We start from the raw sequence: 51,496 nt of genomic DNA, 5'->3' as shown, positions 1-51,496 counted from the left end.
TGACAGCAGAAGTCCGTGCTTCCGGCGGCAATAGTGCTCACCTCCTGGCGGCTACGGAACCAAGCATTCCCCGGCTCCGTAGCTCCCATTAGGCGGCAGGCGCGGGCGGCGGCCATCTCGTCGGCCTGCGGCGTGGGCGTACGAGACCGTGCGGGACGGGGTAGGCCGGATTTCAAGGACGGTGTCGTTCGAACCGGACGAGATCGAGGTGCACATCAGCCGTGATCGGCAGAGCCTGGAACCGGGCGGAACGTCATCTCGCACGAGTGGCCCTCGACCTCGACCTCGACCTCGACCTCGACGAAGCGTTGCCTGATCGACGGGCCGGACCGCTGCCGCCGTATCCGGAGGAGAGCTACCACGAGAAGGAGGACCCGATGCCGTCGCTGCTTTCGGTGAATGTCGGTATGCCGAAGAATGTGCCCTGGCAGGGCCGGACCGTCTTCACGGGCGTGTGGAAGTACCCGGTGCGCGGACCTGTCATGGTGCGGCGTCTGAACATCGACGGCGACGGACAGGGCGACACGGCCGGCCACGGCGGTGAGCAACGGGCCGTGCTGGTCTACCAGATCGCGTCGTACCGGCACTGGAAGCAGCACTTCGGGCGCGACGACCTCGGGCACGGCCAGTTCGGGGAGAACCTCACCGTCGACGGCCTTTCGGACGACGAGGTGTGCATCGGTGACCGGTACCGCATCGGCGAGGCCGAGTTCGAGGTGACCCAGCCGCGGGTCACCTGCTACCGCGTGGGGATGCGTCTCGGCGAACCCGAACTGCCCGCTCTGCTGGTCAGCCACCACCGTCCCGGCTTCTACATGCGGGTCCTGCGCGAAGGGCTCATCCAGGCCGGCGACGCGATCACGAAAATCGGGTCCGGACCGGGCACGCTCAGCGTGGCCGACACCGACGCACTGCTCTATCTGCCTGACCGGGACCCGGAGAAGCTGCGCCTGGCGGTGAACATCCCTGCCCTGAGCCCCGGTTGGCAGGGCTCGTTCCGTGAACTGATCGAGGCCGCGGAGGATCCGGGCGCCGCCGCCCCGGCCGGCACGACGTCGGCTTGGGACGGCTTCAGGGCTCTGCGCGTAGCCGACGTGATTCCCGAGAGTGCCACCGTCTCCTCGATCCACCTCGCCGCCCCGGACGGCTCCCTGCTCCCTCCCGCCCGCGCGGGCCAGTACCTGACACTGCGGGTGCGGGGAGCCGGGCATCCTGCCCCCGTGCGCAGCTACTCGCTGTCCTCGGCACCCGAGGGCGGCCTCTATCGGATCAGCGTCAAACACGAACCGCGAGGCGCCGCCAGCGCGTATCTGACCACGAAGCTGCGACCGGGCGCGATGCTCGACGCCGCGGCGCCCCGAGGCGACTTCGTGCTCCAGGAGGGCACGGGCCCGGTCCTTCTCATTTCCGCCGGTATCGGTCTGACTCCGGTACTGGCCATGCTGCACGAGCTTGCGGCCTCGTCCAGCGCCCGCGAGGTCTGGTGGATCCACGGTGCCCGCAGCCCCCAGGAACACGCACTGGCCGCCGAGGCACGCGCCCTGCTCACCGCGCTGCCGCACTCCCACGAGCACGTGTTCTACAGCGCCGCCCGGCCGGGCGACCACAGTCACCGTCACGCCCGGCCGGGACGCCTCACCAAGGACAACCTGATCGCTCTGGGAATCCCGGCAGACGCGACCGCCTACGTCTGTGGGCCGGCCTCGTTCATGACCGACATCAAGGACGCGCTCACCACTGCCGGAGTCGACCCTGGCGCCGTCCACTCCGAGCTGTTCGGTGCGCTGCCCTCGATCACCCCCGGCCTGACCGGGCAGAGCGGTCTGCGGCCGCACCAACCGCCCGGCCCACCCGGGACAGGCCCGGTGGTGACCTTCGCCCGCAGCGGTATCTCGACACCGTTCGCGGACGGGCGGGGCAGCCTGCTCGAACTCGCCGAGGCATGCGACGTGCCCGTGCGCTGGAGCTGCCGGACCGGGGTGTGCCACACGTGCGTCACCTCTCTCCTGTCAGGCGAGATCGCCTACACCTCTCCCCCGCTCGAGGCTCCCGCCGCGGGACAGGCACTGATCTGCTGTGCCCGTCCCGACACCGATCTCGTCCTGGACATGTAAGGACGGCCCAGGTCATGACCACACCAGTCCCGCCGCGAGTGCGCCGCTGAGGCGTGCGCGGCATCGGCCCGGTCGACGCCCCACAAGACCCGCACGCCTGCGGCGAGGGCGTCGGCTACTGCCGGTCTGCCGTTACGGAACGTCGAGCCCGAGGTCCGATCCACTGAGCGTGACGACGACCAGCCACGCGCAACACAGCAGCACGAGAACCACTCCGCCCGACGCCGACACAGGCTATTGATCAGGCATACAGCACCATGCGCCGATCCGACCCGTCGTGATAGTCAGAACCAGTGATCGGTCAACTCCCCCTTGATGAGCAGCTGGACGCCTTGCGGACGGTCCTCTCACGCAATGAAGTCTTGACGGAGGTGCTGGCCAGAGCTGCGACGCTGGATCTGCCTGGCTGGTACGTGACTGCGGGCTGCCTGTTCCAGACAGTCTGGAACGTCGTCACTGACAGGCAGCCGACCAGCGGCATCAAGGACTACGACGTCTTCTACTTCGACAGCTCCGATCTGTCCTGGGAGGCGGAAGACGCGGTGATCAATGCTGGGCAGGAGGTGTTCGACGGGGTGCCGGCGGAGGTGGAGATCCGCAACGAAGCACGCGTGCACCTCTGGTACGAGGAGAAGTTCGGCGTGCCGTGCCGGCCGTACGAATCCACCGAGTCCGCGATCGACTCCTTCGCTGCGACGACATGCTGCTTGGGAGTGCGGCTGGAGCCGGACGGACGCTGGCGCGTCTATGCCCCTCACGGACTCTCCGACGTGTTCAACCTCGTTGTCCGCCCCAATCCGGCGCTTGCCCCGCGGACCGTCTACGAGACCAAGGCATCGCGGTGGAGGAGCCAGTGGCCCGAACTCTCCGTGCTGCCCTGGCCGGGCTGATACCCGGTCGTCCTGCCCGTCTCGACGCTTGCGGGTCAGAGCGAGGCAGCCTGTTCAGCGCGGGCTTTCGTCCGGGCGAGGCGGTATGGGTCCGTGCCGGTCTCGATGATGGCCGCGTCGAAGCGCCCTCCAAGGCCGGCTGAGCCCCCGCGAACCGCATGCCGACAGCCAGTCAACCCGCTCCCCGCCCCAGGGGACCGTCGGCCCGGTGTCGGCTGTGGCGGCTGGCATGATCCGCTGCAGGTTCGGACTTCCTCCGGCGTCACCATGCCGGGCCTCAGGGAGAGTTCTCCACGGAGGGTGCCGGTGAGTTCATGGGAGAGCGACCTCGCCTACCGGGCGGTGGCGCGGGCGTTCGTGGATGGGGATCCGCTCCAACAGGCGGGAGGGCCTCTCGACGTCCGCGCGGTGGTGGCGGGCATCCGTACGGAGGCCAGGGACGGGTTCCTGCTTGAGGAGGTGCCCTGGGACCGCTTCCCGGAAGGTGCCGGCGTTCGGAAGCACATGGAGCGGCTGCGCGCGGGCGACGCCGTCCACACTTCCCTCGGCATGCTCATCGGCCTGTGCGCCAACGACATGAGGGCCGCAGTGGCGCCGACGGCGCCCTTCCTGATCCGGATCGGTACCGACCCGGAGGCCGACCACCGCGTCGAGGCTCTGGCGGTGGCAGCCGAAGTGGCGCGCTTGCGGCACCAAAGTGGGAAACGGCCTGCGCCGCTGCATGCGCACCATGCTGCGGCCCGACACACCTGACGCCGAAGACCACTTGGACGACCCGTGGTCCTGACCGTTCCCGGGTCAGCACCCCCGAGGCCTGGAACCGGGTAGCAGCCCCACCCTCGCAGCAGACCCAGCCGCTCCAGGCCTTGACGGGGCAACTTGAGGGAGTCCAGGTCCTCACCGATCCGTTCGCGCGGATGCTCTGCGCCTGTCGCGTCGCCCTGACGGCGATCCGAATCCCCCTGTCCTGCTCCACGGGAGCCCGATCCCTCCCCGGCCCGGGAGCCGGGGCATCCTCGCGGGAACCCGGTCACGCCTAGATGAGCGCCGCGGACAGCAGCACCGCGACGAGACGCCAGATCCTGGTACGACTTGACGTTGCCGGCACCCGGAATGTCCACTTCGTGAACTCGCGGAGTTGTCGGGGGCTGGAGCGATGCCCACCCAGGAGACACCGAATCGGGGGGCACATTTCCAGAACACCGGACCGCGACACCTCTGCCGTCGTGTTGTCGGCGACACACCTCGCGTGAAACAAGTCACGGTTGCTCACTGTGCCGAACAACCTGCTCCACCATGTAAGTTCCTGCGTCCAAGGGGTGCGGACTCCCCCTGATCACATATGTGTGCCGCCAGATCTGCGCCCCCTGAGGGAGACATTGCCATGCCCGCACAAGAACCGGCCCACCACCCGCCCCAGCGCATCGGGGTGGTGGCGGAGTCCACTCCCGGGGAGACCCGTGTCGCGGCGACGCCCGCCACCGTGCGCCAGTTGGTGGGGCTGGGCTACGACGTCGTCGTCGAGTCGGACGCCGGCACGGCGTCGGGCTTCGCGGACGACACCTACGGTGAGGCGGGGGCGCGGATCGGCGACGCCTGGCAGGCGGACGTCGTGCTCAAGGTCAACTCCCCTTCGCCGGGCGAGATCGCGCGCGTGCCCGACGGTGCGACGCTGATCGGGCTGATCAGCCCGGCCCAGCAGGCTGACCTCCTCGCGGAACTCGCGAGCCGACCGATCACCGTACTGGCCCTGGACGCGGTACCGCGGATCTCGCGGGCGCAGTCGATGGACGTGCTCAGTTCCATGGCCAACATCGCCGGCTACCGAGCCGTGATCGAGGCGGCGCACGTGTTCGGGCGTTTCTTCACCGGCCAGGTGACGGCCGCGGGCAAGGTCCCGCCCGCGAAGGTGCTGGTGGCCGGCGTCGGTGTGGCCGGGCTGGCCGCCATCGGCGCCGCTTCCAGTCTCGGTGCGATCGTTCGGGCCACCGATCCGCGACCGGAAGTGGCCGACCAGGTCCGGTCGTTGGGCGGCGAATACCTCGCGGTGAACGTGGCGCAGGAGGAGAGCACCGACGGCTATGCCAAGGCGACCTCCGCGGACTACGACCGTGCCGCAGCCGAGCTGTACCACGGGCAGGCCAAGGACGTGGACATCGTCATCACGACCGCGCTGATCCCGGGCCGCCCCGCCCCACGCCTGCTCACCGCCGAGGATGTGGCGGCGATGAAGCCCGGCAGCGTCATCGTCGACATGGCCGCCGCCCAGGGCGGCAACGTCGCGGGAACCGTCGCGGGCCGCACCGTGGTCACGGACAATGACGTCACCATCATCGGCTACACCGATCTCGCGTCGCGGCTGCCCACCCAGGCCTCACAGCTGTTCGGCACCAACCTGGTGAACCTCCTCAAGCTGCTGACCCCCGGCAAGGACGGCCGGCTGGTCATCGACTTCGACGACGTGGTCCAGCGTGCGGTGACCGTCGTACGCGAGGGCGAGATCACCTGGCCCCCACCGCCCGTGGCCGTCTCGGCCTCGCCCGCCGCGCAGCCCGCCCCCGTGGCAGTGGCCGCGGAGCCGAAGGAGCCGCGGCTCACCCCGGCGGCCCGGTTCGCCCTGATCGGCGCCGGCATGCTGGCCATGTTCGCCCTGGTCGCCTTCGCCCCCGCGCAACTCGCGGCGAACTTCACGGTCTTCACGCTGGCGGTGGTGATCGGCTACTACGTGATCGGCAAGGTGCACCACGCGCTGCACACGCCGCTGATGTCCGTCACCAACGCGATCTCCGGGATCGTGGTGATCGGGGCGCTGCTGCAGATCGGGCACGAGAGCGCGGTCGTCACCACGCTCTCGTTCGTGGCGATCCTGCTGACGAGCGTGAACATCTTCGGCGGCTTCGCCGTCACCCGCCGCATGCTGTCCATGTTCTCGAAGGGCTGAGCCGCAATGACGTCAACCACAGCCTCCCACGCGGCGGATCTGGTCGCCGCCCTGCTGTTCATCCTCAGCCTGGCGGGGCTGTCCCAGCACCGCACCTCCCGTGCCGGTGTCGTGTACGGCATCGCCGGCATGGCCCTCGCCCTGGTCGCCACCGTCGTGCTCGCGGCACAGAGCATCACCGCGGGCGCGGTCGTGCTGATCGTCGTCTCGATGGTGCTCGGCGCCGCGATCGGCATCTGGCGGGCGCGGCAGGTCGAGATGACCCAGATGCCCGAGCTCATCGCCGTGCTGCACAGCTTCGTCGGTCTCGCCGCGGTACTGGTCGGCTGGAACAGCTACCTGGAGGTCGAGGCGCACGGGGCCGCGCAGACGCACGTCACGGCCGACCTGCTGGCGATCCATCACGCGGAGGTGTTCATCGGCATCTTCATCGGCGCGGTCACCTTCACCGGTTCGATCGTCGCGTTCCTCAAGCTGTCGGCGCGCGTCAAGTCCCGTCCGCTGGTACTGCCGGGCAAGAACGCGCTCAACGTCGCGGCGCTGGTGGCGTTCGTAGCGCTGACGGTCTGGTTCACGGTCAGCCCGAGCCTCGGCCTGATGATCGCCGTGACGGTGCTCGCACTCGTCCTGGGCTGGCATCTCGTCGCCTCGATCGGCGGCGGTGACATGCCCGTCGTCGTCTCCATGCTCAACAGCTACTCCGGCTGGGCCGCCGCCGCGGCGGGATTCCTGCTCGACAACAACCTGCTGATCGTCACCGGCGCGCTGGTCGGATCCTCGGGTGCCTACCTGTCCTTCATCATGTGCAAGGCGATGAACCGGTCCTTCCTCTCGGTCATCGCGGGCGGGTTCGGCATCGAGGCTCCCGCGACCGGGGACCAGGAACAGGGCGAGCACCGCGAGATCCACGCCCAGGAGGTGGCGGATCTGCTGACGCAGGCCCGGTCGGTCGTCATCACCCCCGGCTACGGCATGGCCGTCGCGCAGGCGCAGCACCCGGTCGCCGAGCTCACGCGTCGCCTGCGCGAGCGGGGCGTGGAGGTCCGCTTCGGCGTCCACCCCGTGGCGGGCCGTCTGCCCGGGCACATGAACGTGCTGCTGGCCGAGGCCAAGGTGCCGTACGACATCGTGCTGGAGATGGACGAGATCAACGACGACCTCGCCGACACGTCGGTGGTCCTGGTCATCGGCGCCAACGACACCGTCAACCCGGCCGCGACGGACGACCCCACCAGCCCGATCGCGGGCATGCCGGTGCTGCGGGTGTGGGAGGCGGAACAGGTCGTGGTCTTCAAGCGCTCCATGGCCTCCGGCTACGCCGGCGTGCAGAACCCGCTGTTCTTCCGCGAGAACAGCGGCATGCTCTTCGGCGACGCCAAGCAGAGCGTCGAGGAGATCCTTCGCGCCCTCACCTCCGACCCCCGTAGCCAGGCGCCGAGCGAAGCCGCCCTCACCCGCTAGGGCCCGCACCCCGGCGGCCCGCGTCCGCTTCGCGCACGGCCGCATCGCCGTCTCTGTCCCTTTGCCGGCACGGCCCACCGCCTCCCACGCGCCTCCTGCGCGTGGGAGGCGGTGGGCCGTGTGCTTTCCGGGCTCGTTGCCCCGTCGAACGCTGGGGCGACACCGCACTGGGGAGGCTGTCAGTGTGCCGGGCCGGTGACTGCTCGGGGCCACGCCTGACCTTCACCCTCCGGGCCCGGCGCCACGGCGCCGGGCCTCGCCGACGGCCGCCAGAGGTACCGCTACCTCCACGCCCGAGCCGAACAGGCGCCCCTCCGCATGGACATGGGGCGTCAACGGTCCTTGGCCAAGTCGACGAGTTCCGCGAACAGGCCCCCGGCATTCACCAGGTCCTCGTACGTGCCCTGTTCGATGACTCGGCCTTTGTCCATGACAAGGATGCGGTCGGCGAGCCGCGTATTTTCGAGCTGATGAGTGACGACGATCGTCATGCGCTCGACGGCGATCCGCTTGATCTCCAGGAAGATGGCGTGCTCACCACGAGCGTCCATCTGCGAGGTCGGCTCATCCAAGATCAGGAGCGGCGTCTGCCGGTACAACGCGCGGCCGCACACGAGTCGCTGCCACTGCCCTCCGGACAGTTCGGCGCCTCCGAACAGCTCCTTGGCGAGGAGGGTATCGAGCTGCTGAGGCAGCTTCTCGATCGCTTCACGCATGCCGACGGCGTCGACGACGTCCCACACCGGCCCGTCGTCGAATGTCCTCGGCTGGCCGAGGGTGATGTTCTCGCGGGTGCGCAGCGGCCAGCAAGCGAAGCCTTGCGGGACAAGGGCGGTGCGCTTCCACACGGCATCGGGGTCGGCCTCGGCGAGGTCGATGCCGTCCCACAGGACGCGGCCCTTGTCGGCGAGCAGAATGCCGGTGATGAGTTTGGCCAGGGTCGACTTGCCTGAGCCGTTCTCGCCGACGACGGCCAGGATCTCCCCGCGGCGCAGTGTCAGCGACACGCCTGCGACCGCTGCTTCCTCTTTGTCGGGGTACTGGTACACGACCTCGTCGAGGCGGATCTCCTCCACGCGTGCGGGGATGGTCGATTCTCCGCGCTTGGGGGCGCGTTCACTGGCCAATTCGAGGAAGGACCGCATGTCGGCCAGGTAGAGCGAGGTGTGGAACATCGCGGCGCCGTGGATGACGAACTGGGAGAGCGCGGCCAGTGTGGTCTGGACGGCCACGACGGCTGTGGCCGCGATGGGCAGGGCGACTCGGCCAGTGGTCGCCAGCCAGGCGAGGGTGGCCCAGGTGCCCAGCAGGAACATCCCGCCCAGGGCGCTGGTGGCCAGGACGATACGGAGCATCCGCGGGGCTGCGGTCATGGTGCGCTGGTCGATACGGTCGGACAGGGCGCGGTACCAGTAGATGAGATAGCCGGTCATGCCGTTGGCGCGGACCTCGTCGCCGTAGCGGGAGTAGGTGGCCCACCAGCGCATCATGGAGCGCACGTTGCGGTCGCCGACGTTGAGGTAGTGGGTCTCGTAGTCGACCCGCGCGGACAGCACTGCCCCGGTGCCGGCCGGGAGCACGGCGAGCAGGAGCAGGGGCAGCATCAGCGGGTGCAGCGCGGTGATGACCCCGCTCGCGGCGATCATGCGGATCAGGGCGGACGTGAACCGCTGGGAGTCCTGCACCATCATCCGGGTCCGGGTGACGCCGACTTCGGCGGCCTCCTGCCGGTCGGTGAATCCGTCCTCGCCGTACGCGGCCGACTCCACGCGGCACACGGCGGCGACGAGGGCGATGTCCGCTTCGGTCGTCAGAAGAGGGGTGATCCGTCCGTCGGCGTACGAGGACAGTGCGCTACTGATCCGCCCCATGCCCGCAGCCGTCGCCACCGCGATCAGCGCGGGAAACGCGGCGTGCAGACGTTCGGACACGGCACCGGGAGTGAGGAGGTGAGTCATCGCCTGGGCGGTGAACGCGAGGACGACGGCAGCCGCGATGCCGGTGAGCAACTGGCAGACGAGGAGCAGCACGACGCCGGTCCTGTCGACAGCCCACGCCATCCGCGCGGTGTGTCCGAGCACGGAGGGAAGGCGTCGGCACATGGCCCCGAAACCGGCGTCCGCAAGCGGGTTCTTCCCGTGCTTGCCCTCGAAGGTGATCGTGGCCGGGGGTGGAGGGGGAGGCGTCTCCTTGTTTGCAGTCGAGGCGTCAGTCACCGTCACCTGTATCCCTCCTTGGGGGGCGATGCCGCACCTGGATGGTTCGGCGGTGCACGGCATAACGACGCACCACGGGATTCGAACGCGCTCGATTCCGGACGCGCTCGGGCCCTTGAAACACAAGGGGTCGACCGCGTGGCCACCGTGATGGGGCCGCCCTGGGGCACCGAGGATTGGCCGAATCGCCGACGTCTGGAACGCCTGTTACGCAAGGAGGACCCGCCGGCCTGCCGCTGGAGGACAGGTCCTGCGTGCCCACGTCACGCTTGAGTGCCCGGCGGGCGGGACACTGCCGGGTCCGGCGGGCGGGACACTGCCGGGTCCGGTGGGCGGGACACTGCCGGGGCCGACAGTGCCGGTGCATCAGTCGCCGCACCACCCCGGCCGACGAGCAGTCGATCCGGACCTTCCCCGTCCATCAGGCCTCGGATCCGGGCCGGGCTTCACCGCCGGTCTTCCCAGCCGTGCTCAGCAGGGACCAGGGCCAACGCCTTCTCCGATGCGACGAGCTGATCGTTGGACATCGGCAGATTCAGCGGGCCCGTGGAGGCGAAGGCGAGGTGTCCATCCCGCCTACCGGCCAGGCACGGCGCCAGGGACACCGCCTGCTTTCCACCGACCGCTCGCTCACCCGCGAATCCCTCGCGATCACTGCGGTGTCCTCACCCGCGAGAACCGCTCACCGGGCCTCGTGTCGGATCCGCTCCCGAAACCGCCGCCGTTCGACGGACGGTCCGCCACCCTGCGTGCGCAGCAGACCAGCGGTCCAGCGCAGGGATCACCACACGTCACGCCCCCCGACGACACTCCGAAGAGGCCGAAGTGGCCGGGGGGATCGTGGTCTTCAGCGCAGCAGACGGCGCGGCGCCGGCGGAAACCGGCAGCTGCTGCCGTCGGGCCCGGCTAGCCGTTGACGGATCGCATCCCTGCCTCGTCATAGCGCTCACCCGCGGCCTCGGGCAGCTCCGCGTCGATGCGGGCCACGTCCTCCTTGGTCAGCGCGATGTCCACCGCGGCGGCGTTCTGCTCCAGGTAGGTGCGGCGCTTGGTGCCCGGGATCGGCACCAGACCCTCGCCCTGGGCCAGCACCCAGGCGATCGCCAGCTGGGCCGGGAGCACGTCCTTCTCGGCGGCGATCTCTTTCACCTTGGCCGCCAGCCGCTGGTTCGCCTCAAGGTTGGCATCCTGGAAGCGAGGGTTCTGGCGGCGCCAGTCGTTCGCGTCCAGATCGTCAGGCGAGGCGAACCGGCCGGCGAGGAAGCCGCGGCCGAGCGGCGAGTACGGCACGAAGCCGATGCCCAGTTCACGGCAGGCGGGCAGCACCTCGGCCTCCACGTCCCGCGACCACAGCGAGTACTCGCTCTGCACCGCGGTGACCGGGTGCACGGCGTTGGCACGCCGGATGGTCTCCGCGCTCGCCTCGCTCAGGCCGATGCAGCGCACCTTGCCCTCGGCGACCAGCTCGCCCAGCGCGCCGACCGTCTCCTCGATGGGGACGTTCGGGTCGACCCGGTGCTGGTAGTACAGGTCGATGTAGTCGGTCCCCAGACGCTGAAGGGAGCCTTCGACCGAGCTCCGGGCGTGCTCGGCCGAGCCGTCCTGAGGGCCGACCGTGCTGATGTCGCCGGGTACGGCGTCGTCCATCCGGTAGTTGAACTTCGTCGCGATCACGTACTCCTCGCGATGCCCCCTGATCGCCTCGCCGACGAGCGACTCGTTCGTGAGCGGCCCGTACATCTGCGCGGTGTCGAGGAAGTTCACCCCGAGGTCGAGGGCGTGTCGAATGGTCGCGATCGCCTCCTCCTGATCCGTGGATCCGTAGAAGGCGGACATGCCCATGCATCCCAAGCCGATGGCCGATACCTCAAGGTCCCGCAGACTGCGCTTCCGCATGCCCTCTCCCAGCTCTTCTCTGCACACTCGTTCGTCGTTCGTCTGACGGCACGAAGCCCCTCGTCCGTCCAGGGACGGTTTCCACGACCAGGCATCCCGTGAGGGGCGCCGGGTCCACGGGCTTCGTGCGCCGTGGTGTCTGCGACGCTATGACGTGGAGCGCACTCCAACGCAAGTCGACGCTCAGGCCGAGCCGCATCTCGAACAGATCGCTCCGCGTGACCACCGGCTGGTCGCGAGGCTCCCCCGCGGGCACTGCCAGTTCCAGACCGGAGTATGAGGCGGACCCGTGTTCGCACGAGACTCTTCCGGACGGGCTGATCCGGCGACCGCGTCCGCCGGTCCGGGCACTCCGCGGCGACAGCACCCCATTGTCTCGACCGCGGCCGACCGGCTCGACGGAGCCCTTCGAAGTCCACCGGCCCGTCTCATCGTCGACGCACCGGTGGAATACCGGTCAGCCGTTGCCGAGTCGGCTGTCGGCGTGCCGGTCGATCCAGGCCAGGGCCGACGCGCGTTCGGCCTCGGTCGGCGCAGGGGTCACCTGGTCCGGGTACCGGATCAGGTAGTGATCGCGGGCGGTCCGCAGGCCCATCGCGCGGGCTTCTGGGGAGAGGCTGGGGTTCTCCGCGACCTCCTGGGCACGCTGCCACCAACTCCTGCTGCGGGGATTGACGGAGTAGTGCCACAGGGGCTGTTCAGGGTCGGCCACACCGATCAGCACCCGGTGCAGGACCTGCTCGCGGATCCCTGGGGTGCCCAACAACCGGTCTGCCACGAGCAGCGGGTGCTCCCCGTCGAGACGGGCCCGGACCAGCACCCAGGTCATCAACTGGCCCACGTCGTGAGCGGGCGAGGTGACGAAGTCCCACAGCTCGGCGGCCTTGGCCTCGTCGGGGGCACCGAGGTGCGTGAGGAGCCGCTGCGTGTCCTTCCACACGGGCCGGGCTCCGTTCCACCAGGCGACCAGCTTTCCCGCGGCCGGATGCTCCAGGTCGAGGGCGAGGCAGGTCAAGGTGACGACCGGGTGGCGCCATTCGGTGTACGTGGTCCGGTACATCTTGGTGAGGTCTTTCAGCCGGCGCGGCAGCACCGCCTCCACATCGGCACCCGTGGCCAAGCCATGGGCGAGGAGGAGTTCGAGGCAGAAACCGAGCCCCTGCAGACCGGTCTCCGGGTCGGCGACCCGCTCCCGCAGCCAGCGCACGTCGGTGTCGGTGAGGGTCCGGAACCGGTGCCACAAGCGGCCCAGGGCCCCCTCGTAGGCGGTGAGATCGGGTCCCTTGCCGGACAGGAGACCGTCCCGTGCGGCCTCGTAGCGGTCCACGGCGGCCAGTATCTCGGCGGGCTCCATGCCGACGAGCACGGAACGGCCGGACCGGAGCGCCTCCTCGCGTACGAGATCCGCCTGGTCACGGGCCGCGTCCGCCGCAAGGACACGCAGCACGTGCGGCAGCTGTTCTTCGGTGCCGAAGCGGACCGCCGCGAGGGCGGCGAAGGAGCGGCCGGCGCGGTGGTCCGCCCCCGTCTCCCGGCGCCAGTCGGCCGTGACGGCCCCGATCAGCGCGTCGTACAGCCCGCGCAGGCACGTCTCCGGGGTGTCGTGCGCGGTGAGTTCCGCCGCGAGGGTGGCCGCGGCCCGTACCGCGTCGGGCTCGCGGAGCGACCGGTGCAGCGCCAGCCAGGCGTGGACCGAAGCGCGGTCGCCGGCGAGCGCGAACCCCCGCACTGTGTCGAGGCCCCGCTCGGACGGCACCCGGCACAGGACGGCGGACGCGTGGGAGCCGAGGACGCTGACGATCTCCCATGCCTCGTCGTGGCCGTGGCGCAGCAGCGCGTGGAGCAGTTCCCGCCAGGCGCTCCACTCCGCGAGCCGCCCCTCGTACGACAGCCGCCAGGCACTGAGCAGCCGCTCCGTCTCGTCGGGTGAGAGCCCGTCCCGCCGCTCCAGCGAGACCGCGAACCGGGCGACCGCGGAGAGGTCCAGGGGGTCGCTCAGCCGGTCGTGGAGCCACTCGGCCTCGGCAGGGGTCAGCGACCGGTACCGGAGGGAGGAACTGCTGCGGTCCACCGGCTCATCGAGCGCCTGGAGGAACTGGCGCACGCCGTCGGGGTCCACGGGATCGGGCAGACCCGCGTCGTCCCGGTGGGTGACCCGGTCCATGCGGAAGGCGCTCCGCGGGCCGCCGTCGACGACCCGGAACCCGGCCGGCCCCTCGCCCTCGCAGAGCCCGGCGGCGACCGCGGCGTGGTCTCCGCCCCAGTGCAACAGCAGTTCGCCCGTCAGTGCGCCGGAGCGGTCGAAGGCACTCTGATGAGACTGCCAGTGCCAGTACGCGAACGACGTCGGGGCGGTGATCCCGCGCGTCGCGAGAAGTTCGGCGGCGTCCGTATGGCCGTCGGACTGGGTGAAGCGGCTCCGCCTCGGCGGCGGCAGCACGAGGAACCCGTCGCCGCCGAGTTCCCGCCACCAGGTCGTGATCGTGGCGAGGTCCGAACGTCGCCGCGCCGTACGGTGGCCCAGCGGGGCGGTGTCGGGGCTGTTCACGTGATGCTCCTGGAGTCTCCGGGGTCCGTCCTGGACGAATCTCAATCCGGGACTCACCCTGTCACAGGGGTCTGACATCCCCCTGCACGATGCGCCCCTCCCGTCTCATCCCGGGAGGAGCGCCTTCGTGTGTCCAGCCCAGGAGCACTCAGGCCATGGCCAAGTCCTGCTGAGCCGACAGAGATTGTTCGTTCATCCGCTGTTCGCGGGGTGGGTGACCGCGGCGCTGGTGGATCGAGCCGGGCGATGATGGCATCACCGACACGCTGCAGTTCCTCGTCGTGGCCGACGCTCTGGAACCTGCCGCCGCGTCGAGGCAGGGCCAGTTGTTCGCGGAGCAGGGGCAGGGCCGGTACCGCGAGGGGGCCGCCCGGACGCGGCCGTGAGCCACCGTCAACAGTCGTCCAGGACTCCGCTGCCGCACCGGTGTCGGTGTCACGGCGGCGGTCACGCCCCCGTCCGGCGGCGTCTCCGAGGCGGGTCATCGATCGTCTCGGGCACTCGCCCCGAACCCCGTCGATGGGGCGGAAGTGCCCGACGGGCTGCCGCAATTACAGGTTCGCCAGGCCTTCGCGCCAGCGCTTCGCCGCCTCGGGCTGCCTGGTACGTGCGGACGGCGCGGTCTCGATGAGGTGCAGCAGCGTCCAGGCCAGACCAAAGCACAAGTCCTCACCGAAACACTCGGCCAGGACGTGCGCCTCGTCGTCCGTCACCGGCCGCTCGATGAGATCCAGGAGGGTTGCGGCGCACTCGACCGCGTCTCCCAGCGCGTCATCAGGTTCACCTGTCTCGGAGGGGAGCGTACCGAGGGCCACGAAATCACTGACCTGCCGCCGAACCATGAAAGTCCTCCCTGAGCTACGCCCCGCCTGTCAGGGGACTTGGGCGGGGCTGCCCCGAGGCCAGAGGCGTCTGTGACCATGACTCGCGCAGACTACTACCGGCCCGGCGCCCATCCGGCGGTGCGTCGTTCCGCTGTTCGGTCCGGTCGCCGCGCCGTCACCCGGCGGCGGCCAGGCGGCGGCGCAGTTCCTCCTCCGAGACGTCTTCCGTATGGGTCAGGAAGACCCACAGGTGACCCGAAGAATCTTTGAGGATGAGGGTGCGGTCACCGTGGAACATGTTCGTCGGCGGCTGAAGGATCTCGGCGCCGGCGGCCTCCGCACGCTCCGCCAAGCTGTCGACGTCCGGCACAAAGACATGCAGGGTGACGGATGTGCGGCCACCGAGCGAGGTCGGCGCGGCAAAGGAGCCTGCCCCCGTCTCGTCCACGCCGGCGTCGCCCAGCATCAGCGTCGACCGTCCGATGGTGATCTCGGCGTGCAGAACCCCGCCGCCCGGAGCGTCGATCCGGAAGTCCTCACGGGCGCCGAACGCCCGCTGGTAGAAGTCGATCGCCGCGGCGGCGTCGTCGACCATGATGTGCGGGATCACGGCGTAGCGGTAACGGTCGGGGATCTCGATGTCAGCCGTGCGCTCGGTCATGGCGAACCTCCTTGAAAGGCACCGCTGGTCAGTTCCTATGGCTCTGCAACGACCGTAAAAGCTCAAGTTTGGTTCAGGTCAAGGGACCAGTGTGTCCGGCATCGGCACCTGCACAGGAACCCGCTCCAGACCCGGAAGACGGCACCACCATCCGCCCGCGCCTCAGCGAAGGGGCCGGCCGAGGAGGACCGCCTCTTCAAGGCCGTGGTGGCCAGGCTCCCGGACTGAGGCGGCGCGCCCGCCGCAGCCCGTATCGTCGCAAGACCAGTTTCGGACACAGGGCCCGCGCGCCAAAGAAGTCGGACCCGAACCCACCCTCAACCCACCCTCGTGGACAACTCCACGGACATTTCCCATTGAGGCCGCAAACTCCGTCATCGATCCGTACTGGCCTCCTTGGTGGTGCCGGTGCGGACCGGAAGAGTGAGCAGCCCGCGCGATCGCATCGACGGCCGCCATCGCAGTTCGCCCGGCGACACGTCCAAGGCCATGCCGGGGAAACGCTCGAAGAGCGCGGACAGCGCGATCTCGGTTTCCATGCGGGCCAACGGAGCGCCCAGGCAGTAGTGGATGCCGTGGCCAAGAGCGAGGTGGCCTGTGGCGTCGCGGTCGATGTCGAATCGGTCCGGGTCGGTGAAGCGCTGCGGATCCCGGTGGGCGGCGGCAAGAGACAGCAGGACCGTCTCACCCGCGGGGATGGCCACGCCGCTGATGGTGACGTCCTCGGTCGGAAACCGGCGGATGGCCAGAGGCATCGGACCGTCGTAGCGGGCCAGCTCCTCCACCACCGCGCTCAGGCGTGTGGGAACCGCCCGCAGCTCGGCCAGCTGGTCGGGGTGGCGCAGCAGAGTCAGGACCGCGTTTCCGATGAGGTGAACCGTGTTCTCGTATCCGGCGACCAGGATGAGGAAGGCCAAGGACGTCAACTCGTCCTCGCTCAGCCGGTCTTCCTCATCGCGCACGGCGATCAGCGCGGAGAGCAGGTCATCGGCCGGGGCGGTTCGCTTGTCGGTGATGAGTCGGGTGAGGAACAACAGCAAGTTGCCGACCCCTTCCTTGGCTTGGGACGGCCGCGTTGGATCGGGAGCGAAGAGAGCGTCGGTCCATGAACGGAAGTCGAGCCGGTCGGCCGGGGCTACGCCCAGCAGGTCGCAGATCACGGTGATCGGCAGCGGCGCGGCGTACGAGGCGATCAGGTCCGCGCGTTCAGCCGCGGCAATGGCGTCCAACAGCTGGTCAGCGGTGCGCTGGATCGGCTCGCGCAGCTGCTCGATCTGGCGCGGGGTGAAGGCCCGGGACACCAGGCGCCTGATGCGGGTGTGGTCCGGAGGGTCCATGTTGAGCAGGTTCGCGTCCAGCGCCGGTGGTAAGGACATGCCCCGGTACCCGCCGGCCGACGCGTTGCGTTTGTCCAAGGAGAGCCGCGGATCGGCGAGCGTCTCGCGTACGTCGTCATAGCGGGTCACCAGCCAGGCAGGCAGCCCGTCTGTCCCCGTGATCCGGTGAACGGGTCCGGCTTCGCGGAGCTGTGCGTACACGGCGTAGGGATCGCGGGCGAGTTCCGCGGGGTCGATAGGAGCCTGGTGAGCGGGAGTTGTATGGGTCATGTCCCGACCCTACTTATCGATGATCCGTACCGAGCGGCGCCGCCGGATTGGGCGGAATTCCGGAAGCCGGCGTTGACAGCCCGAGGTACGTGCGAACCGAATTTCTGCTCCCCGCGCACGCAGCGGGGGTCCCTCAGGAGCAGGCGTAGTTGAAGGTCGCTTCCGCCTCGGCCGGCTTGCCCTGTTGCGCGATCCGCAGGCGGGCGGTTCCCCGGAAGCTGCCGGGGCCGCGGACCGTCCAGCGGAGGTGCACGGTGACCCTGCGGTCGCCCCGGCGAGCCATGTGGACCAGCTCGCCGGAGTCGTGGCCGTCGCTGCGCAGCCAGTGGTACGTCACCGGGCCGCCGCGGCCGTCTGTGGTCACGACGCCGACGAGATCGGCGGTCTGTCCGCAGTGCAACCGCCCGGCGGGCGCCCGGACTTCGACGGCGGTGACCGTCGGCGCGGGGGACGGGCGGAGCAACAGCCAGAGGAGCACGGCCACGGCGGTCAGGAAGGCGGTGGTGGCGATCCAGGCTCGCTGTCTTCGACGGTGGGGGCGGCTGTCACGTCGTACGGGTGCCGTGGGCCACTGGGCCCGGAGGACTTCCTGGGCCTCGACGGGGATGCCGGGGCCGAAGCGCAAGATTATCTCGCCGTCGTCCTCGCCGGTCGGGCGTGGTGTAGTTGCCTCGGGGGGTGTCGCTGTCCGGGGTCCGTCGGGGGTCCGGTTCCGGTTGCCGAGCACAGTGGCCTGGTCGTCCGAGGCGGGGGCCCGGTCGTCCGAGGCGGTGGGGTGGGGCTGGTGCGGGGCGGAGCGGGTGCGGCCGGGCATGGTGAGCTGCTCGTCCGGAACGGCATCCCTGGGCCTGTCCACTTCCGGGACCACGGCTCGGGGGCTTGTGCCTTCGGAACCCACGTCCCGGGCACCCGCGCCCGCGGAACCCAAGTCCCCGGCACCGGCGCCCTCCGAACCCAAGACCCCGGTACCCGCGACCTCTGAATCTGCGGCTGCGGGCGCTGCGGCTTCAAATCCGGCGGCTTCACCACCGGGAGCTCCGGAAGCGGCGGCTGCGCCTCCCTCCGCCAGGGTGCTTACGCGCTGCGCGTTCGCCCCTATATCATCCACCGCTGACACCATTGGCCCCGTTGGTGCCGTTGGTGCCGTTGGTGGCAATGACGTCGTGGTGATCTCCGGGGTCGCCGCGGCCACCGCCGCGCGGAGCTCCGTACGTCGCAGGAAACCCGCCGGGAGCGCCGCGCGCCCCGCGACCAGTGCCGCTCGGGCCGCCGCGAGCCCCTCGGAACCGGCGGTGGCGGAGCAGTGCGCGAACAGAGCGGCCGCCGGGGTACCGGTGCCCGCCCATTCCTCGCCGAGGGTGCTGGCCAGGCCGGCCCAGGCCGCCACGTCGGCCTCGCGGCGCGCGCAGTCCGGCGCGCCACCCAGCACCGTGCCCAACGCGGCCTCGGCGAGCAGGGCGACGCCGTCCGGTGCGAGGACGACGTTGTCCGCGTCCAGCGCCCCGTGGGCGAGTCCGGCCGTGTGCAGGGCGAGCAGGCTCTGCGCGGTCTCGTTCAGGACACTGGCCGCGCTGCCTGCGTCGAGGCCCGTACCCCCGCGGGCCAGCAGGTCCGTGAGGGTGGGAGCCGGTGGACGGGCGGTGATGAGCCACACCTCCCCCGCCTCTGCGACGAGGTCGACCGTGCCGAGTACCCCGGGCAGCCGGAGCTTCGCGACGGCGAGCACGGTCGCCGCGAGCCGCTCGCGCGTGCCCTCCGGTGTGAGCAGGGCACGGTCGATGCGCAGCGCGCCGAGCTCGGGCTCACCGGTCCGGCCCGGGAGCAGCGCGCGCCAGGTGCCGTGGCGCGCGTCCCGCGTCCAGCCCGTCAGGGGGCGCCCGGCGACCGTGGTGGTTGTCGTCATGTCGATCCGTTCTCGCCGTCGGTCGTCGTCGCTCAGCACGGCGGAGCGTCCAGGGAGGCTGTCTGCGGTCCGTTCGCGGCGGCCGGAGTGGTGGTGAGCGTGACCATCCAGGTGCCCCGGCACGGGTGGTTGGAGAAGTCCGCCTCGAAGGTCACGGGGTAGTGCGTGCCGCCGGACAGCACCTCGGTCCGGTTTCCGTAGGGATCGGCGGGCGTGTCGACGTAGTAGTCCGCCGTGACGGTCAGGGACCCGGTCCCGGTGGTGTCGACGGTGACGTCGGCGATCAGCGTGCCCTGGGTCTGCCCCCGCCGCCAGGAACCGACGGTGATCGTGACCGTGCCGGGCGTCGGCGAGGCCGGGGGTACGGTCGTCGGCGCGGGCGGTTCCGCCGGCGGGGCCGTGCTGGCCGAGGTCGTGGGTGAGGCCGACGGGCTCTCCGGGGTGGCCGAGGGGGTGACCGAGGACGTGACGTCGGCCGTGGTCGGGACGGCAGTGGGCGTACCGGAGGATGAAGAGGCGGGTGGTGTGGGCGAGTTGACCCCCGACGGCACCGAACTGGCCACCGTCGTCGCCGTGTCGTGCGGACGGGCTGCCACGGACGTCGCGCCGCCGGCCACGACCGCCAGCGCGGCCGCCCCGGCGGCGGCCTTCCATCCGCTGCGCCTCACCCGCCCCAGCAGGGTCAGGGCGCGGGCCGGTGCGTCGAGCGTCGCTGTCGCGGTGAACGGGAACAACAGGGCCAGCAGCGCGGTGAGTTCGGCGAGTCTGCGACGGCCGCGTTCCTCCCAGTCGGCGCCGTACCCCTCGGTGGCCGACCGTTCCAGGTCGGCGAGGAACGCCTCGATGCCCGGCCGGTCCGCCGGGTCCTTGGCCAGTCCCCTGCGCAGCAGCCCGCGTACCGGATCGGGTACGTCGTCCAAGGGGACGGGGGCCCGCAGGTGCTGCAGGCGCAGCGCGGTCACGTCGTCGCCGGTGAACGGGCGGCGCCCGGTCAGGCACTCGTGGAACACGGCCGCCGCGGCGTACACGTCCCCCGCCGGTCCCGCCGGTTCGCCCTGCCACTGCTCGGGCGCCATGTAGGCGGGCGTGCCGGCGGCCTCGGTCTCGCGTCCGGTGCGTACGGCGATGCCGAAGTCGGCGAGCGCGCTCGTGCCGTCGGCGCGGACCAGCACGTTCTCCGGCTTGTAGTCGCGGTGGACCACCCCGGCCGCGTGGGCCGCGCCGAGGCCCAGCAGCGAGCCCTTGAGCAGGACCAGGGCGGCCTCGGGGCCGGTCGCCCCTTGCCGGCGCAGGAGTTGGCGGAGGCTGACGCCGTCCACCGCCTCCATCACGATGGCGGCACCGCCGCGCGCCTCGACGTACTCGTACAGCCGCACCACGCACGGGTGCCGCAGCCCGCCCAGCAGCCGGGCCTCCGCGCGGAAACGGGTGAGGAACTCCCGGTCGCCGTGCAGGCGCCCGCTCAGGTACTTGATCGCGACGGGCACGCCGGTCGTGGTGTGCCGGGCCAGTACGACCCGTCCGCCGGCGCCCTCGCCGAGCATGCGTACGGGTTCGTAGCCGGGGACGGCCCAGTCGCCGCCCTCGACCCTTTCCGGATCCTGCGTCATGCCGCCCCCTCCACGGCCGCGCCCACCGTCGGCCTCGGCTCCGTATCCTTCGCGTGATGGCGGCGGCGCACACGGCGCGTCAGCCACCGCACCGGCGCGGACCACACGGGGAAGGCGACCAGGGCGACCACGACGGCCTCGATCACCGTGGTCCACGGCGGGGACAGCCACCCGTCCAGCAGGTCGCCGATCCGGGAGCGCCAGGCCAGCAGGGCGAGGGCGAGGAAGCCGTACGTGCCGACGACGACCGCGAGTCCGTACGCGGCCATGCCCGCCTGCCGAGGCCCGGGCCGGCTGCCCGCGCGCAGGTCCTGCCAGAGGCCCTTGCGGAAGTAGGCGCCGGCCTCCTCACGCAGCCGCGGCACGCGCAGCGCGTCGGTCAACGCCTGGTAACCGTCCAGCGGCATCAGGGGGTTGAAGTTGTAGAGCGTGTTCAGGTAGAGCCCGAAGGCCAGTTGGAAGAGGACGGCCGAGGCCGGTCCGGCGGGCAGGGAGGCGGCGCCGGCCGCGCACCAGCCGGCCAGCGCCCCCGTCGACAGCGGCCCGGACAGCGCCACGACGACCCGCGACCAGCGGGTGCCGAACCACATGTCGCTGGTGTCCACGAACGCGAACGGCATGCCCATCATGAGCAGGAACCCGCCGCGCCTGACCTTGCGGCCGTACGATTTCACGGCCAGCGCGTGCGTCAGCTCGTGGACGACCAGGGCGGACACGTATCCGGCGGCCAGGAGCACCGGGCCCCAGACGCCCGCCCCGCCGAAGTCCAGCAGGTGCTGCCGGCGCTGCGCGACGAAGAACGCGGCGAGGCCGCCGATCACCGACAGCCAGACCAGGGCCACGCCGGTCCGGCTGAAGAACCGCCAGCCGAAGGCCTGGTAGAGGCGCGTGACGGTCCGGTCGAGGCCGGGGACCGAGATCTCCAGTTTCAGCAGCGCCCGGTACACGGCCCGTCCCGCGCGGCGCCAGCCCTTGCGTTCCGTCTCCTCGGTGCGGCCGGGCAGGCCGCGCAGCAGTCCCGCGTTCGCGAACGCGGCGAGCGCCGTCTCGATGCGCGGGAGGGCGAGCTCGCCGAAGCGGTCGGCATACGCGAACAGCAGGTCCCGTACGGTGTTCTCGCCGTCGACGGCGTGCCACAGGAAGACCTCGCGCTCGTCCAGCTCCAGATACACGCCGGTGCGGGTGTTGTTCAACACCCAGTGGGGTTCGCCGCGGTCGGCGGGCACCTGCTTGAGCGCCCAGCCGGAGCGGCGGCGGGGACGTGCGGTGAGTGGGCCGTTCGCCTCCGGTGCCGCCTCCTGCTCTGTGCTGGGGAGTTGGGTGAGCTGGGTGCCGACGACCTGGGTGCGCTGGCCGATGTGGGCGTCGCGGGGCTGTTCGAACATCATGCGTACGTCGCCGACGGACAGTTCGGTGCCGTCGGCGAGGTGGGCGGCGCCGCCGTGCAGGTCGACGCCCGCGACGGCCGTGCCGTTGAACGAGTCGAGGTCCTCTATTCGGAAGCCCGACTCCGTGCGGACGATCCGGGCGTGGCGGCGCGACACACTGGCGTCGGGCAGGACGACGTCGCTGTCCGAGCCCCGGCCCAGTGTGGTGACCGGGCCGGTGAGCGGGACGAGCAGGGCGGGGTCGTCGAGGCCGCGCAGGTGCGGCGCGGCGTACGACGTCGGTGCCGCGCCGCGGCGGAGCGTGCCGCAGTACAGGCAGTACGGGAAGTCGCGCCGCACGTGGACGCGGCAGGCGTGGCAGAGCATGCGTCGGCTCAGCCCGCGCCGGAGCCGCTGAGAGACGTTCCGCCGGAGAAGCCGCCGTCGGTGTCGGTTCCGGGCGCGGAGGGCGAGAGGTGGGTGGCGATGCCGCCGAGGCCGGGGGTGCTCACACCGCCGCGCACGCTCTCGGCGCCGCCGAGGATGCCCGCGCGGCCACCGCCGCCGCCGTCGCCACCGCCGGGTTCTCCACCGCCGCCGGGCCGGCGTCCGGTGTTCTCCTGGCTGCCGCCGCCGCTGCCGTCGTCGCCGCCACCGGGTTCACCTCCGCCTCCGGGGCGTCGGCCGGTGTTCTCCTGGTCTCCACCGCCGCTGCCGCCTTCGCCCCCGCCGCCACCGGAGCCGCCGTCGTGACCGTGGCCGCCGCCCTCTTCGCCGCCCCCGCCGTCGCCGCCACCATCACCGCCGCCGGAGCCGCCGTGGCCACCGCCCTCGCCGCCGGAGCCGCCGTCACCGGTTCCGCCGCCACCTTCACCGCCTCCGCCACCGCCTTCACCAGCGCCACCGCCGCCCTCACCGCCGCCGGGCCGACGTCCGGTGTTCTCCTGGTCGCCGCCACCGCCACTGCCACCGCTGTCCCCGCCACCACTGTCCCCGCCACCGCTGTCTCCGCCACCACCCTCGCCGCCACCGCTGTCTCCGCCGCCACCGTCCTCGCCGCGGTCGTAGATGCCGCCGTGCCCGAAGTGACCGGCGTCGCCGCCGCCTTCCCCACCGGAGCCACCGCCGTGCCCCCCGAACTCGCCGAGGCCGCCACCGGATCCGGCACCGCCGTCACCGAAACCGGAACCGGCGCCGCCGTGGCCCAACCCGCCCAGACCGCCATCGGTACCGCCGGAACCGAACCCGCCGGAACCGAACCCGCCGGAACCGAACCCGCCGTCGCCGAACCCGCCGTCGCCGAAGCCGCCGTCACCGAACCCGCCGTCGCCGAAGCCGCCGTCGGCACCCCGGCCACCGAATCCGCCGCCGGTACCACCGTCACCGAACCCGCCGAAGTCACCCGAGCCGCCGTCGGAGCCGCCCTCGGCGCCCCCACCGACATGCCCTCCGAGCCCGCCGAGGTCCGTCCCCTCCTCGTTCCCGAACCCCCCGAAGTCACCGAACTCACCGAGTCCGCCGCTCACGTCGACCGGCGACTCCTGGACCAGCCCTCCGCCGAGCAGGCTCTGGGCACCGGTGGCGGAGACGTCGAAACCGCCGACGCCCTCGTGGCCGTCAGCGGGAGATGACAGGTCGGGCGCGTGGTCGACGGAGGCGTGCTCACCGGACAGGTGGTCGGCCGGGACGGCCGGGACGTCATGGTGCGCCAGGGCGTGTGCAGCGCTCCCGAAGAACAGGGACGACTTGGACAGCCGCGGATCGAGTGCGGCCGGTCCCCCGGCCGTGCCGGACTCGACGCGGAGGGCGCGGAGCTCGCCGACCTGCGCGGCTGTCAGGCCGAGTCTTCGGGCCACCTCCTCGGTGTCACCGTCGAGTTCGGCTCTGAAGGCCGGGTCGACGGCGAGGCGGGTCATGGCATCGCGAAAGGCGTTGTCGGTCATGTCCTCGGGTCTCCGTGGGTCTGCGTACGCTGCTGTCTGATCCCGGCGGAGCAGAGGATCCCCCGTGACCGGTGGCAACTGCCATTTCCGGCCATCCCCACCGATGCCTGCACGGACGGTTATATGGGGCATGGCATGACCCGCGCAAGGCCGGGAGCAGGGCACCCCGGCGAATATGCCTCCGGAAGGGGCGGCCGTCCCTGCCGCGCACCGATCGGATACGGCCACTGGTGAGGCAGTCCGGGCAGCCCGCCTCACCGGTTGAGGGGACGCCGTCGCCGTCCATCGTTGAATGTCCGGCCGGCTCTTCGGGATCAGCCCGGGCGGGGAACAGGCTCCAGCATGCGGATTCGCGGGTAGTCCGCCCTGTCATGGGCCCGGTCGGCTGGCCCCGCGTCCGATGGCGCCCGGCCGCCGGGTCGTACGCTCCGGCTCGGCTGGGCGGACGAACCGGAGCCGGTCCGGGGCGACTGGTTCCCGGTCACCCCGGGCTACGGCCGGCGCGCGCCGCCGTCCAGTTCACGGGTGAACGTGGACAGCACCGGACTCACGGCGTCAGGTCGAGATCCGGGATGCGTACGGTCTCCACCCAGCCGGGAGGCTGCGGTGCGCTGGAGCCGATCAGAGCCGCGATGACGCGGCAGGGCGGGTTCTCGTCGGGCCAGGGGGTGATCCCGTCGGTGAGCACCACGACGATGTTCGGGCGGTCCGGCGTCGCGAGCGCGGCGTCTATACCGACGCGCATGTCCGTGCCGCCTCCGCCGCCCAGGGTGATCTGCTCGGTGGCCGTCACCCGGGACACGGCCTGGACGTCGGCGTCGCACGCGAGCACGGTCACGCGATTGCCCCGTACGCCCACCTCGCGCAGGACACCCGTCACCTCCGCGAGGGCGGCGGCCAGTTCGCCGTCGCCCATCGAACCGGAGGTGTCGATGACCACGGCGACCCGCGGCAGCGGCCGGCGCAGGCTCGGCAGAACGACACCGCGCAGGGCCGGGGTGCGGCGCGAGGGGCGGCGGTAGGTGTAGTCGACGGCTCCGCCCGCCCATGCGGCGGCTTCCCGGACCGCGCCGGACAGCGCCTGCCGCCAGTCCACGGTGGGTTCCAGGATCTCCTGGGCCCAGCGTCGCCAGCCACCGGGCAGAAAGCCACGACTGCGTTCATGGGCGCGCATCGCGTCGGCCGTCTGCCGCCGCAGTGCCTGCGCCTCCACCTCGCCGATCCGGGCCGGCCCGGCGGAACCCGGCAGGTCCCACGGCGTGGGCCGGCCGTGGGCGCCCGATCCGCAGTCCGGCGTGCGCACCCGCGGCGGCAGCAGGTCGACGTACACCTCGAACAACTTGCCCTCGGGAAGGCCGAACCGGCGGGGTTCCATGCGGCCCTCCGGCAGCCGCAGGCCGTCGGCGAGGAGATCGTCGTTGATCTCACAGTCCTGCGCGACGTTGACGCGATGCCAGTCGTGCTGGTCGGCGGCGGGCAGCCGGTCGGCCCGGCCGTGGTGGTCGCGCAGCAGATGCGCCACCTCGTGCACCCACACGCCCGCGAGCTCGGGCACCGCCGTCGCCTCGACGAAGGCAGGGGACACATAGCAGCGCCAGTGCCGGTCCACCCCCATCGTCGGCACCTCGGTGCTCGGTACGACGGTCAGGCTGTACAACGCCGCCGCCAGATACGGCCGGTCGGCGGCCGCCCGGTAGCGGGCCGCCAGCAGTTTGGTCATGTCCAGGGCACTGCGGGCGTCTCCCGTGGTCCCCGTACGGCTCACCGGCCGCCGCCGGGCAGCGCCCCCGACATCTGGAGCAGGTCCAGGAACCCGTCGATGCCGGGCGGTACGGGCCAGTCGAGGTGCCGCATCGCGGCGAGGTCGGTGGCGGCCCGGGCGGCCACGTCGGGTACGCCCGCGTCCACCGCCTTGGCCAGCACCGTCCAGCCGGCCTCCCAGCGGGGCCGGGTGAGGTCGCTCTGGATGGCGGCGACCACCGCGATGAGGAAAGCCAGTTGCCGGTCGCCGCGGTCGGGCAGGGCGAAGGCGTCCGGGTCGGCGAGGACCCGGTCGGGGTCGGGCAGATCGAGGTGTTCGAGGTAGGACAGCAGCTCCAGACCCGCGCCGTCGCCGACGGCGCCGGTGAGCGCGGCGGCCAGTGCCTCGCGGCCGGCCCCGGCCGCGTACCCGGTGGCGAGCAGCTTGAGGGCCATCTCCCAGGTCCGCGGGGACGGCCAGGACCGGCCTCGGCTCTCGGCGTCGCCGGGAAGGTGGTGGACCAGACCGGGCCGGGCCGTGAGGAAGCCGGAGACGGCCCCGCGGGCGCGTGCGACCGCACCGGACACCCTGGCGGCACCGACGACGGGCACGGTCACCTCCGGCCAGGTACCGGCCATGCCGCGGGCGACCGTCCGGGAGTCGTGGGTCCATTGCAGATGGACGAACCGGTTGGCGAGCGGCGGGCTGAGATGCCAGCCGTCCGCGGCGCTGGACGGCGGGTTGGCGGCCGCGACGATACGCACCGCCTCCGGCAGGACCAGGCTGCCGACCCGTCGTTCGAGCACCACCCTCAGCAGCGCCGCCTGCACGGCCGGCGGCGCGGAGGACAGTTCGTCGAAGAAGAGCAGGCCCTGTCCGGCCCGAGCGAGGCGCACCGCCCAGTCCGGCGGAGCCATCGGGACTCCGGTCACGGCCGGGTCGTCCCCGACGATCGGCAGCCCGGCGAAGTCGGAGGGTTCGTGCACGCTGGCGATGACCGTCTCCAGCGGCAGGCCGAGCCCGGCGGCGAGCTGCTCCAGGGCGGCCGACTTGCCGATACCGGGCTCTCCCCACAGCAGTACGGGCTGATTGGCCGTCACGGCGAGGGCCAGCGCCTCCAGTTGCGGGTTCGCGGCGGGCTCGGTCCGGACCGCGCGCAGCCTGCGGTTGAGGTCGTCCGCGGCCGCCAGCGGGCCGGACGGCGCGGTGGGGACGGTGCGGTCGGTGCTCAAAGGGGCCGCTCTTCCTCGTGGTCGGGCTCGTGCGCGTCGTCCGCGTGGTCCTGCTGTTCCTCGTCATCGGGTGCGGCGAGGTCGGCCGGGTCCTCCGCGAAGTACCGCTCATCCGTGTCGAATTCGGCTAGGTGGGCCAGGCTTTCCGCCGCGTCCCGGTCTTCCTCGCCTTCGGGTTCGACGGGGGCGGCGGGGTCGTCCGCGTTCCACTCCTCCCGCGAGTCCATCCATTCGTCCCACCACTCGCCGCCGACGCCCGGATGTTCCTCGCGTACGCGTTCATGGAGGAAGGCCAGGTCGGGCCGCTTGTACCGGCGGACGAGCTGGGCGAGCGACAACTCCGCGTCGTCGATGACGTCGAGCCGCGCCCCGGCGGCGACGAGCGCCTCCACCAGGGACGTCGCGCCGAGGTCGTTGACGGCGACGAACAGCGGTGTGCGCTCCCGCCGGTCGCGGGCTTCGAGGTCCAGGCCCTCCGCGAGCAGCCGCGGCAGCAGCGTCTCGTGGTCGAGCAGGTTCAGTACGTGGAGCAGGGTGCGGCCGCTCTCGTCCCGCACCCGGGGATCCACACCCGCGTCGAGGAGTTCCAGCACGCCGGGGGTGTCACCGTGCTGGGCGCGCAGGAACAGTTCGTTGCGCTGCGCGCGCAGCGCCTTCGGCAGACGGCCGTCTCCGGACGTCCACGTCTGCTCCACCGCGAAGCATCCGGCGACGGCACCGCCGAAGGCGCGCAGGGCGCGTTCGCGCTGCTGCTCCTCGTCGGTGTGCGGCATACGCAGCAGGGATCCGGGCCGGAAGCCCACCTCGTGCCATTGCCCGCGGCATCTGACCTGTACGGGTGTGGGCGCCGTCGGCCCCGGCGGGCCGAACCGGCCGTGCGGGACCTGGAGAGCGGGGAACAGGGCCTCACGGACGAGCGGGTGCAGATGCTCGGGTGCGACGCCTCCGGCGCGCATCAGATCGAGGTCGGGGAGCCTGCGCCACAGTGCCTCGGCGAGGACGGGTTCGCCCTTGGCCTTGTCCCAGTCGACGATGCGCGCCCGCAGCCCGCGGGCGTCCGCGGGCTCAAGCAGGACGAAGCTCCGCCAGTGCGTGGTGGGGACGAGGAAGCGATCGGAGACGCCCTCGGCCGCCTGGCGGCGGATCTCCGGCTCCAGGCGGGTGTGGTTGAGGGCGATCCCGTCCAGGAGCCGCTCCGGTTCCTCGCGGTACCAGGACTTCTGCGGGAGGGTCAGGTCCAGTTCGATGCCGAGGGCTGCACACGCGGTCCGGGTCTCGCCGCTCTGGTGCAGCAGCGTGGCCCACTCGGCCCGCGCCGCCGGGTCTCCGTCGCCGGGATCGGCCGTCGGCAGTTCGTCCGTGTCGCGTGGAGTGCCGTCGGCGTGGAAGAACGGCGGCCGGTCCGTGCCGCCACCGCAGCGTTCGCGCAGCTCCGCGGTGTGCCGGACATCCCACAGGTGTCGCGCTTCGCGCCAGTCCTGCGTGGGCTGCCCGAAGCCGCCTGCGGCCCGGTCGTCGTTGACGGCCGCGAACCGCAGCGCGACCCGCTGCGGTCCGTCCATCATCGCGGGGGTGGTGACGTGCAGGAACGGGGTGTCCGGGCGGCCCGTGTCAGGGGTTCCCGGGCGGTAGCACGCGAGGACGACGGTCGTGTCCTTGGCGAGTGTGGTGCGCCCGCCGAGTGTGCGGGGCAGGTGCCAGCGCAGCAGGTCCGGGGCGAGGTGACGAAGGTCGTCCTCCAGCGCGGCGGCGATGTCCTCGCCCCAGCGGCCCGCGACATCGGACAGGTCGAAAGCGACGTCGACGTGGGCCGCCGCGCAGGCGCCTCGCCAGTCGTCGGCCAGCCGGCGTTCGCTCGCGCGCTCGATCATCCAGCGGGGCACCGCGTACTGGCGGATCCGGCGCCGGCTCGACACCTCGTCCGGGAGGAAGCACCGCAGGTCGCCACGAGAAGTCAACGGTAGACGCTCCCTATCGCGCGCAGGTCGGGATGCGCCCCGGCGGCGGGCCGCAGACGCCGGGTGAAGGACCGCTTCACATTACGGGGCAGGCCGGGTCCCAGACCGACGTACTCCAGGGACGAGTTGTCGGGTACGGCCGCCAGCAGGGTTTTCGCGCCCCGCCCGGTCAGGCCGGTGTGGCACAGCTCCAGCCGGCGCAGCGGGCTGCCCGGCAGCGCGGCGGCGAGCGCGTGGGCGCCTTCATCGCCCGGGGTGTTCGCGGGGGCGCCGAGGCTGCGTTCGGACAACGGCCTTCCCAGGTCGAGTGCTTCGATCCCGTCGAGGCGGTCGGCGAGGGCCCGGACACCGGCGGGGCCGATCCCGTTGCCGCCCAGGCCGAGGCGCACCGGCCGTACGGGGTCGGCCGCGGCGGCGAGGATCGCGGCGCCCTCGTCTCCGAGGTGGTTGGCGGGGAGATACAGCTCGCGCACACCCGCCTCGCGGATGAGCGCCGCCAGCAGGGGGGCGGCGTCGGCGGTCAGGCCGTTGCCGCCGAGGAAGAGGCGTTCCACCGGGCTGGTCCGGCCGGCGAGGGCGTCGAACAGGGCGCGCAGACCGTCGGTGGTCAGACCGGTGTTGACCAGGTCGAGCGTGCGCAGCGTGGTGTTGCGGCGCAGCATCGCGGCGAGCGAGCGGGCTCCGTCGTCACCGACCGGGTTGCGCTTGAGCCACAGGGCGTGGACGGTGCCGTCCGTCGTCAGCGCGTGGGCGAGCGCGGTGACCCCGTCGGGGCCTATGCGGTTGCAGCCGAGGTAGAGCGTGCGCAGGCCGTGGCCCTCGACCAGTGCGTCGGCGACCGTACGGGCGCCGTCGTCCCCGATGGCGTTCGTGCCCAGCAGGACGTGGGTGGCGTACGCGGAGGCGGCGGCGACGGGCATCAGCCGCGCGACGCCGACCGCGCCGAGTCCCTGCTTGCACAGGTCGATGCGTCCGTCCGCCCGCACGGTGCCGAGCGGGAAGATCTCGTCGGCCTCGACCGGCTGCGCGGACCGCAGGCGGTCCAGCAGCGGCTGCAGCGCGGCAGGGTCGCTGACCGGGATGTCCGGGTGCTCGATCGCGGGGCAGCGTACGGGTGTCGGCTGCGTCATCACCACTCCACCGGTCCATCGCCGGTGCCCGGCTCGCCGAGGGCGGCATCGCCCTGCGACCGCCCGGGACGAACCGACGCCAATCGACTTTCCTCCACGACAAGGGCGGCAAGGCTGGCCGGATTCGAACCGACGTCCTCCAGCTCGATGCTTGGGCGCGACGACCTCTGCGCTACAGCCTTGCCACGAAGATCATAGCGGCTTTCATCCTTGCGTTCGAACCCAGTTGGGCACATCAGGGACGGGTGACACGTCCTCCGACCCCCTGCCTAACTCCTCGTTCGGCGCACTGGTCCGCGTCCCCCTCGGCGGTGTCCGCTGCGAACCGGCCACGCGCATAGGAAAACGAGAGCTCAGCGGCCCGCAAAGGACAGGAAAAGATCGGCCGGAATCGTAGCTGACAGCGGGATTCTAGATCGCGTTACGTGTCATGTCTCCGTCGATTCATGCACAGCGGTCACCGTCCAGACGGAGAGTCACCCCCACGATGGAGGAACCGTGACCGGTTCGATGAGCCGCCGTAGATCAACCCTGCGCCCGCTCGCGGCACTGCGTATCGCACTGCTCGGCACACTGAGTCTGTTCCTGGTGTTCGGCGCCGCCGGAGCCGGAGGCGCCACGGCCTCCGCCTCCGCCGACGACACGAACTCGCTGCAACTGTCCGGCACCACCACGTCGGGCATCCACAACACCTACGACCCCAGCGCGTTCACCTACCTCGCGCAGGGCCTCGACACCGGTACCTCGATGATCGAGCTGGACGTCTGGGACGACTTCTTCACCCAGGAGTGGAAGGTCAGCCACGACAGCCTGACGAGCAACGGCAACAACTGCGTCAACGCCTCCACGGCCGCCGATCTGTACACCGGCGGCACCAACAAGGACCTGGAGAGCTGCCTGGACGACGTCCGGGTGTGGCTCGGCGCGCACCCCGGCCACGGGCCGCTGATCATCAAGCTGGAGATGAAGTCCGGCTTCCAGGCCAGCCTCGGGATGAGCCCGGCCAAGCTGGACCAGTCGGTCAGCGCGCACCTGGGCAGCCTGGTCTACAAGCCGAACGACCTGCTGAACAAGCCCGGTGGTGGCCAGTACGCCACCCTCGACGACGCGGCCAAGGCCGGGAACTGGCCGACCCGGGCGCAGTTGGCGGGCAAGGTGCTGCTGGAGGTCATCCCCGGCACGGTCGAGGAGAACAACCCGACCGACACCCTGTGGACGGACAAGGAGTACGCGACCTACCTGCGCAACCTGCACACCGCGGGCACCACCGCGCAGGCGAACATCTTCCCCTCGGTGCACAACGCCGCGTCGGGCGACCCGCGCACCCGCTACTCGGACACGACGCTGCGGCCCTGGTTCGTCGCCTTCGACGGTGACGCGTCCGCATACATCAACAACGGCATCGACACGAGTTGGTACGACACCAACCACTACCTGCTGTTCATGACGGACTCGCAGAATGTGTCACCGGCTCTCGACGACGTGAGCCCGTCGGCGTCCGACGCGTTGGCGCGGGTCGCTCTGCTGGCCAAGGCGCATGCCACGGTCGCTTCGAACGACTGGCGGGGCCTTCCGGACGTGCAGTCGCTGGTCCTGCCACGCGGCTGATCCACGGCTGCTCTCCACGGCTGATCCACGGTTCTGCCGTTCATCCGCTGCTGAATCGCTCCACCGCTCAACCCGCCGGGTGCCTCGGTCGGTCGGAAACACCGATCGGGGCACCCGGCGTCGCGTGTGACGGACGGCCGGCCTCGATCCCCCGCGGGAGGGCGTGTTCCGCTCGGTGACACGGGCGTGGAGGGCCAGCGATGAGCACAGCCGTGGCATGGTCGCCCAGGCCCATCCCCGCGGCGACACCGGTGGCGAGGGCGATGACCTGACTCGCCCTCAACCGCTGCCCACTTCGATCCCCTTCATCAGCGACACGATGACCGTGTTGGGCCCGACGTGCGGAGCCCGGGCCGCGAGGCCGGTCCGCCGGGACTGCGCCGGGACGGGGAGTACGAGGAAGCCCGGTGCTCTTGGCGGCCGCTCCGACGACGTCTAAGATTTTGAGCGGTTGCTCAAACCGATCGATCAGCAAGGGGTAGTTCGTGGCCAAAGCCGGTGGGAAGCGGTCTGTCGACCCGTCAGGGAGCTCCGGTTCGGCGGAGACACGGGCGTCACTGATCGAAGGAGCGGTCGCCGCCTTGCGCGACAAGGGATTCGCCGGGGCCAGCGCGCGTGAGATCGCTCGGCGCACGGGCTGCAATCAGGCGCTGATCTTTTATCACTTCGGTTCGGTCGCCAAGCTGCACCTGGCTGCCTTGGACGCGGTCAGCGGCGCGCGCAACACGCGTTATCAGGCGATGGTCGACGATTCCAAGAATCTCGGGGACTTGGTTCAGGCCGCGAGGTCGGTCTTCGAAGAGGACTTGAACGACGGGCACGTGACCGTGCTCGTCGAGATGATCGCCGCGGCTCAGTTCACCCCGGAACTCCGCCCGGAGGTCGCGGCCCGGATCGGCCCGTGGCGCGCGTTCGCCGCGGACAGCATCCGCGACGAACTCGCGGGCTCACCGGCCGCTCGACTGCTGCCGCCCGACGAACTCGCCCACGCGATCGTAGCCCTGTACCTGGGCCTGGAGATGCTCGCGAATCTCGAAGGGGAACGCGAGCCCGCCCTGGCCCTGTTCGACCGTGCCAGGAAGATCGCCTCCGTCCTCGACATCTTCAAACGGAAGAAGAAGACATGACCAGCGACAGACGTGACCGGCTGCTCTTCACCGGCTGGCTCCTGACCGGGGCCTGCTACCTGCTCGCCCTGCTGACCGTGCTCTCGATCGGGATCTTCATCCTGCCTCTGGCCGTGGCAGGCACCGTGCTGCTGGCCACACGTCGAGGCACCGAACGGGGCTTGTCCGGTCTGGTGGCCGGCGCGAGCCTGCCGCTGTTCCTTCTCGCCTACCTCAATCGGCAGGGCCCCGGCACCTACTGTGAACATTCGGCCGGCGGCGAGAGCTGCACCGACGGCTTGCTCAACCCCTGGCTCCTTCTTCTCGGGGGGCTGCTCGCTCTCGCCGCGGGAGTGGCCCTCTTCCTCAAGGTCCGTCGACGGCACGTGGCCGGCTCCCGACCGCGGTGACTCTGGCTGCGGCAGGTCCAGAAACGGCCTGGCAGGCGGAACGGGACCGGACCCGGTCCGGCCGGCGGACCCGGTGGCCGGGGCGACGAACGCATGGCGCCTGGTGCCGTCGGCCGGCCCACCCCCGAGGTGGGTCGGCCGACGGCGGTCACTACGCCACGCGGAGCGTGTACCGACCGGAGGTCTGCGCGGTGAGCCTCCATCCGCCGGGCCGCTTCGCCGGCCGGATGCCGGTGAGGCCGCTGCCCGTGACCTCCGGGCGGCCGGGGCCGGGGACCCACACGTCGAGGGTGCCCGTCCCGGAGCCCGACAGCCGCAGGTCCCGCTCGGTGGCGGAGGACCGCAGGGAGCTCAGGCGACCGGGGGCGCTGCGCGGGTACGCCTGGGACAGCGCGGTGCTCTCGAAGGCCGGGCTCGGCAGGGGCTTGCCGTCGGGGCAGGTGTACAGGACGACGCCGCCGCCCGAGGTGGTGGCCGCGGGGTCGTTCTGTGGATCGCCGCAGGCCTTCTTCCACACCCAGATCGCCGAGCCGAGCATGTCGGTGTTCTGCCGTTCCAGGAAGCGGTCGAAACGGGAGTGGAAGTCGTCGGGGTCCCCGAACCATCCCCACTCGCCCGACCACAGCGGCGCTCCGTACGCCCGGGCGGTGCGCTCGGCGGTGGTGTAGCCCTGTTCGATCGAGGTCAGGGTGACGCCCAGGCCCTGGTCCATGGTGATCGACTCGCTGTACAGGTGCGGCGAGAAGACGAGCTGGGGGTCATCGGCGAACCCGACCGGTGGGGTGGTGTCGAAGCCGAGCCCCGACCACAGGATCGAGGGCTCGAAGAACACGAGGTGGTGGAAGCCGCCGCCCACCTTCGACTCCGCGGCCCGGATCGAGGTGATCGCCTGCTGGTAGAGACGTCCGAGCAGGATCGAGGAGGTCACGCCCGGGGCGTCACCGGGGCCCGGCTCGTTGAGGAGGTCGTAGCCGGCGACCGCGGGGTCGTCCGCGAAGGTCTTGGCGAGGCGGCCCCACATGCGGGCGAACTCGGCGCCGATGCCGTCGGTGTCGTCGTAGAGGTTGGTGAACGCCTGCTGCACATTGGGCGCCAGGTCGCGTCCGAGGAAGCCGCAGGCCTTGGCGCCGTCGGTGAGGGTCGCCCACTTCGGGGCGCCGTCGTTGCCGAACTCCGGTGAGGCGTTGGCCCTGCACCGCGTTCCCGCCGCCGCGCTGACGTACTTCGAGAAGGTGTCCTGGTGGATGTCGAGGACGGTGTGGATGCCGTGGTCGGCGGCCTGGTCGACCGCCGTGCGTATCCGCGCCAGATACGCCTCGTCGAGGACGCCCCGCTTCGGCTCCAGGGCCGACCAGGACAGGGCGAGACGCTGGACGTCGAACCCGTACCGTTCCATCCGGGCGTAGTCGGAGTCCTCCAGCGGCCACACCGTGGGCTTGGCCGGGTCGGGCTGTCCGTAGTCGATGAGCTGATTGACGTTCACGCCGCGGAGCAGCACCTGCCGCCCCGCGCTGTCCCCGATCACCGGGGCCTGTCCGTCGTGGCGCAGCACGCTCAGCGGCAGCAGTTCGTTCCGGTCGCGGCCCGCGGCCTGCGTCTGCGCGCCGACACGGGCCACCGCCGGTCCCGGTGCCAGGGTGCCCGCGGCGAGCGCCAGTACGCCGGCCACCGCGACGGGTGGCGCCCACCGGACGGCCCAGGCGAGGCGGCCTCGCTCGGCCGAGGGCTCCGTCCGCCGCCGCCACGCCAGCTCCGCGACCCAGGGCACGCACACGACGCCCGCGCACACCCCAGCGGTCACGCCCTCCGCGACCCGTACGAGCACGGACGCGACGGGGAACAGCGCCCCGCCGAAACCGTTCAGGCACCCGTCGAGGATCCACAGGGGGGCGAACCCGAGAACGCCCGCCGCGGTGAGAGTCGTCGCGAGCGACCAGAGCGTCACCCCGGTACGGGCACGGGTCAGCCCGGGGGCCACCACGCGGCGCCAGAGCGCGACACCGGCGAACACCGCCGCGACGCCGGTGACCAGCGTCGCCGCCGCGCGGCCACCGGGTATCGGTCCTGCGGCCCAGGCGAACGCGCCGGTCCCCGCCTGGAGCGCCACGGCGGCACCGGCCGGCAGCCACGCGAACCCGGCGAGGGGGTCCACGCCGACGCCGGCCGTTTCCCCTACGGCACGCTCACCACCGGGGCCCGTGCCGCTCTCTCCACCTTTGCCGCCGCTCTCGGCGCCCTCGGCGCCCTTGCGGCGCAGGCGCCACACGCCGATCCGGTACGCCGCCGCCGCCGCGCCGGCGACCAGCGGCCCGAACACGGCGTACTTGGCGCCGGTCATACCGCATTCGGCGAGCAGTGCCCCGGCCGTCGGGAAGATGTGCAGCCCGGACGGTCCCGCGATCGCCAGCAGCAGCACGCTGTAGGCCAGCTTGGCCAGGAACGCCACCAGGATCAGGCTCGACCAGACGGCGCCGAGGACCCATCGCGCCCTCGCCCCGGGGGCCGCGGGGCGCACCAGCCGGTGGACGGCCACGGCACTGCCACCGATCAGCAGGGGCAGGAACACCACGGTGGCCCAGGCAGGGCTGGTGGCGTTGCCGGGTACGAAACCCGCGTCCAGCCAGTTCTCCGGAGCGAACAGTCCGGTCCCGTCGGCATAGCCGAGGGCGGCGCAGAGGACCGCGAGTACGACCGCGGTGGTGAGGGAGGCTGTGCGGGCAAGCCGACGGCCGCCGCGCTGATCATCGGCTAGGGGCATGAATGCAGAACATAGAGCAGTCCGAAGGTCACGCGTAAGGGCTCTGAGCAGGAATTTCTCCGGATCCGCGACGCCCGGGCGGGTGCGGACGGCACGGTGGCCCCGGGCTGCTCGACCGATGCCTTCCGCCGGACCGCGTACCGATATCCGAACTCGCGCCCCCGGCTTGTCAGTTACCGGACCCCGGCGCTCCTCTTCCCTGGAGCCGCTGCCCCGCGGGCGGCCCGCGCCCCCTTCATCCCTACGTCGGATCACCGGAACGACGCCCCGGCCCAGGCGGAGTCGGCCGGTCCCGGTGACCGCCGCCCTCCCTGGCCGCCGCGCGAGGCAGAGGCAGGGGCGACAAGATGGCCGGCGCCCGTTCGCACACGCGGTCCGTTCGGCCGTCGCACAGCAGACCGGGCGGGAACGACTCACTGCGCGCCGAGCGCCATCCACTTCTCCGGCTTCGATCACGGACCGGCACCGCCCGGTCTCGGCTCGTCTCTCGGGCGGCGGGGGATCCCTTCGGCCCGGTTCCCGGATCCGTCGACGTACGGGCTCGGACCGCCGGCCCCGCAATGACCTGGCCGGCCCGGTCGTCTCGCGGTCCGGTCTCACCGAGTGTCCGCGGTGGTGATCCCCACGTCGGTGACACGATTGCGCGCGATCCACGGGGCCGGCGGGATGTTCGATCGGCGCCCCGGCGGAGTCTGCGAGGATGGTCAGCATGGACGTGCGGAGCAGGAACCATCTAAAGGTGACCGGCCGGACGGGCGGCCCCGTAGTGGTGCTCGCGCACGGATTCGGGTGCGACCAGAACATGTGGCGGCTGGTGGCGCCCCTGCTGGAGCCCGATTTCACGGTGGTGCTCTTCGACCACGTGGGGGCAGGGAACTCCGATCTGGCATCGTGGAACGAGCAGCGCTACTCCACCGTCGACGGCTATGCCGGGGACGTGCTGGAGATCTGCCACGAACTCGCGCTGGGTCCCGTGACGTTCGTCGGACACTCGGTGAGCGCCATGATGGGGGTGGTGGCCGCGACACAGGAGCCAGGTGCGTTCAACGGTCTGCTCCTTCTCGCTCCCTCTCCCCGTTTTGTCGACGATCCCGTATCCGGATATCGGGGCGGGTTCAGCGCCGAGGACATAGAAGAGCTGCTGGAGTCCCTGGACGCGAACTATCTGGGCTGGTCGCGTGCCATGGCGCCGGTGATCATGGGCAATCCCGAGCGTCCGGAACTGGGTGAGGAACTGACCAACAGCTTCTGCCGGACCGATCCGGACATCGCCCGGGTCTTCGCCCGGGTGACGTTCCTGTCCGACAATCGCGAGGCCCTTGCCCATGTGCGGGTCCCGACGCTGGTGGCGCAGTGTTCCAAGGACGCGATCGCACCGCCGGAGGTGGGGGTCTTCGTGCAGGGCCAGATTCCCGGCAGCAGTCTGATCACGCTGAACGCCACCGGGCACTGTCCGCAGCTCGCCGCCCCCGAGGAGACCGCTGCCGCGATCGCGGCCTTCGCCGGAGCAAGACCTTGATGGGCAGAACGGACGGCGACCAGATGAGCGAGGGGTCTCCCCCGGATTCTCAGCCGGGTGACGACCGGGCCATGTTCTCCGCACTGCTGGAGGACAGCGCGGAGGACCTGTACGAACACGCACCGTGCGGCTACCTCTCCACGACGCTCGACGGTCGCATCGCGAAGATCAACCGGACTCTGCTGAACTGGCTCGGCTACGAAGGCAGCGACCTGGTGGGCCGGCGAGACTTCTCCGATCTGCTGACCGTCGGCGGCCGGCTCTACCACGAGACCCATTTCGGCCCGCTGCTCCGCATGCAGGGCGAGGTGAGCGGCATCGCCCTGGAACTCAAGACCGCGGACGGCGGCCGACTGCCGGTTCTGGTGACCTCCGTCATTCGCAAGGGCAGTGACGGACAACCGCTGCTGATCCGCACCACGGTCATCGACGCCCGGGACCGACGTGCGTACGAGTCCGAGCTCTTGCGCGCCCGTCAGGAATCGGACCGGGAACGCGAACGCCTGAAGCGCCTGAACGCCACCCTGCAGAAGACGCTGCTGCCGCCCACCCTGGTCGACGTGCCCGGCCTGGACGTCGCCGCGTACTACCACGTCGCATCCGCCGACGAGGTCGGCGGTGACTTCTACGACGTGTTCCCCCTCGCCTCCGGGACCTGGGGATTCTTCCTGGGCGACGTCTGCGGCAAGGGCGCCGCCGCCGCGGCCGTCACCTCACTCGCGCGCTACACACTGCGCGCGGCCGCCGTGTACGACCCCGACCCCGCGGCCGTGCTCGCCAATCTCAACACCGTCCTGAACCACGAGTACAACGGCCAGGACCCGCGCTTTTGTACGGTCATCTTCGGCCTGCTCACCCCGGACGGGGACGAGGGCGGCTTTCAGGTCACCCTGGCCAGCGGCGGCCACCCACCCGCCCTGCTGATGCGTTCCGACGGCCGCGCCGACTATCTGCCGACCCCGGGCGGCCAACTGATCGGTGTCCTGCCCGACGCCGACATCGCCACGACCAGCGTCCGCCTCGACCCGGGCGACACGCTGTTCCTGCACACCGACGGTCTCACCGAAGCCCACTCCGTGGGCGCCGAAGGCCGCTACGGCGATGAAGCCCTGCTGGAGTTCGCCCAGGAGCTGGCACCCACCACCGCCCGCGACGCCGTGGCCGCGATCCGGGACCTCCTTGACACCTTCGGCACCGGCGTGGACGACGACACCGCCGTCCTGGCCTTCAACGTGCCCCGACACAGCAGTGAAGAGCAGATGTGACCCATGAACTGACCGTCCACACCCGCACCACCCTGGCCGGCCCGGTGATCGAGCTGATCGGCGCCTTGGACCATCACAGCGCGCCGGACGTCCGCACTCTGCTCCCTGGCCTCTCCCTGTCCCCCGGCCAGCAACTCGTCATCGACCTGGACCGTCTGACCTTCTGCGATTCCACCGGCATCACCGTTCTCATCGCGGCACGCAACCACGCGCTGGCAGCCGACGCGTCCGTCGTCCTGACCGCGGTACCGGAGAGGGTCAGCCGGACCTTCCGCCTCGTCGGTCTGCAAGACGTCTTCTCGATGCAGCCCACCTCGCAAGCGGCCGCGGCGGCATGGACTCAACCACTGCCTCCTTCGGAATGAGCGCGGGGCAGCCCGCCCGGACTCAGCCAAGAAGGCCACCACGGACTCGCCGACATGCCGCGCCGTGCCGTGCCGTGCCGTGCCGTGCCGCCGTAAACGTCCAGGGCGCGGGTCCGTGCGCAGGGCGCGCCACCGATCCGCCCCGGACTGCTGCCCAACGTCAGCACCCTGTCCGTGGTCGACCTGCCGGTGATGCCCAGAGCTGCATCTTCTGTACCGCCTGGGGTACATGTGCGGACAACAGGAATATAGGTGAGCAAAATGGAGCCATCTGGTAAGGACCACGCGGGGCCGCCGAGCACGCACCCCGCAGCCACCGCCGTCCCATTGACCGGAGGCAACTCCTGCATCGCCGAAGCACGTCACTTCGCGGCGGACTTCCTCACTCGCGCCCAGGCGGATCGGGACGCCGTTGTCTCCACCCGCGTGATGGACCTGACTCAACTGGTGGTCAGCGAACTGGTCACCAACGCCAGCAAATACGCCCCAGGCCCCATACAGATGGAATTGCGCATCGGGGAAGCCACGGTGGAGGTGACCGTGCGAGACAGTCGCCGTGCCCGGCCCGTCGCCTGCGCCGTCGATCCACACCGCGTCGGCCGGCACGGCCTGGAGATCGTGTTGGCCGTGTCCCAGGAGTTCCAGGTCCAGGTGGAGCCGTCGGGAAAGCGCGTCACCGCGCACATATCTCTGGCGGAAGACGCTGGGGCTGGGGCCGGCCGAGGCTCTGATGTCCGAGGAGCTCGGCGCTCAAGGTGAGCCCGTTACAGGCCGAGCACGCCCCTAGGCCCGACCCCGCTGCCACCGCAACTGCGCGCGGGCGGCCACGATCCCGGTCACCCGGGACCGTGGGGGGGAACTCCGGTCGGCGCATGGCGAGTTCGAAGGTCGTGGAGAGTCCGGCTGCCCGCCGACGACGCGCACCGACCTCTTGCTCCGCGCGGTCGGCGATCCGCCGACATGGGTTGGAGCAGAGCCGAGCGCGGTCGCCCAAGGGGGTGGACCCGGCGCTCTCCGGCCCCGGGCGCTGATCGTCGGTTCCGCAGCGACCGGCGCCCCTGTCTCCGGGGTCTCGCCCCCGGTGAAACGGTGTGCGGCGCCCGGCCCGCTCCTCGTCGCCTCGCGAAGAACGCTGTCGCGCGAAACGCTGTCGTCGGAACGGGCCGACGACGGCGGCATTCAGAAGCCCGCTGACCAGACCCCGATCTACGGACCTGGCCTGCCACGACCCGAGCACGGCAGCGGTGCCGCACCTGGAGGCCGGCGGAAGCCGGGGGCCGGACACGGCAAGCGGTCGCTGGCAGGACAGCTCGGATCCCGGCAGCCGAAAGGGGCAGCTGCCGGGACCGGTCGAACTCGTCCTACTTGGGCTTGATGGCGTCCTTGGCCTTTTCCTTGGCCGAGCGCAGATCACCCTTGGACTCTTCGGCGTTCCCCTCAGCCTTCAGGGACTCGTTGCCCACCGCTCCGCCGACCACCTTCTTGACCTTGCCCTTGGCCTGCTCACCCTTGGCCTGGGCCTTCTCGTCCGCAGCCACAACCACTCACACCCTGCCCTCGTCGAGAAACATTTCATCTCCCGTGTCACCCCTCATTCCGCCCTCAAACACGGAGGGCGGCCCGCGGGACTTTCGCCACTCCGAGTTCCGTTGGGAATACCCAAATTCCGTGGGAGTGGAGATCCTTTCACAGGGCACAGGACGGCTCGGAGGTTGATAAGCATGGTCCCTGTCCTTCTCGTTCTTCTGCTCGCTCTGATCCTCTTCGGCGCCGGTTTCGCACTCAAGGCCCTGTGGTGGATCGCCGTCGTCGTGCTGGTCGTATGGGTCCTCGGATTCGTGATCCGACCCGCGGCAAACGGCGGCAAGCGGGGCCGCTGGTACCGCTGGTAAGGATGTCCGGAACAGCACACAGACCCGGGTGGGGCCCGACGCCAAGGCGTCGGGCCCCACCCGCGCTCCGTCGCCCGGGTGCACAGGATGAATACGGACCACATATTTCTTCGGCGCACGTGTGTGACATCAGGGATGCCGGGCACCCGACATTCCGAGGAAACGTCACCGCAATGGGATGACGCTTGTACGACTCCGCGTTTTTTCCGTGGAGTGGAGAAGAATTTCGATGAGGGAGCCGTTATATGAGTGACAGCATCTGGGGCTACCAGCCGACCGCCGGCCACATCGCGGGCACCGATCTGACCGGGTACAAGGTCGAGGCGACCGACGGCAGTATCGGGAAGGTCGACAAGCACTCGGACGACGTCAGCTCCTCGTACCTCGTCGTCGACACCGGCGTGTGGATCTTCGGCAAGCACGTTCTGCTGCCGGCCGGGACCGTGAAGACGGTCGACCAGGCCGAGCGGAAGATCTACGTCGCCCTCACCAAGGATCAGATCAAGGACTCCCCCGAGTTCGACAAGGACAAGCACGTCGGCGACACCGGCTACCACGAGCAGGTCGGCGGCTACTACCAGAACCGCCGCGCCTGACCGCACAGCGCCCTACGCGATCGGGGGGCCACCCGGAGAGAATCCGGGTGGCCCCCCGTTCCCACGCGTCGAGTCGACCAGTGCTCCGCTCCGCCCGGTCCACTCGAAAGCGGCGATCAGCTCGGGATCGGGATCTGGTTTTGTCGAAGCCGACCGCGCCGCCGGAGCACGACGTGGCATCGCACGCCAAGGACACGGAACGACAACTCCCCGCGAGCGCCGTTTTTCGTCCCGTCGGGGGTAGACGGGCGCGGAACCCCGGTGGAGAGCGGCGTCAGGAGCGGCATGCGCGTCAAGGTCGGATACTTCAGGACCAGGTCACTCAGGAGACGCCTGCGCCGCTGTGCCCGTGAGGTGTTCGGCTGGGAGAAGCTGCGCCCGTCCCAGCTCACCGCCATGACAGCCGTCATGGAAGGGCGCGACACCATCGTGGTGATGCCGACGGGTGCGGGCAAGTCCGCCGTCTACCAGGTGCCGGGTGTGCTGCTGGAGGGGCCGACCGTGGTGGTCTCGCCCCTGATAGCGCTGCAGCGGGACCAGGTCGCCCATCTCTCCCGTATCGGGGGATCCGGCGCCTCGGCCGTCAACTCCGCGCAGCGCGCACGGGACAACGAGGCCGTGTGGGAGCGCGTACGCGAAGGCCGTCTGGACTTTCTGTTCGTCTCGCCCGAGCAACTCGCCAAGGACGAGGTGGTGGAGCGGATCGCCGCGGCCTCTCCCGCCCTGATGGTGGTCGACGAGGCGCACTGTGTGTCCTCGTGGGGGTACGACTTCCGGCCCGACTACCTGTCCCTTTGCCGGGTGCGCCGGCGCATCGGGGGGCCTCCGCTGCTGGCTCTCACCGCCAGCGCGGCTGCCCCCGTGCGGGCGGACATCGTGGAGCGGCTCGGCATGCACGGGGCGCACGAGGTGGTCGCGGGGTTCGACCGCCGCAACATCGCGCTGGAGGTCGTACGGCACCGCGAGGACGCGGGGAAGCGCCGGTGGGTGGTGGAACGCGCGGCGGCCGAGGCCAAACCCGGCATCGTCTACGCGGGAACGCGGCGGGAGGCCGAGGAGTACGCGCGGGAACTGTCGGCGCTCGGATTCGACAGCGCCGCCTACCACGCTGGGCTGTCGGCGGCTGAGCGCTCCCGGACGCACGACCGCTTCCAGGACGGCGCGCTCGACGTGGTCGTCGCCACCTCCGCCTTCGGGATGGGCATCGACAAACCGGACATACGCTTCGTGCTGCACGCGTCGGTGCCGGGTTCCCTCGACACGTACTACCAGGAGATCGGCCGGGCGGGCCGCGACGGAGAGGCGTCGACGGCGATCCTCGCGTACCGGCCCGAGGACCTCGGGGTGCAGCGGTTCCGGGCGGGCGCTCACCCCGACCCGGAGGCGCTGGGCGGGATCGTCGACGCGGTGCGCGAGCACCCGGGACCGGTCACGGCAGCCGGTCTGCGCGAGCGCACCGGTCTGTCCCAGACGCCGCTGACGTCGATGCTGCACCTGCTGGAGGAGGCCGGCGCCGTGACGGTGGACCAGCGTGGCGGTGTGCGGGCCGTACCCGGGGCGCGGCGGGACACCTGCGTCCGCGAGGCGGTGCGGATCGCATCCGCCCGGGTCGATCTGGAGCGTTCCCGGGTGGAGATGATGCGGGCGTACGCGGAGACGAACGGCTGTCGCCGGCGCCACCTGCTCGGCTACTTCGGTGAGAGTCTGGCGGAGGGCGCCTGCGCGGGGTGCGACATGTGCACCCGTACAAGGGAGTTGAAGCAGGCTCCCGTCCGGAGGGGAGATGTCCTGTCCGGCACGGGTCCTGACCCGCTGGAACCCGTGGCGGCCGACGGGGCCTTCCCGCCCGGGATGAAGGTGGGGCACCGCACGTGGGGCGAGGGCGAGGTGATGAGCGAGGACGGGAACAGGATCACGGTTCTGTTCGAGAGCGTGGGCTATCGCACCCTGTCCCTCCCCGCCGTCCGGGCGCGAGGCCTGCTGTCGCCGGTGCCGTCCAGGTCGACGAGGGGCTGACACCGCCTCGGCGTCCCCGGCGTCCCCGGCGCGCCCGGTCTGGCGGTCTCACCCGGCCCCCTCGCCCGCTGGCGCGAGCATCGGGGCCGCTGCGACCACGCCGGGCTTCGGTCATTGCTGACCGCCGGGCGTCACCCCCGTGCCCACCAGGGCCGACAACTGCGGGGAATACGTGGCGTGCAGGACGAGCGCCGCGCTCCCCACCACCGCCGCGTCCGTACCGAGCGGGGACGCCTCGACCTCCACGACCCGGATGTGCCGGGACAGCGGGCGGCTCTTCAGCGCGGCGGCGACGACCGCGACGTAGCGGGACTCGACGTGCTGGATGCCGTGGCCGCCGAGAACGATCAGGTCGACGTCGAGGAAGTTCGCGATGTCGACCGCGACCGAGGCCACATGCTCCGCGGTCTCGTCGATGACCGCGGCGGCGACCGGATCGCCGGCCGCCGCGGCCACCCGGATGGCGGCGTGGTCGATCGCGTCGGGGTCCTCGGCGAACACGCGCGCCAGCGCACTGTCCGGATGCGATCCCGCCGCGAGTCTGCGGTGCACCTCGGCGACGATCGCCGTGGGGTTGATGAGCCGCTCCAGACAGCCCCGGTTGCCGCAGTAGCACTCCGGACCGTCGGGCAGCACCGAGGAGTGGCCGAACTCGCCCGCGTTGCGTGAACCACCGCGGTACACCTGGTGGTTGAGGATGAGACCGCCGCCGATACCGGTGCCGAAGAAGAAGTAGGCGAAGTCCGCCACTCCCCTGCCGGCTCCCGACCAGCGCTCGCCGATCGCGGCGGCGGTGGCGTCGTTGTCGAGGGTCACCGGCAGACCGGTCGTCTCGCTGAGCATGTGCTGGACCGGCACCCGGGTCCAGTTGGTGAGTTGCGGAGCGCCGACGATCACGCCGTGTTCGAGGTCGATCGGCCCGGGAGTGGCGAGACCGATCCCCAGGACCTTGTCCCGGTCGACATTCGTCTCGGCCAGCACGTCGGCGACCAGTTCGGCCATGTCCTTCACGACCTCGGCCGGATCGGTGACGTGGCGGGCCGGGCGCTTCTTGACGACCAGGGGCCGGCCGAGCAGGTCGACCACGGTGCAGCTCAGCTCCACCGGGTCGAAGTGGAGACCGACGGCGCAGCCCGCGTCGGCGTTCACCCTCAGGGTGGTACGAGGTTTCCCTCCGGCCGCTCCCTTGCTCTCGCCGTCCTCCCGGATGATCCCTTCCTCGATGAGCCGGCGCACGATGCCCGAGACGGTCTGCGGGGTCAGCCCGGTGTACTGGGCGATCTCGACACGGCTGATGCCGTCGGCGAGCTGGATCTGGTCCAGCACGACCGCCCGGTTGTATCGCCCGACCTTGGGAAGGTTCGTTCCTGACTGCCGCACGCACGGTCCTCTCTCGATGCCCCGACAACATATCTTCCCCTGCCCATTGACTTAGTAAAACAAATGGATTTAGTGTCCGGCCGCAGATGAAACATCCCGGACGCGAGGGCACGGACCTGTGCCACCGGAGGCAAGTTGATGTCCATGCAATGCCGCGGGCGGCTCGGCCCGGAGACGCCCAGGCGCGTTTCCGGCGGTGCGGAGCGCCGCTCATGACCGCCACCGCCTCGACCCTGCTGGAGATGCGGTCGATCACCAAGACCTTCCCCGGCGTCACCGCGCTCGCCGACGTCGGCCTCGTCGTGCGGGAAGGCGAGATCCACGCGATCTGCGGCGAGAACGGCGCCGGCAAGTCCACGCTCATGAAGGTGCTGAGCGGCGTCCACCCGCACGGCAGCTACACCGGCGACATCGTCTACCGGGGTGAGCAGGTCCGGTTCCACGACATCCGGGCCAGCGAACAGGCCGGCATCGTGATCATCCACCAGGAGCTCGCCCTGGTGCCGGGCATGTCGATCACCGAGAACCTCTTCCTCGGCAACGAGCCGCGCCGACGCGGCTCGATCGACTGGAAGACGGCCCAGCGCCGGGCCCTGGAGCTGATGGAACAGGTCGGGCTCCGCGAGGACCCCGACACCCTGATCAAGGACATCGGCGTCGGAAAGCAGCAACTCGTCGAGATCGCCAAGGCGTTCGCGAAGGACGTGAAGCTGCTGATCCTCGACGAGCCGACCGCGGCCCTGAACGAGGACGACTCACAGCACCTGCTCGACCTGCTGCGCGGTTTCCGTGAGCGGGGCATCACCTCGATCATCATCTCCCACAAGCTGAACGAGATCGAGGCGATCGCCGACACCATCACGATCCTGCGCGACGGCCGCACCATCGAGAGCCTCGACGTGCAGGCCGACGGCGTCAACGAGGACCGCATCGTGCGGGGCATGGTCGGCCGGGCGCTCGACAGCCGCTTCCCCGACCGCACGCCCGACATCGGCGAGGTCTTCTTCGAGGTCCGCGACTGGACTGTGCGGCACCCCAGTTCGGACGAACGGCTGGTGTGCAAGGGGTCGACGTTCCACGTCCGCCGCGGCGAGATCGTGGGCTTCGCGGGCCTCATGGGCGCCGGCCGCACCGAACTCGCGATGAGCCTCTTCGGCCGCTCGTACGGCACCTGGCTGTCCGGGCGCACCTTCAAGGACGGCGAGGAGGTCCACCTGAAGACGGTGGCGGACGCCATCGGCCACGGACTGGCCTACGTCAGCGAGGACCGCAAGTCGATCGGCCTGAACCTGCTGGACGACATCAAGACCTCGATGGTGGCCGCCAAGCTGTCGAAGATCGCCAGGCGCACGGTCATCGACCCGGTGCGCGAGCACCGGATCGCCGAGGAGTACCGCCAGAGCCTGAGGATCAAGACCCCCGGCGTCGACGAGGGCGTCGTCAAGCTCTCGGGCGGCAACCAGCAGAAGGTCGTCCTGGCGAAGTGGATGTTCACCGACCCCGACCTGCTGATCCTCGACGAGCCGACCCGCGGCATCGACGTGGGCGCCAAGTTCGAGATCTACGGGATCATCCAGCGGCTCGTCGCCCAGGGCAAGGGGGTCGTCGTCATCTCCTCCGAACTGCCCGAGCTGATCGGCCTGTGCGACCGCATCTACACGGTGTTCGAGGGCACCATCACCGGCGACGTGGCGCGTGACGACGCCGACCCGGAACTCCTGATGAAGCAGATGACCGCTACCAAGAAGAGCCCGACTCCATGAGCCGTATAACTGACCTTCAGAAGAACCTCTTCGGAGGCACGACCTCCAACGCCCGCCAGTTCGGCATGATCTCCACCCTCGTGGCCATCGTCCTGCTCTTCCAGATCTGGACCGACGGACTGACGCTCACCTCCGGCAACCTCATCGCGGTCGCCAGCCAGTACTCGTACATCCTGATCCTGGCCATCGGGATGCTGATGGTGATCGTCGCCGGGCACATCGACCTGTCGGTCGGCTCCGTCGCCGCGTTCACCGGCATCGTCGTCGCCAAGGCGATGCAGGAGTACTCGCTCCCCTGGCCGCTCGGCATTCTGCTCGGCCTGCTCGTCGGCGCGGCGATCGGCGCGTGGCAGGGCTTCTGGGTCGCCTACATCGGCATACCGGCCTTCATCGTGACCCTCGCCGGGATGCTGCTGTTCCGCGGCGGCAACCAGTACATCGGCAACGCCGACACGGTTCCGGTGCCCCAGGGCTTCCGCAAGATCGGCGCCGGCTTCCTTCCCGAGGTGGGTCCGGACACCGGTTACAACAACCTGACGCTGCTGCTCGGCGTGGCCGCCTGCGCGGGCGTGGTGTGGCGTGAGTGGAAGGCGCGTCAGACCCGCCGCGAGATGAAGGCCGACGTGGCGCCGCTGTGGGTCATGGGCATCCGGCTGGCCGTCATGCTCGGTGTCATCGTCTTCGCGACGCTCCGCTTCGCGGGCGGCCGGATCGGCACCAGCCTGCCGATCTCCGGCATCATCCTGATCGTCCTGGTCCTCGCGTACTCGTACTACACGCGCAACACCATCGGCGGCCGGCACATCTACGCCGTCGGCGGCAACGCGCGAGCGGCCGAACTGTCGGGCGTGAAGCTCAAGCGGGTCAACTTCTTCGTCATGATGAACATGTCGGTGCTGGCCGCGCTGGCAGGCATGATCTTCGTGGCGCGGTCCGCGGCCTCCGGCCCCCAGGACGGTCTGAGCTGGGAACTGGACGCCATCGCCGCCGTGTTCATCGGCGGCGCGGCGGTCTCCGGCGGCCTGGGCACCGTCAGCGGCTCGATCGTCGGTGGTCTGGTGATGGCCCTGCTCAACAACGGCCTCCAACTGGAGGGTGTCGGCTCGGACATGGTCCAGATCATCAAGGGACTGGTCCTGCTCCTCGCCGTCGCCTTCGACGTCTACAACAAGAGGCAGGGACGTTTCTCGCTCCTCGGGGCGCTGACGCGTCCGTTCCGGCGGGACGACGACCCGGCCACGCCCCAGGCGCCGCCGTCCCCGGCCTCCGACGACGACAAGGCCAAGGTCGCGGGCTGACGCCCACGGCCCCCGGCGGCCGGACCCCTCCGGCCGCCATCGCTCCACCCTCCCCGACGACCGGGCATCCGGTCTCCTGACAACCGGGTGCCCGGTCCCCCACCCCGGAACGACCGGTCATGGGCACACGGTCCGGCGGTGTCCCACCGCACCGCCACCGCCGCGCTCGACGACGCAGCACAACTCCGGCAACCAGCACCACACGAAGGGTTCGACTCCACCATGCGCTCACTCACCATCAGAAGCATCGCCGCCGTCGGCGCGGCTGCCCTGCTCACCCTGGGTACGGCCTGCTCCAACCACCGTGAGGGTTCCACCGCCGGCTCCGACGGCAAGGGCTTCGCGAAGGACGCCCTGATCGGCGTCGCCCTGCCGGCCAAGACCTCGGAGAACTGGGTGCTCGCCGGTGACCTGTTCACCAACGGTCTGAAGGAGGCGGGGTTCAAGGGCGACGTCCAGTACGCGGGCGCCTCGACCACCGTCGCCGACCAGCAGGCGCAGATCTCCTCCATGGTCACCAAGGGCGCGAAGGTCATCGTGATCGGCGCGACCGACGCCTCGCAGCTCTCCACCCAGGTCTCGCAGGCCAAGCAGGCCGGCGCCACCGTCATCGCCTACGACCGTCTGATCACCAACACCAAGGACGTCGACTACTACATCGCCTACGACAACTTCAAGGTCGGCCAGCTCCAGGGCCAGGCCCTCATCGACGGTATGAAGGCCAAGAAGCCCAAGGGCCCGTGGACGATCGAACTGTTCTCCGGCTCGCCGGACGACAACAACTCGAAGGTGTTCTTCGACGGAGCGATGCAGGTGCTCAAGCCCCTCATCGACAAGGGCGACATCGTTGTCGGCTCCAAGCAGACGGACATCAAGCAGACCGCGACCCAGGGCTGGAAGGCCGAGAACGCCCAGCAGCGCATGGACTCGCTGCTGACCTCCGCCTACGGCGGCAAGAAGACCCTCGACGGTGTCCTGTCCCCGAACGACACCCTGGCCCGCGCGATCCTCACCTCGGTGAAGGGCGCGGGCAAGCCGGTCCCGGTCGTCACCGGCCAGGACTCCGAGGTCGAGTCGGTCAAGTCGATCATGGCCGGTGAGCAGTACTCGACGATCAACAAGGACACCCGCAAGCTCGTCGCCGAGACCATCAACATGGTCAAGTCCCTGCAGAAGGGCAGCAAGCCGACCATCAACGACACCAAGTCGTACGACAACGGCTCCAAGGTCGTCCCGTCCTACCTCCTCCCGCCCGTCATCGTGACGAAGGAGAACGCAGCCCAGGCCTACGCCAACGACCCCAAGCTCTCGCCGCTCACGAAGTAGCACCGCAGGAAACACCGATCACCGCCGTCGCCCGTCCCGGAGGCATCCCGGGACGGGCGACGGCGGTTCGCGTTCCCCAAGGGGGCATCCGATCTAGACGTCGGACCTTGGTACGACGTCCACCTTGGTCACCTGAGTGCCGACGGAGTAGACGGCGGGTTTGCCGTGCGCGGAGATGATTCCGAGCTCCGTCTGTACGCAGTGGCGGACGACCTTGTCCATGCGCGCGTCGGGGTTGCGCTCGACGAGCGGCTTGTCCGAGTCGCCGAGGTTGATGTAGGAGTTCAGGTCCTTGGCGAGGAAGGTCTCCTCGACGGCGCTGTCGGACAGGACGAGCGCGCCGCCGTCAGTCGTCTTCGCGGCGAAGACGTCCCCGGCGTGGGAGGCGGTCTTCTTGTAGTCGACCCAGGCGTGCCCGTCCAGGTTGTCGGCCCGCTCGGTGTACCAGGAACTGCCGTTACGCCGGGCCGAGGTGTCGGCAAGCGGCGTGTCGCGCCCGCCTGTCACCCACAGATCCGTGACCAGTCCCGGCAACTGCGCGGGCGCCGTCCCAGCGATCCTGGTGCCGCGGGCGGCGACCTTCATCAACCCGGCTTCGTCGAGGGCGATATGCGGCGCCTTGGCCGACTCACGCCCTTCGAAGTCGCGGGCGACGACCATCCGCCAGCCGTCACCGGAGCGCTTGAACACGAGGAACCTGATGTCCTTCGACCACAGTTTGCCCGGCTTGCCATGGGTGAGTTGAGCGCCCTGGGCACGCACGAGGAACCAGTTGGTCCCGGCGGAAGCGGGCGGGATGTAGAAGGTGCGCTTGACGTACGCGAACGGAGCGAGGTTGTAGGCGACGTCCTTCTTGTCGAGGGCTGGGATCTGCGTGAAGTACGCCTGATCCATCGCAAGGGCAGCGCCGCCTTCCGCCCTCGCCATGAGGGAGGCGGAACGCTTGGCATTGGCCTGGTTGTTGACCCTCTGATAGGCGTCCACCGCCTTGTTCGCGTCCCCCTTGGTGAGCAAGGGCCTCTCCGCCGACTTGGCGTCCGCCCCGGAACTCCTGTCGGTGGTGGAGCATCCGGTCAGGGAGCAAACTACTGAAAGGACGGTCGCGGCGAACGCCCCGATGCGCGTGGCACGGGCTGGGTGAGCAGAGCGGGCCGAGTGGGCCATAGCAAGATATCCCCGTTTCGTGTGTTCTTGCGGCGACCACCCTGTACGACGCGCACGGAATGATCGCCGTGTCACGATATCGACCCCACTCACCCCGGCGGCAACTTCCGCCGCACCCGCAAACCGGACCGCAACCTTCCGAAACCGAGGCGGCAGCAAAGCCTTTGGGCGTCCGCCGGACACGACAGCGCGGGACCGCCCTCGTGGAGGGCGGCCCCGTACCGTTCAGTGCCCGACCGAAACCTACTCGATATTGATCTTGAAGGTGCTGGTCGTGTTGCGGATGTCCTGGGCGTTGCCGCTCATCCGCAGGTTGCGGAAGGTGGCTTCACCGACGGCGGGGCCCTGACCGGGCTCCGGCAACTCGTTGGCCCAGATGCCGAATCCCGACTTGGCGTCGAAGGCGTCCCCGCTCTTCTTGGAGTTGGTGATGGAGACGTCGGTGAAGATCGTGTCCTTCACCGGGAACTGGGGCTGGCCACCGGAGTAGTTGGTCTGGAACATGACGCCTCCGTAGGTGGAGTCGTCGATGTCGACGTCGTTCACCCTGATGCCCTGGAAGACCTTGGAGGCGGAGAACGCCCAGATGGCCGGGAAGACCTGCGAGCCCCAGAAGTGGCCGCCCGTTCTGTCCAGGGAGACGTTCTCGATCGTCGTCGGATCGGTCCCGAAGCCGTTCATCGGGTAGCCGAAGTCCAGTGAGGAGATGGTGACGCCGGAGTAGACCAGGGTGTCGGCGACACGGATGTTGCGGAAGGTGTTGTTGTAGCCGCCGTAGACGGCGATCCCGGCCGCTCGCCAGGTGAGCGTCGATGTCAGGTTCTCATAGAGGTTGTTCTTCTCGTCGGCGCCGCCGGCGTCGATCGCGGAGAAGAGGGCGAAGCTGTCGTCTCCGGTGGCGCGGGCCTCGTTGTTGACGACGTGGTTGTCCGTGGAGCCGTTCGTCATGTTGATGCCGTCGGCGAAGGTGTCACGGATGCGGGCGTTC

At 70.4% G+C, this 51,496-nt stretch carries 37 protein-coding genes and 1 tRNA gene (1 of these 38 only partly in view); 19 read left to right on the top strand and 19 right to left on the bottom strand.

All coding sequences use genetic code 11. The annotated features are described in order from the left end of the window. Positions 1 to 377: 377 nt before the first annotated feature. The 5 genes from ACIQRL_RS32385 (at position 378) to pntB (ending at position 7,406) form a co-directional block, all read left to right on the top strand. On the top strand, positions 378 to 2,114 hold the full coding sequence (locus ACIQRL_RS32385; protein WP_401338243.1) for an MOSC domain-containing protein: 1,737 nt from the start codon (positions 378 to 380) through the stop codon (positions 2,112 to 2,114). Between the two features lie 293 nt (positions 2,115 to 2,407). Then, positions 2,408 to 3,004 (top strand): nucleotidyltransferase family protein, encoded by a 597-nt coding sequence (locus tag ACIQRL_RS32380; RefSeq protein ID WP_401338218.1) that lies wholly within the window; start codon positions 2,408 to 2,410, stop codon positions 3,002 to 3,004. A 306-nt stretch (positions 3,005 to 3,310) separates the two neighbouring features. Next, positions 3,311 to 3,757, top strand: coding sequence for a hypothetical protein (locus ACIQRL_RS32375; RefSeq protein ID WP_401338216.1), 447 nt, complete (start codon positions 3,311 to 3,313; stop codon positions 3,755 to 3,757). Positions 3,758 to 4,388: 631 nt separating this feature from the next. Further along, on the top strand, positions 4,389 to 5,945 hold the full coding sequence (locus ACIQRL_RS32370; protein ID WP_401338214.1) for a Re/Si-specific NAD(P)(+) transhydrogenase subunit alpha: 1,557 nt from the start codon (positions 4,389 to 4,391) through the stop codon (positions 5,943 to 5,945). A gap of 6 nt (positions 5,946 to 5,951) precedes the next feature. After that, positions 5,952 to 7,406: a Re/Si-specific NAD(P)(+) transhydrogenase subunit beta gene (gene pntB, locus ACIQRL_RS32365; protein WP_401338212.1), complete on the top strand. Its 1,455-nt coding sequence runs from the start codon at positions 5,952 to 5,954 to the stop codon at positions 7,404 to 7,406. A 332-nt stretch (positions 7,407 to 7,738) separates the two neighbouring features. Here the strand turns inward: pntB and ACIQRL_RS32360 are convergent, their stop codons facing one another. The 9 genes from ACIQRL_RS32360 to ACIQRL_RS32320 all read right to left on the bottom strand — a co-directional run bounded on the left by ACIQRL_RS32360 (position 7,739) and on the right by ACIQRL_RS32320 (position 22,425). Continuing rightward, positions 7,739 to 9,622, bottom strand: coding sequence for an ATP-binding cassette domain-containing protein (locus ACIQRL_RS32360; protein WP_401338241.1), 1,884 nt, complete (start codon positions 9,620 to 9,622; stop codon positions 7,739 to 7,741). Positions 9,623 to 10,528: 906 nt separating this feature from the next. After that, positions 10,529 to 11,518 carry an aldo/keto reductase gene (locus ACIQRL_RS32355; protein WP_401338209.1) on the bottom strand — a complete coding sequence of 330 codons (990 nt, stop codon included), beginning with the start codon at positions 11,516 to 11,518 and terminating at the stop codon, positions 10,529 to 10,531. A gap of 457 nt (positions 11,519 to 11,975) precedes the next feature. Further along, complete coding sequence (locus tag ACIQRL_RS32350) at positions 11,976 to 14,066, bottom strand: hypothetical protein (RefSeq protein ID WP_401338207.1); 2,091 nt, start codon at positions 14,064 to 14,066, stop codon at positions 11,976 to 11,978. Between the two features lie 551 nt (positions 14,067 to 14,617). Beyond that, positions 14,618 to 14,908: a hypothetical protein gene (locus tag ACIQRL_RS32345; RefSeq protein ID WP_401338205.1), complete on the bottom strand. Its 291-nt coding sequence runs from the start codon at positions 14,906 to 14,908 to the stop codon at positions 14,618 to 14,620. Positions 14,909 to 15,065: 157 nt separating this feature from the next. Continuing rightward, positions 15,066 to 15,551 carry a VOC family protein gene (locus ACIQRL_RS32340; RefSeq protein WP_401338203.1) on the bottom strand — a complete coding sequence of 162 codons (486 nt, stop codon included), beginning with the start codon at positions 15,549 to 15,551 and terminating at the stop codon, positions 15,066 to 15,068. Positions 15,552 to 15,925: 374 nt separating this feature from the next. Then, positions 15,926 to 17,158 (bottom strand): cytochrome P450, encoded by a 1,233-nt coding sequence (locus ACIQRL_RS32335; RefSeq protein ID WP_401338201.1) that lies wholly within the window; start codon positions 17,156 to 17,158, stop codon positions 15,926 to 15,928. A gap of 133 nt (positions 17,159 to 17,291) precedes the next feature. Beyond that, on the bottom strand, positions 17,292 to 19,061 hold the full coding sequence (locus ACIQRL_RS32330) for a hypothetical protein (protein ID WP_401338199.1): 1,770 nt from the start codon (positions 19,059 to 19,061) through the stop codon (positions 17,292 to 17,294). A gap of 32 nt (positions 19,062 to 19,093) precedes the next feature. Beyond that, positions 19,094 to 20,671, bottom strand: a complete 1,578-nt coding sequence (locus tag ACIQRL_RS32325) for a protein kinase (RefSeq protein ID WP_401338197.1) — start codon at positions 20,669 to 20,671, stop codon at positions 19,094 to 19,096. After that, positions 20,668 to 22,425 (bottom strand): FHA domain-containing protein, encoded by a 1,758-nt coding sequence (locus tag ACIQRL_RS32320; RefSeq protein ID WP_401338195.1) that lies wholly within the window; start codon positions 22,423 to 22,425, stop codon positions 20,668 to 20,670. Before ACIQRL_RS32320 ends, ACIQRL_RS32325 begins: the two co-directional genes overlap by 4 nt. An 89-nt stretch (positions 22,426 to 22,514) precedes the next feature. Here ACIQRL_RS32320 and ACIQRL_RS32315 point away from each other — a divergent pair, with 89 nt between their 5' ends. Continuing rightward, positions 22,515 to 23,669 carry a hypothetical protein gene (locus ACIQRL_RS32315; RefSeq protein ID WP_401338193.1) on the top strand — a complete coding sequence of 385 codons (1,155 nt, stop codon included), beginning with the start codon at positions 22,515 to 22,517 and terminating at the stop codon, positions 23,667 to 23,669. A gap of 859 nt (positions 23,670 to 24,528) precedes the next feature. Here ACIQRL_RS32315 and ACIQRL_RS32310 read toward each other — a convergent pair. The 5 genes from ACIQRL_RS32310 to ACIQRL_RS32290 form a co-directional block, all read right to left on the bottom strand. Beyond that, positions 24,529 to 25,701: a VWA-like domain-containing protein gene (locus ACIQRL_RS32310; RefSeq protein ID WP_401338191.1), complete on the bottom strand. Its 1,173-nt coding sequence runs from the start codon at positions 25,699 to 25,701 to the stop codon at positions 24,529 to 24,531. Positions 25,702 to 25,742: 41 nt separating this feature from the next. Further along, a complete protein-coding gene (locus ACIQRL_RS32305; RefSeq protein ID WP_401338189.1) occupies positions 25,743 to 26,954 on the bottom strand; it encodes an AAA family ATPase in 1,212 nt (403 codons plus the stop codon). Further along, entirely contained in the window at positions 26,951 to 28,912 is a 1,962-nt protein-coding gene (locus ACIQRL_RS32300) for an ankyrin repeat domain-containing protein (protein ID WP_401338187.1), read from the bottom strand. The genes ACIQRL_RS32305 and ACIQRL_RS32300 overlap by 4 nt, the downstream gene beginning before the upstream one ends. After that, positions 28,909 to 30,042, bottom strand: coding sequence for a gala protein (locus ACIQRL_RS32295; protein ID WP_401338185.1), 1,134 nt, complete (start codon positions 30,040 to 30,042; stop codon positions 28,909 to 28,911). Before ACIQRL_RS32295 ends, ACIQRL_RS32300 begins: the two co-directional genes overlap by 4 nt. Before the next feature lie 109 nt (positions 30,043 to 30,151). Continuing rightward, positions 30,152 to 30,224, bottom strand: a tRNA-Arg gene (locus tag ACIQRL_RS32290). A gap of 316 nt (positions 30,225 to 30,540) precedes the next feature. Here ACIQRL_RS32290 and ACIQRL_RS32285 point away from each other — a divergent pair. The 3 genes from ACIQRL_RS32285 (at position 30,541) to ACIQRL_RS32275 (ending at position 33,166) form a co-directional block, all read left to right on the top strand. Continuing rightward, positions 30,541 to 31,650 (top strand): phosphatidylinositol-specific phospholipase C domain-containing protein, encoded by a 1,110-nt coding sequence (locus ACIQRL_RS32285; RefSeq protein ID WP_401338182.1) that lies wholly within the window; start codon positions 30,541 to 30,543, stop codon positions 31,648 to 31,650. A 485-nt stretch (positions 31,651 to 32,135) separates the two neighbouring features. Continuing rightward, positions 32,136 to 32,777: a TetR/AcrR family transcriptional regulator gene (locus ACIQRL_RS32280; RefSeq protein ID WP_401338181.1), complete on the top strand. Its 642-nt coding sequence runs from the start codon at positions 32,136 to 32,138 to the stop codon at positions 32,775 to 32,777. Then, the gene (locus ACIQRL_RS32275) at positions 32,774 to 33,166 is read left to right on the top strand and encodes a hypothetical protein (RefSeq protein ID WP_401338179.1); all 393 of its coding nucleotides are present in this window, start codon (positions 32,774 to 32,776) and stop codon (positions 33,164 to 33,166) included. The genes ACIQRL_RS32280 and ACIQRL_RS32275 overlap by 4 nt, the downstream gene beginning before the upstream one ends. A 151-nt stretch (positions 33,167 to 33,317) precedes the next feature. On the opposite strand, the gene ACIQRL_RS32270 is transcribed toward ACIQRL_RS32275, so the two are convergent. Then, a complete protein-coding gene (locus ACIQRL_RS32270) occupies positions 33,318 to 35,924 on the bottom strand; it encodes a glycoside hydrolase family 5 protein (protein WP_401338177.1) in 2,607 nt (868 codons plus the stop codon). A 709-nt stretch (positions 35,925 to 36,633) separates the two neighbouring features. Between ACIQRL_RS32270 and ACIQRL_RS32265 the strand changes: the two genes are divergently transcribed. The 4 genes from ACIQRL_RS32265 (at position 36,634) to ACIQRL_RS32250 (ending at position 39,832) form a co-directional block, all read left to right on the top strand. Further along, on the top strand, positions 36,634 to 37,443 hold the full coding sequence (locus tag ACIQRL_RS32265; RefSeq protein WP_401338175.1) for an alpha/beta fold hydrolase: 810 nt from the start codon (positions 36,634 to 36,636) through the stop codon (positions 37,441 to 37,443). Next, a complete protein-coding gene (locus ACIQRL_RS32260) occupies positions 37,443 to 38,708 on the top strand; it encodes a PP2C family protein-serine/threonine phosphatase (protein ID WP_401338173.1) in 1,266 nt (421 codons plus the stop codon). Before ACIQRL_RS32265 ends, ACIQRL_RS32260 begins: the two co-directional genes overlap by 1 nt. Continuing rightward, positions 38,705 to 39,073: an STAS domain-containing protein gene (locus tag ACIQRL_RS32255; RefSeq protein WP_401338171.1), complete on the top strand. Its 369-nt coding sequence runs from the start codon at positions 38,705 to 38,707 to the stop codon at positions 39,071 to 39,073. The genes ACIQRL_RS32260 and ACIQRL_RS32255 overlap by 4 nt, the downstream gene beginning before the upstream one ends. Before the next feature lie 261 nt (positions 39,074 to 39,334). After that, a complete protein-coding gene (locus ACIQRL_RS32250) occupies positions 39,335 to 39,832 on the top strand; it encodes an ATP-binding protein (protein ID WP_401338239.1) in 498 nt (165 codons plus the stop codon). Positions 39,833 to 40,434: 602 nt separating this feature from the next. Here the strand turns inward: ACIQRL_RS32250 and ACIQRL_RS32245 are convergent. Beyond that, positions 40,435 to 40,611 (bottom strand): CsbD family protein, encoded by a 177-nt coding sequence (locus tag ACIQRL_RS32245; protein ID WP_401338169.1) that lies wholly within the window; start codon positions 40,609 to 40,611, stop codon positions 40,435 to 40,437. A gap of 183 nt (positions 40,612 to 40,794) precedes the next feature. Between ACIQRL_RS32245 and ACIQRL_RS32240 the strand changes: the two genes are divergently transcribed. The 3 genes from ACIQRL_RS32240 to ACIQRL_RS32230 all read left to right on the top strand — a co-directional run bounded on the left by ACIQRL_RS32240 (position 40,795) and on the right by ACIQRL_RS32230 (position 43,577). After that, positions 40,795 to 40,965: a hydrophobic protein gene (locus tag ACIQRL_RS32240; protein WP_401338167.1), complete on the top strand. Its 171-nt coding sequence runs from the start codon at positions 40,795 to 40,797 to the stop codon at positions 40,963 to 40,965. Positions 40,966 to 41,210: 245 nt separating this feature from the next. Beyond that, on the top strand, positions 41,211 to 41,561 hold the full coding sequence (locus tag ACIQRL_RS32235) for a PRC-barrel domain-containing protein (protein ID WP_401338165.1): 351 nt from the start codon (positions 41,211 to 41,213) through the stop codon (positions 41,559 to 41,561). Between the two features lie 285 nt (positions 41,562 to 41,846). Further along, positions 41,847 to 43,577, top strand: a complete 1,731-nt coding sequence (locus ACIQRL_RS32230) for a RecQ family ATP-dependent DNA helicase (RefSeq protein WP_401338163.1) — start codon at positions 41,847 to 41,849, stop codon at positions 43,575 to 43,577. Between the two features lie 111 nt (positions 43,578 to 43,688). On the opposite strand, the gene ACIQRL_RS32225 is transcribed toward ACIQRL_RS32230, so the two are convergent. Beyond that, positions 43,689 to 44,957 carry an ROK family transcriptional regulator gene (locus tag ACIQRL_RS32225; RefSeq protein ID WP_401338160.1) on the bottom strand — a complete coding sequence of 423 codons (1,269 nt, stop codon included), beginning with the start codon at positions 44,955 to 44,957 and terminating at the stop codon, positions 43,689 to 43,691. A gap of 212 nt (positions 44,958 to 45,169) precedes the next feature. Between ACIQRL_RS32225 and mmsA the strand changes: the two genes are divergently transcribed. The 3 genes from mmsA (at position 45,170) to ACIQRL_RS32210 (ending at position 49,344) form a co-directional block, all read left to right on the top strand. Further along, positions 45,170 to 46,720: a multiple monosaccharide ABC transporter ATP-binding protein gene (gene mmsA, locus ACIQRL_RS32220; RefSeq protein WP_401338158.1), complete on the top strand. Its 1,551-nt coding sequence runs from the start codon at positions 45,170 to 45,172 to the stop codon at positions 46,718 to 46,720. Further along, positions 46,717 to 48,018, top strand: coding sequence for a multiple monosaccharide ABC transporter permease (gene mmsB / locus ACIQRL_RS32215; RefSeq protein ID WP_401338155.1), 1,302 nt, complete (start codon positions 46,717 to 46,719; stop codon positions 48,016 to 48,018). The genes mmsA and mmsB overlap by 4 nt, the downstream gene beginning before the upstream one ends. A 138-nt stretch (positions 48,019 to 48,156) precedes the next feature. Then, entirely contained in the window at positions 48,157 to 49,344 is a 1,188-nt protein-coding gene (locus tag ACIQRL_RS32210) for a substrate-binding domain-containing protein (RefSeq protein WP_401338153.1), read from the top strand. 93 nt (positions 49,345 to 49,437) lie between these two features. On the opposite strand, the gene ACIQRL_RS32205 is transcribed toward ACIQRL_RS32210, so the two are convergent. Beyond that, positions 49,438 to 50,358: a hypothetical protein gene (locus ACIQRL_RS32205; RefSeq protein ID WP_401338149.1), complete on the bottom strand. Its 921-nt coding sequence runs from the start codon at positions 50,356 to 50,358 to the stop codon at positions 49,438 to 49,440. Positions 50,359 to 50,751: 393 nt separating this feature from the next. Continuing rightward, a protein-coding gene (locus ACIQRL_RS32200) for a discoidin domain-containing protein (protein WP_401338147.1) crosses the window boundary here: on the bottom strand, positions 50,752 to 51,496 show its 3' portion. Its footprint extends 3,527 nt past the window's final position; the window shows 745 of its 4,272 coding nt (coding positions 3,528–4,272); the start codon falls outside the window, past its right edge; it ends in the stop codon at positions 50,752 to 50,754.

The sequence above is a fragment of the Streptomyces sp. NPDC091209 genome, assembly GCF_044757755.1.
GTDB lineage: Bacteria > Actinomycetota > Actinomycetes > Streptomycetales > Streptomycetaceae > Streptomyces.
The sequence above is the reverse complement of the archived record's forward strand: the minus strand, read 5'-3'. Positions and strand labels throughout refer to the sequence as shown.

What these genes read in the sequence shown, in the direction of transcription:
- ACIQRL_RS32385 (WP_401338243.1), top strand. Translation starts at nt 378, where the DNA reads ATGCCGTCGCTGCTTTCGGTGAATGTCGGTATGCCGAAGAATGTGCCC.
- ACIQRL_RS32370 (WP_401338214.1), top strand. Translation starts at nt 4,389, where the DNA reads ATGCCCGCACAAGAACCGGCCCACCACCCGCCCCAGCGCATCGGGGTG.
- pntB (WP_401338212.1), top strand. Translation starts at nt 5,952, where the DNA reads ATGACGTCAACCACAGCCTCCCACGCGGCGGATCTGGTCGCCGCCCTG.
- ACIQRL_RS32355 (WP_401338209.1), bottom strand. Translation starts at nt 11,518, where the DNA reads ATGCGGAAGCGCAGTCTGCGGGACCTTGAGGTATCGGCCATCGGCTTG.
- ACIQRL_RS32345 (WP_401338205.1), bottom strand. Translation starts at nt 14,908, where the DNA reads ATGGTTCGGCGGCAGGTCAGTGATTTCGTGGCCCTCGGTACGCTCCCC.
- ACIQRL_RS32340 (WP_401338203.1), bottom strand. Translation starts at nt 15,551, where the DNA reads ATGACCGAGCGCACGGCTGACATCGAGATCCCCGACCGTTACCGCTAC.
- ACIQRL_RS32335 (WP_401338201.1), bottom strand. Translation starts at nt 17,158, where the DNA reads ATGACCCATACAACTCCCGCTCACCAGGCTCCTATCGACCCCGCGGAA.
- ACIQRL_RS32330 (WP_401338199.1), bottom strand. Translation starts at nt 19,061, where the DNA reads ATGACGACAACCACCACGGTCGCCGGGCGCCCCCTGACGGGCTGGACG.
- ACIQRL_RS32325 (WP_401338197.1), bottom strand. Translation starts at nt 20,671, where the DNA reads ATGACGCAGGATCCGGAAAGGGTCGAGGGCGGCGACTGGGCCGTCCCC.
- ACIQRL_RS32320 (WP_401338195.1), bottom strand. Translation starts at nt 22,425, where the DNA reads ATGCTCTGCCACGCCTGCCGCGTCCACGTGCGGCGCGACTTCCCGTAC.
- ACIQRL_RS32310 (WP_401338191.1), bottom strand. Translation starts at nt 25,701, where the DNA reads ATGACCAAACTGCTGGCGGCCCGCTACCGGGCGGCCGCCGACCGGCCG.
- ACIQRL_RS32295 (WP_401338185.1), bottom strand. Translation starts at nt 30,042, where the DNA reads ATGACGCAGCCGACACCCGTACGCTGCCCCGCGATCGAGCACCCGGAC.
- ACIQRL_RS32275 (WP_401338179.1), top strand. Translation starts at nt 32,774, where the DNA reads ATGACCAGCGACAGACGTGACCGGCTGCTCTTCACCGGCTGGCTCCTG.
- ACIQRL_RS32270 (WP_401338177.1), bottom strand. Translation starts at nt 35,924, where the DNA reads ATGCCCCTAGCCGATGATCAGCGCGGCGGCCGTCGGCTTGCCCGCACA.
- ACIQRL_RS32265 (WP_401338175.1), top strand. Translation starts at nt 36,634, where the DNA reads ATGGACGTGCGGAGCAGGAACCATCTAAAGGTGACCGGCCGGACGGGC.
- ACIQRL_RS32260 (WP_401338173.1), top strand. Translation starts at nt 37,443, where the DNA reads ATGGGCAGAACGGACGGCGACCAGATGAGCGAGGGGTCTCCCCCGGAT.
- ACIQRL_RS32250 (WP_401338239.1), top strand. Translation starts at nt 39,335, where the DNA reads ATGGAGCCATCTGGTAAGGACCACGCGGGGCCGCCGAGCACGCACCCC.
- ACIQRL_RS32240 (WP_401338167.1), top strand. Translation starts at nt 40,795, where the DNA reads ATGGTCCCTGTCCTTCTCGTTCTTCTGCTCGCTCTGATCCTCTTCGGC.
- ACIQRL_RS32235 (WP_401338165.1), top strand. Translation starts at nt 41,211, where the DNA reads ATGAGTGACAGCATCTGGGGCTACCAGCCGACCGCCGGCCACATCGCG.
- ACIQRL_RS32230 (WP_401338163.1), top strand. Translation starts at nt 41,847, where the DNA reads ATGCGCGTCAAGGTCGGATACTTCAGGACCAGGTCACTCAGGAGACGC.
- mmsA (WP_401338158.1), top strand. Translation starts at nt 45,170, where the DNA reads ATGACCGCCACCGCCTCGACCCTGCTGGAGATGCGGTCGATCACCAAG.
- mmsB (WP_401338155.1), top strand. Translation starts at nt 46,717, where the DNA reads ATGAGCCGTATAACTGACCTTCAGAAGAACCTCTTCGGAGGCACGACC.